This window comes from Peribacillus sp. S4 (genome assembly GCF_046715815.1).
GTDB lineage: Bacteria > Bacillota > Bacilli > Bacillales > DSM-1321 > Peribacillus > Peribacillus frigoritolerans.
The window spans coordinates 5,010,001-5,067,671 of record NZ_CP175708.1; the positions used below are offsets into that span (position 1 = coordinate 5,010,001).

Here is a 57,671-nt window from a genome sequence, read left to right on the forward strand (position 1 = left end):
CCACCTACGTATTACCGCGGCTGCTGGCACGTAGTTAGCCGTGGCTTTCTGGTTAGGTACCGTCAAGGTACCAGCAGTTACTCTGGTACTTGTTCTTCCCTAACAACAGAACTTTACGACCCGAAGGCCTTCTTCGTTCACGCGGCGTTGCTCCGTCAGACTTTCGTCCATTGCGGAAGATTCCCTACTGCTGCCTCCCGTAGGAGTCTGGGCCGTGTCTCAGTCCCAGTGTGGCCGATCACCCTCTCAGGTCGGCTACGCATCGTCGCCTTGGTGAGCCATTACCTCACCAACTAGCTAATGCGCCGCGGGCCCATCTATAAGTGACAGCGTAAACCGTCTTTCCATCTTCTCTCATGCGAGAAAAGAACGTATCCGGTATTAGCTCCGGTTTCCCGAAGTTATCCCAGTCTTATAGGCAGGTTGCCCACGTGTTACTCACCCGTCCGCCGCTAATCTCAGGGAGCAAGCTCCCGTCGATTCGCTCGACTTGCATGTATTAGGCACGCCGCCAGCGTTCGTCCTGAGCCAGGATCAAACTCTCCGAAGAAATGTTTGACTTGCTCATTTGCTTTTTTGATAGTGTGTGCTCACTTAAAATTTAACGTTGGCGCTTTGTTTTGTTCAGTTTTCAAAGAGCAATTTCAATGTCGTTTCTCTCAGAAGCGACCTCTATAATGTAACACATTCTGTCACGTTTCGTCAACAACTTTTTTAAAATCTTTTTTAACAACTTGTTAGCTGTTTAAGTTGCTGTCTTAGCGACAAGAAATAATATACCATGTACTAAAAATGTTTGCAATACGTTTTTTAAAACTTTTTTCAAAAAAAACATTTTCACCTATTTCCTTCTATATATTCTTTACATCATCACACCCCTCCCCTACATCCGGGCCATGCCCATGTTTTATGAATAAACGAAGCATATTTCCAAAGAAACACAAATAGTCATATATAGATATCTTTTTTCCATGAGGTGAAGCAATGAATCTGCCATTAATCGGATTACTCATTTCCTACAGTATGGCCCTTTACTTATTCAGTACCGCTTTTTATGAAGCCATCAAGTTCAGCAGAGAAAAAGGCAAGGTGAATGGTACGACGTTTTTATTCAGCTTTACTTTCGCTTTAATTTTCACACGGATCACCTATTTGTTTCACCCATATTAGATAAAAGCAGTAAGTCGGGAGACTTACTGCTTTTATACGGAGACTTGCCCCTCTTTATGTTCCTTGCTTTTCTTTTCATCCTTTAAGAACATCATCAAACCACCCAATATGATGGTACCTCCAAGGACCTGCGTCCAGAGTATCGGTTCATCTAATATGAAGTAAGCCAGAATTGTCGCTCCCACCGGTTCAAGCAATATTCCCATCGAAAGCGTCGATGTGCTTAACCATTTTAGTGACCAATTGAATAAAGAATGTCCTAATAAAGTCGGGAAAATGGCAAGCAAAACGAAATAGATCCAATCGGAAGCAGGATAAGGCGCCAATGCCTCTCCCTTGAAGATCACATAAAAAAACAAGGCGACGGCGCTGATTGCATACACGACAAATGTATATGTTATAGAAGAGATGCGTTTTCGGACATTTTGACCAAACAGTAAATATCCGGTTACGAGCGCACATGCGACAAGCGAAAGAATATCTCCCCAAAGCGCCATGCCGCTGATTCTCAAATCACCCCAGCTAATGACAAGGCTGCCTGCTATCGCAATGATGCCGCTAAATATTGCCTTCACTGAAAATCTTTCTTTAAAAAACAGGTAGGCTCCGGCAAAAGCGAATAAAGGCTGGAGGGTTACAAGGACGGTTGAACTTGCGACCGATGTGTAATTAAGCGATTCAAACCATAAGATAAAATGAAAAGCCAAAAACACTCCTGCCGCAATCGAATACAGCCAATCCTTTTTTTCAATGAATTTAAGTTCATGACGGTATTTCACCATGAAAACCGGCAACATAAGAAGGACGGTAAATAATAAACGGTAAAAGGCGATAACACCCGATGGAGCGGTCGCCAATTTAACAAGGATGGCCGAAAACGATACGGATGCCACGCCGATTGCCAACGCTACATAGGGATTCACTTTTGGCATTTGCACTTAGAATTCCTCCTTTCAACGGAATTACGTTACATAGAACTCTATTCTACTATGTTAAAATTATTAGGGTAGTTTTTTTTGAAAAACGGGTATATGGCAACAGACGATTTTATTCTTTGATAATAATTCGGAAGTGGTGAAACAAAATGGAATGGACATTCGACCCTCAATCGGAACTGCAAATCCTAATCAAATTGGGGATTTCAGCTCTACTTGGACTAATTATCGGCCTAGAGCGAGAAATGAAACGAAAACCCGTTGGATTAAAAACAAGCCTGGTCATTTCAATCGTCAGCTGTTTATTAACGATCGTTTCCATGGAATCCGCTTATAAATTCCCGGGTAGCGAAGACGTTAATATCACAATGGACCCCTTGCGTCTTGCGGCCCAGATCGTTTCCGGCGTCGGTTTTATAGGTGCTGGCGTCATTCTCCGGCGTGACAACAACAGCATATCCGGTTTAACGACAGCTGCCATCATCTGGGGAGCGGCGGGAATAGGGATTGCCGTTGGAGCTGGTTTTTTCCTCGAGGCCATAGCCGGCGTCATCTTATTGATCATTAGTGTGGAATTGGTGCCTGCAATCGTCACCTGGCTCGGACCGATGAAGTTACGGCAAAAAGAAATCTTTCTGCAGCTGGTCGTACAAAATAAAGATGACATTGCAATCGTACTGAAAAAAATCAAAGACGAAAAAATATTCATCAAAAATCTCAGAATCAAAGATGTGGCAAATGACAACCACCTTTTGACCCTTAAAGTTCTGGTCGATCACAAAGTCAGAACATCGGAAGTGTATTACACCGTCTCCAATCTTAAGGAAATTGCACGGGTGGAAATCGAAAATGTATAAAATTAAAGGCCGTTTGACTGCACTCAAACAGTTCATAAAAGGGGTTGGGAATTAAACATTCCGAACCCCTTTTGAAATTCTCCTTAACTTTCCTCCATACCTATACGAGTACACTCCGTTAAACCATTTTTGCCCCCTTGGCAAGTCCAGTTGGGCATCAATAAATGGCTAAGTCTTGCCTGCTTAAACCAATCGAAACTTCCACAATCCTCAGTTTTTATCTCCAGCACCAGAATCTAACACCTATATATGGACATTTACTATCCATCCATCGGTCAGGGAGGAAGTCTAGTGTTACGTGACTTCACTGTGGCCAAATCCATTATTCATCTAAGGGTCCACTCTATACATTTATTATAATTACAAAATGACCAAACCGATATCCTGCTCTATTCGTTTATATATAGTGAAAGGACGAACTCCTGCTTGACTTAAACATTTTAAAGGAAGGTGGTCAGGACAAACAGCATGATATTGACAGGGATATTAACCATTATCAAGAAAATAATTTCCCGAGGTGAGTGATGTTTAAAAAAATGAAGGTAAAAAGTATATGGATATCCTTACTATTTGTGTTTTTCATACCAAATGTATTAGGTGCTTCTTCTATTGAAAGTAAAAGCCCAGAGTTGGCGACAGGCTTTGACACCCACATCACCAACAATTCCCTTGCCGTAAGCCCGGATGAACAAATAGCGATTGTCTCGGATAGCCGTGAACAATCCATCCTGGTCTATGATCTTACCAAAGGCAAGTTGCGTAAAAAGATCGACGGCTTCGGTTCACCGAGAAACATCGTGTTTATTGATGGCGGCTCAGAGTTTATCGTCTCTGATAGTACTCTCGGTACGATTCGTTTTTACAGCTTAAAAAACTTCACCTTGAAAGATGAAGTTGTCGTTGGTCCAGGTGCATTCGGGACCGCTGTCAGTCCGGATGGCAAGACATTGTATGTGAACAATCAAGCACACAATTCCGTCACGATTGTGGATCTGGAAAAACGAAAACCGATTGACGTCATTACCGGTTTCGCCCAACCAAGGCAAGGCATTAAAGTCTCTTCGGACGGAAAATATATCTTTGTCACGAACTTTCAAGGAGATAAAGTGTCTATCGTTGATGCCGCCACCAAAAAAATCATTCGTGAAATAACAGGGTTCTCCAGTATTCGCGGAATCTCGATTACCGCTGATGGAGGAACATTATATGCAGCCAACAGCGGACGCAACAGCATTTCCGCAGTGGATACGCTAGATGGTACTATAAAGGGTGAAATCAAAGTGGGACGCGAGCCATATGGCGCCGCTCTATCTCCTGATGATAAACTCCTTTTCGCAAGCAACAAAGCTGATCATACGATTAACGTGATCAATGTCGCTGATCACCGCGTAGTTAAGACAATCGGGGGGTTCAAAGAACCTAGGCAAGCAATCGTCTTTAGCCAGGATGGGGATCAGGCTTATGTATTAAACCGGGATCTCTCCATTGCACGTGTTGATGTTAAAACATACACCATCACGGATATAATTCAGGATAAGTAAAAAAATATAAGCTTAAAATACTAGAATCTGATGAAGCACGTGATAAATGAAAATGAACCCAGAGATGGATTAACATGAAATCTTTTGCGGCAGGTCTTTTACATCCAATCGTATAAACAAAAAATCTGTAGCTACGTGATTCATCGCGTCTCTAGTCTGATCCGTTTGACTGTCCTCAAACGGATTTTTTATCATTTTTGCAAAAATCTTATATTTTATATTGACTTTTCACCAAAATCCGATAAAATAATTATTGTACCTCAATTCGGGGCATTAGCTCAGCTGGGAGAGCGCTACGCTGGCAGCGTAGAGGTCAGCGGTTCGATCCCGCTATGCTCCATTTCCGAAAACCCTTGATATATCAAGGGTTTTTTCTTTTTGTCAATTTGTCCACCACTGCCCCCTAATATTTCTTCAATCACTGCGATAAAATTTTCATGCTTTTTTTAAACGTAATGTATGGGCCTTTTCCTCTCTCATGGTCGGAACATATTTTTGCTTTTATAATAAAAAACCTACCTCCTTTAAGGAAGCAGGCGTACAAATACATCGAAATAACTAATAGATTAACAAATTAACAATCCTTCAGGACACTAGATGCGATAAGCTGTCCTAGTCTTCGTATTCCCTCGATCATTTCTTTCTCATCGGCATAACTGAACGAGAGTCGGAGAAACTCAGTTCCATCGTTTTGATCCAAGAAAAAGTATTTCCCTGGAACATATGAAACACCATTAGCCAGAGCCTGTGATAATAACAGCGATGTATCCACTCCTGGAGTTTTCACCCATACAAAGTAACCGCCATCTGGAACATACCAGGAAACGGATTCTGGAAGGAATTGTTCCATCGAATGGATTAACGCAGTGCATTTAGAACGATACGTATTTTTTAAAAGGTCGAGCCGTTTCTCAAAATCGGTGTTTTCTAAGTATACAGCCATTGAACTTTGAGCAAACGGATGGTCTAAATCTTTTTTAAACCACTCAAAAGCCTTGATGAATTCACTTTCTCCCGCTATCCATCCAATCCGCATTCCTGGCGCAACAACCTTGGATAATGACCCGACTTGGAGGACTCGCCCGCATTTATCAATAGATTTTATTGGTACCGGATTTTCATCGAAGGATAATTCCCCGTATGCATCATCCTCCAGAATGAGGAAATCATACTCGATGGAAAGCTCCAATAAATGCTCCCGGCGCTCATTTGTCATAGTCGTTCCAGTTGGATTTTGAAAAGTTGGGATTGTATATAAAAAACGCGGGAGGGTTTGACCTGTGCGTTTCCTTTCATCCAGCATTTCCTTTAATCGGCATGTTTGGAGTCCCTGTTCATCTATGGGTATACTAATAATCCGTTTCGTATAGTTTTGAAAAATCTCCAAAGCCTCCATGTAGGTGGGAGACTCTACTGCTACAACCGCTTTATCATCAAGAAGAACGCGGGCAATAAGATCAATCCCCTGGCAAGCTCCTGATGTAATCAAAAGCTGTTCTTCCACAACGCAAATTCCACGCTCTGCCAACCTTTTCTGGATTTGCTTCTTTAGTCTTGGAATTCGCGGACTTCCGAGATAATGGAGCGGCAAATCCTGCTCCTCATCAAGAAGTCTGGCTACAGCTTCCTTAAGCTCCTCAGCAGGAACGAGAGCAGGATCAGGATAGCCTGAACTCAAGCGAATACAACCATCTGGCAGATCTGGCATCCATGCACCGGGCGGATCATTCTTAAGTGCCGCTTTAATGTTCTCAGAAAAAAAAGATTCAACATTCACTTCAACCAAACACCTTTCCTTCAATCAAATCTTGATTGATTCTCGCAATCTTTAAAGTTAGCTGCTTATTATAAGATACAAATCATAACCCACTATTAATTTTAAACGTTCTTCTGATGAGGGACAACAATCCCTCTCTTTATATTTTCCAAATTCCGGAGTCCCTCTTACACGTAAAAAATAAAGAAAGGCAGATCGTCCGCCTTTCTTCACTTTGTATTCAACCCATTCCATTTCTTCACCATACGTTTCGGTGCCGCACGTAAATAACCTTCTTGAATTAGAGAGGTCAATTCATCCCAGTCTTCCCTATCCGGATTTTGAATGGAAACCCAACCGTGACGTCCTATATATGGGGTTTTGAAATATTTCTCTTTCTGTAGCAATAATTCTTGAGTTTCTCGATCTGACTTGAATGAAAAGCTGAATCCTTTCTCGCTTTCACCAGAAATCACGAAGGATTTTCCATTGATTTTAAAAGTATTGTGACCGAAACCATCAATATGTTCAACAGCTTCCGGCAGTGCAAGACAGATATTGCGTACATGATCAAGCACGGCTTCCGTGTATCGTGATTCCATGTTTTAATTCACCTATTATCCACTCTATTTTGCATTCACATCGGGTTGATGAATTCCAAAAGTATTGCCTTCGGGATCGATATAGTATCCTTGCCAAGCCATTCCGGGCAGGGCAAATTTGGGCATTGCGAGCTTGCCGCCATTCTCGATAATTTTAGCTTCCGTTAAATCGTAGTGTTCCACGCCAATGGTACACGCAAATGCATTTAACGCTTGGCCTGTTTCCGGCGGAGCACTTTGGCGCTGCATCAAAGCACCATCGATGCCATGTTCATTCTCATTGCCAGTCACTGCTCCAAAGTAAGGCATCCCTGCATAATCACTCCAGTCTTGAAATGACCATCCGAACACCTCTCCATAAAACGCCTTTGCCCGTTCCATGTCATTCACATGAATTTCGAAATGAACTATTCTTCCCATGATTTCCTCCTAAGGTACATATGAATTATCCATTCACTTACATTATTCAGTCTGTGTTCGCTGCCTATTTATTATTATAATTTAAATGGAAATAAATTCAAACAAATTGAAGCTTCATCATACAACCAACCCGGGAACCGCTTTTCAACTTTGAATCCCAAACATTTGCGAAACTATGTGTATATTTTTGTGAAAGCTGGACGATACTGCCAGTAAATCATTCTAGGAGGTTATCAAATGTTTAGATTCGGGAAGAGAAAGCCGCGAAGCAAGGTCGGTAAATTAATCGATAAGCACGGATATACTCAAGAGGAGTTTGTATGTGCGTCAGGAATTTCACGCAATACGATAAGCAGAGTTTGCAGCGATCCAAGGTATGTGCCGTCAGCCGGGGTTTTAAAGAAAATCATGAAGGCGGTTCGAAGTATAGATGCAGGCGCAAAGGCAGATGACTACTTTGATTTGTAAACAAAAAGGCCTGGCTTATGGGCGGGCCTAAATGTATTTTTCAATTCTCGTTCATAATCTCCTATCCATGCTCCCAAAACCCAAGCTTTCCTTTCGGAAATAACCTTCATTCCAACGGCCCCGGCTTTTCAAAGTTCAGCTGAGATTCAACGACATCCCCTGAATTAAAATCCCCCACTTCCATTAGGAGCGGGGGATTTTCTTCATTCTCGGCTGATATGTATTGAGGTTCTTTTGTCCCTTTTAGACAAACCCTGCAGGGATTTCTTTAAACAAGGGCTAGTTATCGATTAGGGACAAAAGGTTATGTATTCCGCTTGAGCTATTTTCGGCCGACCATTTTCTTTATGAACTGAACCACAGGTGACACGATGGATTCATTTACATTCGTAAGGGCATAACCGATCAGACCCAAAATTACCAGGGCCATTATTAATCCTACTATCAATCCCGATGTTTCTCTAAGTTCTTCAAGTACAGCATCCATTCATTATCCTCCCCGGCTTGCCGATGCACTTATTTTTACGGTTTTTCACCGATTTCACGTCTGAAAGCTTGATTATCGTTTTTTCTTCGAACATTGACCGATTCTGTTAAATAAGGTTCATTATAACGCATTGGATGATTATGGTCGAGCTGCCACTTTTAAACGCGTTCATATTAGTCCTAATCACTAATAAAGGCTTTACCTCTAGCGTTTCTCTTTAAGTCAAAAGATAAACCTTCCTTACAACTGCAGAAATGTAAACCTTTTCATTTGTCCAAAACCGACAAAGAAGTGACAGAATTATTGTTTTTTAAGAACATTGAGAATATTGTCGAAAAACCTTAAGCTTAATTTAAGAAATACATCTTCTTAGGGGGTGCGCTTTATATGGAAGCCATTACAAGGGACTTTTTCTTATTTTTATCTAAGAATAACCTGCTTAATAATATTGCTAAAAAAAGCGGAGGAAATTTTGCTGCTGGAAAGATCATTGGGGGAACTGATTTCCAAAGTTCCATTAAATTCATTAAACAACTTAATAATAGCGGCTTGTCGGTTACAGTCGACCATCTTGGGGAATTCGTTGATTCCAAGGAAGTGACTCTGGAACGGACGGCAGAATGCATCGAAACCATCGAAATGATCAGCAGGGAAAAACTTGATTCACAGGTTTCTCTGAAAATGACTTCTTTGGGACTTGATATCGATCATAAACTAGTGATTGAGAATATGACGAAAATTCTTGATACAGCCGAAAAACATAAAGTCATGGTCACGATCGATATGGAAGATGAAGTTCGCTGTCAGGCAACAATCGATATCTTTAGACAGTTCAAAGAAAAATACAGCTGCATAAGTACTGTTCTACAAGCATATTTATTCCGCACAGAGAAGGATTTGGAGGACCTTGGCCAATATAAGCCATTCCTGCGTCTCGTAAAGGGTGCCTATAAGGAATCTCCAGAGGTGGCTTTTCCCGAGAAGAATGATGTCGACGAAAACTATAAAAAGTTGATTAAGCAAAGTCTTCTTAACGGAAATTATACGGCCATTGCCTCACATGATGACAAAATCATCGAATATACAAAAGAGCTGGCCAAGAAATATGACATCCCAAATACACAATTCGAATTCCAAATGCTTTATGGCATGAGGAACAAGACTCAATACGAATTGGTCAAGCAAGGTTACAAAATGCGCGTCTATGTACCATACGGTCTGGATTGGTATGGATACTTCATGAGAAGGCTTGCAGAAAGGCCATCCAATATTGCCTTTGCCTTCAAAGGGATGGTCAGAAGCTAAATATACTTTCAACATTATTAATTGCTACAAAAAATCTATTAAAAGGTGTGATTATCAATGATTTCATATAAACACGAACCATTTGTTGATTTTACAAACGAGGAAAACAAAAAAGCATATCAGGAAGCACTTCAAACTGTTGAGGGCTACTTAGGGCAAGACTACCCTCTTTATATCGGAGCAGAGCAAGTGACGACTGATGAGAAAATCGTTTCATACAACCCTGCAGATAAGCAAGAAGTCATCGGCCGCGTATCGAAAGCGAATAGGGACCTTGCTGAAAAAGCCATGCAGGAAGCTGTTACCGCTTTTGAAAGCTGGAAAAAAGTGAAGCCGGAAATCCGCGCTGACGTTTTGTTCAAAGCGGCTGCCATCATTCGCAGACGCAAGCATGAATTCTCTGCTTTATTGACGAAAGAAGCGGGAAAACCTTGGAATGAGGCTGATGCTGATACAGCGGAAGCAATCGATTTCCTTGAATTCTATGCTCGTCAAATGCTGACTCTTAAAGATGGTGTGCCTGTTCAAAGCCGTCCGGGAGAATTCAACCGCTATGATTACATTCCATTAGGAGTAGGCATCATCATTTCTCCTTGGAACTTCCCATTTGCGATCATGGCAGGTACAGCTGTTGCCGCTATCGTTACCGGGAACACGATCCTGTTGAAACCAGCTTCTACTACTCCTATCGTTGCTGCGAAATTCGTTGAAGTGATGCTTGAAGCAGGCCTTCCAGCAGGTGTGTTGAATTTCGTTCCAGGAAGCGGAGCAGAGGTCGGCGACTACCTGGTCGATCATCCTAAAACACGTTTCATCTCCTTCACAGGTTCACGTGATGTAGGTCTGCGCATTTACAAACGTGCTTCAGAAGTGAACGAAGGCCAAATTTGGCTGAAGCGTGTCATCGCTGAAATGGGCGGAAAAGATACAATCGTCGTCGACAAAGAGGCAGATCTTGAATTGGCTGCTCAATCGATCGTGAAATCTGCATTTGGCTTCTCTGGCCAAAAATGTTCTGCTTGTTCCCGTGCTGTCATCGTTGAAGATGTATATGATCAAGTTTTAGCTCGCGCTGTTGAATTAACAAAACAGCTTACAGTTGGTAATCCTGTAGAAAATCATTTCATGGGACCGGTTATCGATCAAGCTGCTTTTGACAAAATCATGAGCTATATTGAAATCGGGAACGAAGAAGGACGCATTCTGACTGGAGGAGAAGGAGATAGCTCTACAGGCTACTTCGTTCAACCGACAATCGTTGCTGATGTCGATCCGCAAGGCCGCTTGATGCAAGAAGAAATCTTCGGACCAGTCGTTGCCTTCACAAAAGCGAAGGACTTTAACGAAGCACTTGAGATTGCCAATAACACTGAATATGGTTTGACTGGGGCTGTCATTACGACAAATCGCCTTAACATGGAAAAGGCACGCGAAGAATTCCATGTCGGGAACTTGTATTTCAACCGCGGCTGTACTGGTGCAATCGTAGGTTATCAGCCATTCGGCGGGTTCAACATGTCAGGAACTGATTCCAAGGCAGGCGGACCGGACTACTTGCAGCTTCATATGCAAGCAAAAACAACATCCGAAACATTCTGATAATGTTCCATAGAGCAATTTTGAAGATGATTTGAAATCCCTATGGTTTCCGTATCCTCCATTCTGGATACGGAAACCAAAATGAAGTTAAATGGAGGAAGTGACAAATAGGTTGCTTCCTCTTTTAAAACAAAAAATTATATATTTCATCACGAAGGGAGTCTTTTATGGATTACGCATTAATAATTTCGATCAGCATTTACATGGCTGGCATGCTTCTCATCGGTTACTTCGCATACAAAAGGACTTCCAATTTAAATGATTATATGCTGGGCGACCGGGGTCTTGGACCTGCTGTCACTGCATTAAGCGCAGGTGCCGCGGATATGAGCGGTTGGCTTTTAATGGGTATGCCTGGTGCCATGTTCGCAACAGGGCTAAGTTCAATCTGGATTGTAATCGGTCTCACATTAGGAGCCTATATGAACTGGCTGTATGTTGCACCTAGATTGAGAACCTATACGGAAGTCGCCAATAACTCGATTACGATCCCCGCTTTCCTGGAAAATCGTTTTGGCGAGGGCTCACAGATCTTAAGGCTCATTTCGGCTTTGGTTATCCTCGTATTCTTTACCTTTTACGTTTCTTCCGGAATGGTATCCGGCGGAGTCTTATTCCAAAGTACATTTGGCCTTGATTACCATACAGGCCTATGGATCTTAACAGGCGTCACCGTTGCCTATACTTTATTCGGTGGATTCCTGGCAGTAAGCTGGACAGACTTTGTTCAAGGGATCATCATGGTTGTCGCCTTGGTTCTTGTACCGATCGTCACCCTTTTCCATGTTGGCGGTTTCGGTCCTGCGATTGACACGCCACGTTCCATTGATCCTGCTCTGTTGAATATTTTCACGGGGACCAGCTTTTTAGGAATCATCTCATTATTTGCTTGGGGACTGGGTTACTTCGGACAGCCGCATATCATTGTCCGCTTTATGGCAATCAGTTCTATTAAAGAAATCAAGAAAGCCCGTACTATCGGAATGGGCTGGATGATTTTCTCCAGTATCGGTGCCATGCTGACTGGATTCATCGGTATCACGTATTTTCATCAGAACAACCTGAAGTTAGCTGATCCTGAAACGATTTTCATAGAGTTAGGGGAAATACTATTCCACCCGCTTATCACTGGTTTCTTGATTTCGGCGATACTGGCAGCCATCATGAGCACGATTTCTTCGCAGCTTTTGGTTACGGCCAGCTCTTTAACGGAGGATATGTACAAAACTTTCTTCCGTCGTTCCGCTTCAGATAAAGAGCTTGTTTTCCTGGGCAGACTTTCCGTACTGGCCATATCCGTCATAGCGCTCATTCTCTCTTGGGAACAGAATGACACGATCCTTGGACTTGTCGGCTATGCATGGGCTGGATTCGGATCTTCATTCGGTCCATTGGTCATACTGAGCCTCTGCTGGAAACGAATGACAAGATGGGGCGCTTTAGCCGGGATGATCGTTGGTGCCGCTACTGTAATTTTCTGGTCGATGGCAGGATTATCCGATACGCTTTATGAAATGATTCCTGGTTTTGGCGCAAGCTTGATTGCCATCATCCTGGTCAGTCTTCTAACAGCGAAACCATCAAAAGATGTAGAAGCGAAATTCGATGAATTCGAAAAAACTTTAAAACAAAAATAAAACCCCTAAAAGGAACGGTATTTTTTCATATACCGTTCCTTCTTTGTTCTTGCCCCTATACACATCATTAGTTTAAAAGTATTATTAAACTAAGTTGTCATATACTTCAATAAATTGCAGGGGGCCATATATGTCATTAGAAAAAATCCTGACACTCACAAACATCAACGATATAACGGATATGGTCAGCACTTATTTAAAAAAACCAGTCGTCATCGAAAATGACCAATTTTTATTGCTGGCATATAGTTCATATTATATCGAACACTTCGACCAAGCCAATCGGCAAACCATCTTCACAAAGCATTGGCCGATTCCAATCCTGGAAAAATTCATGGATGAGGGCATTGTCGAACAGCTTAAAACAGTGGAGCATCCCTTTAGGGTGAAACAAATCGAGGAAATCGGGTTAAATCAAAGGGTCGTTGTGAGCGCCGTTCATAAAGGACAGGTCTTCGGGTTCATTTGGGTCCAAGAAACGGAAATGATGACTGATTCCGATCTGGAATTTTTACACGAAGTTTCCCATCATATCGGCAAGCTTCTTTATCAGAAAAAACAGATAAACATGAAAAAAGATGAAGAAAAAAATGAGTTTTATCAAAAGGTCATTGACGAAGTCTATCAAACGGAAAACCAAATAAAATGGGAAGCCGCCAATATGAGTCTTCTCATTCCGGAAACCTTCCTTGTCAATGTCTTTACCATCGCTCAATCAGATGCGGAACATTTCGATGAATTAGCGGATACAGTCAGTCTGTTCGCCAATGCGCTGAATCATTTTACCCATGTATTCACAAACCAATTGAAGATCATCGTCCTGATTGGCAGCAACGGAAAAGGGAAAGACCTGCTTACCGATAGCGCCAATGATTTAACGAATACCGTTCTTTCCCAATTCACTGACAAAAAGGTATTCCCGGGAATCGGAAATGAGTACTCTTCGATTCTTCAATTGAGAAAATCCTATCTCGAAGCCCTGGAAGTGATCAACGCAGCCAAATTCATCGGTGAACCCGAACAGCTTCCCTTCCAATATGGCAAGCTTGGGATTTTCCGTTACCTCGAAATGATCTCCAACCATCATACTAAAACGAATTATATCAATACGGATTTAGAAATTCTTCAAAAGAAGGACCTGGAAAGCCAAACCAAACTCCTTCAAACACTGGAAATATATCTCTTGAACAATTGCCGGATCAAACCGACATCGGAACAGCTATACATTCATACCAACACATTGAAATATAGATTGAATCAAATAACCGATCTCACCTCAATCGATTTTGATGACTTTCATTCGAGAATGCAACTATACATCGACTTACAGCTTTTAATGCAGAGATCTTAAAGAACGTCCCGTTTTTGAGTTCGGGTGATTCAATAAGCGAAGGAGAGAAGAAACGCGGCGAAGACTGCCGGTTTCTTCTCTCCTTATTCATGCTTTACCTCTTTACTGGATTCACCTTATGCGGAAACTTTATGCCTCCCAGTACGAACAAAATCCATGATTTCCTCTTTCGATAGTTTGCTAAGACCCAGAGTTTCAATGGTTCTTCCACTTTGCGGAGTGCCCCCAACAAGAATTTCCCGGCTTATCGCTTGAACCAAGAACCATCCCGTCTTTATCCGTGCTAAGTACATCATGACCGATTACTTCACTTGTTATGTTCACAATTTCTTGAGCTAATTTGGCTAACATATTATCCCCCCTGGTTATCGCAAAACCATGAAAAACCAGCTCGTAAATAACTTGAGCTTGTTTTTCATGTATCTTCTTCTATCAAATGAATTCAAGGGCATTTTCCCTCCAGAATGCAAATACCCCGATAATCACATTCCGAATACAAAAAAACGCCAGCGATTCCGCCGGCGTCATGTTTTTTGCATATGAATCAAGATACTTTAATCGCACTCAATATTTCCTGTTCCAATTGATTGGTTCTCTCCATTTTAGTTGATTCCGTCCATCCAAAATATCCAGCCATATAATCGATCACTGCATGTTTATGCGTTTGGACTAAATCGATATCGAATAACAGTGTCCCCGTCCGGCGGAAAAAGAAATCCACTGGGGTTGCGGCCATTTCATGATCAACTGCGTATTTCAGCTGTACGAACAATTTCTTTGGAAGACCGCTGTTCGCTCCCCCGTCTCCTTCGTTTTTGGCGATATCGAATAGTACAGGTGCGTTGGACCCGTACATGGCCAATATCTCTTTGGCGTCCTTTGCAGCGAGCCCTGAGTCAACTCCCATTTGAACATGTTGCTTGATATAATCGGAGAAGTTTCTTGATCCCCCGACATCCCCTCCGGAAATCGGCATGCCTTTCGTGCTGCTGGCTGGATAAGTTTTATTGGATTGCTGGGCTAGCTTCCCTGACAAAAGGTCGACCGTCGTTTTTGCCATTTTGCGATAACCGGTCAATTTCCCACCAGCAATCGTGATAAGGCCAGAATCGGACTCCCAGATTTCATCTTTCCTAGATATCTCAGAAGGATCTTTCCCTTCTTCAAGAATCAACGGCCTTACCCCAGCCCAGCTGGATTCGATATCATCATCCGTAATGTTCACTTCTGGAAACATATAATGTATGGACTTTAATAGATAGGCACGGTCTTCGGAAGTAACGGTCGGCACTGCAGGATCACCATCATAAAAAGTATCCGTAGTCCCTACATAAGCTTTACCTGCTCTCGGGATGGCAAAAATCATCCGGCCATCAGGCGTATCAAAATAAAGCGCCTGCTTCAACGGGAATCTCGATTGGTCGATGACCACGTGCACACCCTTGGATAACTTCAGCGTTTTCCCATTTTTCGATTGGTCCTTCTCACGAATGGAATCCACCCACGGACCTGCTGCATTAATAACTTTGTCTGCGTATATTTCATAAGCATCACCTGAAAGCAAATCGGCCACTTGGACTCCGTTCACCTTACCGTTTTCATATAACAATTTATCTACTTTTGTATAATTTATCGGTGTTGCACCTTTATCGACAGCCGCCTTCATGACTTCAATCGTAAGACGTGCATCATCTGTCCGATATTCAACATAGTAGCCTCCGCCCTTCAGTCCCTCTTTCTTAACGAGAGGCTCCCGTTTTAATGTTTCATCTGCCGAAAGCATTTTCCTGCGTTCAGATTTTTTAACCCCTGCAAGGAAATCATAGACCCGAAGCCCAATCGAAGTACTGAATTTCCCGAAGGTGCCTCCTTTATGCATCGGTAACAGCATCCATTCCGGCGTGGTCACATGCGGTCCATTCTCATATACGATTTCTCGCTCTTTACCAACCTCGGCAACCATTTTTATTTCAAATTGCTTCAAATACCGCAATCCGCCATGAACAAGTTTTGTCGAGCGGCTTGAAGTACCAGCAGCAAAATCCTGCATTTCAACCAAAGCCACTTTCATCCCACGGGTCGTTGCATCCAGAGCGATCCCTGCACCGGTAATTCCCCCACCAATGACAACCACATCAAATTTCTCTTTTTTCAGAGTTTCGACCGTTTCTTCCCGATATATATTTGAAAACCTCATGCCTGACTCCTCCTTTAAGTATTGCATTCTATTGTTTTTTGTATGAATTGGCGCTGTCCACTCGTGAATTCTGCACTTTTACTCATGAATTCGCGCGGTTTACTCGTGAATTTACACGATTTACTCGTGAATTCACACGGTTTACTCGTGAATTCTGCACTTTTACTCTGAATTCTGCGTTCACTCGCGAATTCGCTCCATTTACTCGTGAATTTACACGGTTTACTCATGAATTCGCGCGGTTTACTCGTGAATTCTCCACTTTTAATCGTGAATTCTACGTTTACTCGTGAATTCACACAATTTACTCGTGAATTCGCTCCATTTACTCGTGAATTTACACGGTTTACTCGTGAATTCTCACGGTTTACTCGTGAATTCTGCGTTTACCGTGAATTCGGTCATTATATTCAATTGGTTCATTTGTTCGCATAAGTTATATAGATATTAATATCCCTAATCTGCCGTTAAAAACAAAAAAAGAGACCATAAATGCACATTATCGAATTAACGATAACGCATTCATGGTCTCTCCTGTTCTCCGGCCGAGTTATTAACTTGATTTCATTATAGCATACTCCAGCTCATTTGAGAAAGAATTCATGTTGTTTTTTATTTAAATGCCATAGCGGCATGTACGGCTTTCTTCCAGCCTTCATATAATTTTTCACTTTCTTGCTCTTCCATGGATGGTTCAAAGGTTTTGTCCACCGCCCATTGCCGGGAGATTTCTTCTTGATCCTTCCAATACCCGACAGCAAGGCCGGCTAGGTATGCAGCACCTAATGCAGTAGTTTCGTTTATGGTCGGCCTCTCGACGGGCACACGTAATAAGTCGCCCTGGAATTGCATCAAGAAGTCATTCTTGACTGCCCCGCCATCCACTCTTAATGTTTGTAGCTCGATTCCTGAATCCGCCTCCATTGCATCAAGGACATCCTTCGTTTGATACGCAAGTGATTCAAGTGTGGCGCGAATGAAATGTTCTTTTGATGTGCCGCGCGTCAAACCAAAAACGGCTCCCCGCACTTCGCTGTCCCAATATGGAGTTCCAAGTCCTACGAAAGCTGGTACCACATATACTCCATCCGTACTTTCCACCCGTTTTGCATAGTCCTCACTGTCCTTGGCATCATGCAGCATCCGCAGGCCATCGCGCAGCCATTGGATGGCGGAGCCAGCTACGAATATACTGCCTTCCAGTGCATATTCGACCTTCCCATTCAAGCCCCAAGCAAGGGTCGTCAATAGTCCGTGTTCGGAGCTGACAGCCTTGGTTCCTGTATTCATGAGCATGAAACAGCCTGTTCCATACGTATTTTTAGCCATTCCTTCATTAAAGCAGGCTTGGCCGAATAATGCTGCCTGCTGATCACCGGCTGCCCCGGCGATCGGAATCGATTGGCCGAAGAAATGATATTCGATCGTACGTGCATATTCCTCAGAGGAAGGCCTCACTTCCGGCAGCATCGACTTTGGTACAGTCAATATCTCAAGCAGTTCTTCATCCCATTTCAGTTCATGGATATTGTACATCAATGTCCGGGATGCATTGGAATAGTCCGTTACATGAGCCTTGCCTCCTGATAGCTTCCAGATCAGCCAAGTATCGATGGTACCGAATAACAGCTTGCCTTCATCCGCCTTTTGCCGTGCCCCTTCCACATTATCGAGGATCCACTTCACTTTCGTTCCGGAAAAATAGGCATCTATCAACAATCCCGTTTTATCCCGGAATAAATCATTAAGTCCCTTTTCCTTCAACTCATCACAGATTCCACTTGTTTGCCTGGACTGCCATACAATCGCATTATAGACAGGCGTACCTGTTTCCTTATCCCAAACGACTGCCGTTTCACGCTGGTTGGTGATCCCGATACCGGCAATTTGCTCTGGCTTTACACTGGATTCAGATAGTACACCGGCGATCACCGCCAGGATCGACCCCCAAATCTCATTGGCGTTATGCTCAACCCAGCCTGGTTTAGGGAAATGCTGTGTGAATTCCTTTTGGGAGGAATGGACGATTTCCCCCTTTTCATTAAATAAAATCGCCCTCGAACTTGTTGTTCCTTGATCTAATGATAAAATGTATTTTTCCATTGTGTATGCCCCTCCTTTTAATTAACTAGCGATATTTCTGCTATCCAATTCATGTGACTGTTTTTTACCAAAAGCATAGGCTACTATCAATAGTACCAGGCTTGCACCCATAACAGACCAAAATCCTGCCGTTATTTCCCCCATGAAGAATGCTTTATAACAAACGGCACCAAGTGAACCCCCTACAATCGGTCCAATGACCGGAATCCATGAATAGCCCCAGTTGGAATTTCCTTTACCAGGTATCGGCAGCAAAAAGTGAGCGATGCGCGGCCCCAGGTCGCGGGCCGGGTTAATGGCGTATCCTGTTGTTCCCCCAAGTGACATCCCGATCACGACAATCAATAACCCGACTGCGAATGGGTTTAGACCCTCTGTAAAATTATTGGCCCCTATAAATAATAGACCAAGAATAAGGATGAAAGTTCCAATCATCTCACTTAATAGATTTGAAAATGTGTGCGGGATTGCAGGTGAAGTCGCGAATACACCAAGCTTCGCCCCTGGATCATCCGTAGCTTTCCAGTGTGGCAAATAGTGCAGGAATACTAGAGTTGCGCCGAGTATCGCGCCAATCATCTGGGCAACGATGTAACCGGGCACATCACTCCATGGAAATTCTCCAATAATGGCAAAACCTACTGTGACCGCCGGGTTTAAATGCGCCCCGCTTATGGAACCCACTGCAAAAACACCCATGGTAACCGCCAATCCCCACGCAATCGTGATAACGATCCAGCCGGCATCTTTTGCATAAGAACCCTTTAAGGATGAACCTGCCCCAATACCTGCTCCGAATAAAACTAAAATCATCGTGCCTAACACTTCTCCCCAAAATGGAGTCATGATAAAACCCCTCCCCTGATAATTTTTTAAACCTTGCCAACAAATAAAAGGAGATCCACAGCAGAACTATATTCATAAAAAAAATTATGAATAGATCTGTTGTGAATCTCCTAGTCTCCGTCACATATATTAACTTGTACTGTAAAATATACTAGGTTATGAAAACGCTGTCAATATTTTGTGAAAAATTAATCTATTATTCTGTAATTTTTTTCAATTTTTCCCTATTAGACGATATCCCATAATTCAGTTTTTGAAGTGGTGATTGACGAGGCGCCGGCATCAAGGGCATTCAGGACTTCATCCGAAGTACGTATGAGGCCGCCTGCAAAAATCGGTGTCTGCAATCGTTCCTTCACTTCTTTTATCATCCATGGCATGGCGCCCGGCAATACTTCGATATAATCCGGCTTGGTTTTCTGCACCAGCTTATAACTTTTCTCAAGCGCATGTGAGTCTATTAAAAAGATTCGCTGGATGGCAATGACCCCCTTTTGCTTCGCCTTCAATATAACGCTTGATTTAGTCGAAATCAGCCCATAGGGGTTATATTCCTGACAAATGAATTCTGTCGCGTACTCATCACTTCTTATGCCATGGATCAAATCGACATGATAAATCATTTTCTTATTATGCTGCTTTGCCATCATACTTACATTTTTCAATTGTGAGATATGCAAATCAAGAAACACACCTATTTCATAGGAACTTTCTAGAAATCTTTCAAAATCCTTCATGCTTGCTGAAGCAGGCAAAATCTTCTGATCCATCATCATCCTCCTCATTCCCAGAAAAACTCAAAACTTCAAGTCATTTAGTATATTTTAAAGAACTTGATTTATCAAACACATTTTTTCATGAACCATGTAACCTTAACACTATCATACCTTTCACACCCTTTATAGATTGCGGCAAAGGATATATGTAAAATATCCCCTTGAATCATAAAGAGAGTTTCATTTTCAATGCACCTTCGACGAGTTCATACGATTTAATTGTGCCAATTGGAATTTTTCTCACGATGCTCCAAGCATTAACATTCATTTTGATCGTTCTTTTTTCATATTCAAAAAATGGCGGTCTGTTAAATATCCTTTTGTTGATGAAATCCCTGTCAATTGGTTCCATTTCGACTAATTCAAATGAAATCGTTCTTTTTTCCACATGAACCGGTTTTAATGTAATCCGGAAAGCTACGTTTTTCTTAAACAGCATTTTTTTCACTTCCATCGTTCCGGAAAGCACAATATGCTTTGGCGTAATTTCGACTTTAATATCCTGATCAGATGATTTCATTTTTATGATTCTCTCTATCATGGCTTCAGTTACCGTAATCGGTATGCCATTTTTGAATGGACTCATCCTTGCATTCCCTCCCCACTCAAAGCATATGCCGGATTCCCTGATGCCGTTAACATTCCAGCCCGGATAATAAACGGTATATTCGAAATATTCCAGCTCCACCCCTTGACCTTCATAAAAACTACCTGTATAGTCATAGTTAATTTAATAGACAACTCTTATCCAGAGAGGTGGAGGGACTGGCCCTTTGATGCCTCAGCAACAGACCGATCTTGTACTGTGCTAATTCCAGAAGTGTAAAAACTTGAAGATAAGAAGAGTATATAGCTTTGTTGCCAACACCTCTTCTTATTTTTAAGAAGAGGTTTTTTATTTTGGCTGTTTTCACATACTTTGTTGCTATTTACCAGGTAGTGGGTTGTGGTTGATTTCCCCTCAAGATGCTCGCTTTCCGCGGGGCGGGCGGTGAGCCTCCTCGGCGTAAACGCCTGTGGGGTCTCACCTCTCCCGCTGCTCCCGCAGGAGTCTCGCACTTCCGCTCCAATCAACCTTAAATAGTTTCGTTTAAAAACAACAATCTTTACGAAAAGAGCCTATATTTTTAAAAGGAAAGAAGGAATCAACATGTCAATCACATTAACGAAAGCACCATTCAGGGCGGACCACGTCGGAAGTTTATTAAGACCGGAACGTTTACATATTGCCAGGAAGGACTTTAAGGAAGGTACCATTTCAGCTGAGAGGCTTCGTGAAATTGAAACTGAAGAAATCAATCGGATCGTCGATAAACAAATCGAAGTTGGTTTAGAGGCCGTTACGGACGGTGAATTCAGACGAACATGGTGGCACTTTGACTTCCTCGAACATTTAAATGGCATCGAGGGATATGTAACTGAAAAAGGCCTCACATTCGATGGTGTCGAAACAGAGAGATATAATGTTCGCAATACCGGGAAGGTTTCATTCAACCCTGAACATCCCTTCATTCGTGATTTCATTGAATTGAACAAAATCGTGAACGGACGTGCCGTTGCCAAGCAAACAATCCCCAGTCCGAATCAATTATTTGCTGCAGGCATTCATAATGAAGACGTCTACCCTGATATTGAAGACTATGCAAATGATATCATCAACGCCTATCAGCATGCTTTGAAAGCCTTTTATGAAGCAGGTGTGCGTTATCTTCAATTGGATGATGTATATATTGCCAGACTTTCAGCTCCGGATTTCCAGTTCAAAGATGGAAAATATACGAGGGAACAATTAATTGATCTTGCACTTCGGGTCATTAACGGAGCATTGGAAGGCAAACCAGAAGACCTTATCGTCACTACCCATCTATGTCGCGGAAACTACCAGTCGACATGGGCGTTTGAAGGAAGCTATGCCCGTATCGCCCCAACTTTATTGGCAAAAGAAAAAGTGGATGGATTCTTCTTGGAATATGATGATCAACGCTCAGGGGATTTCAAACCATTGGAATACATTCCAAATGGCGGTGCACGGGTCGTACTGGGTGCCGTCACTTCAAAAAATGGAGAAATCGAGGACAAGGAAGCTGTTAAGGCACGCATTAAAGAAGCATCGCACTTCGTTCCGCTCGAACAATTATGCTTAAGCCCTCAATGCGGCTTCGCCTCCACCCATCACGGCAACAAGCTAACCGAAGCACAGCAATGGGAAAAGCTGAAATTCGTCGTTGATATAGCAAAAGAAGTATGGGAATGATTATTTTACGGAGACTTTAAAACTTATTTACGGGATTCAAACAACCTAATCGGCTTCAATATAAGCGTGCCGATTAGGTTTATTCTTATAACCCTAAAACTGAAAGCAAACAAAAAAAAGAACGACCATCTGGACGTTCCCTTTTTACTTGCAGCTATCATCCTCCTCCTCCTCCATTTTCTTCACGAATATATCATCCGTCACCCTATCTTCCAGCTTGTTCCTCAAGGCCAATTCCGCAGCCTTCCCATCACTAGGCGATCCGTCCGAGAAATACATCGGAAACAAGGAGAAAAACATAACGTAGAAAGAAAAATAGATGAATTGATACCAGATCACCGAGCTGTCCAGGATATTCTGATACACTAAGCTATATATGATCAGCATGCTGACTAAATTAAAGATAGCCCCCCCTAAATATATCAGCGTATTCGTCAATCGATTATCATGTTTCAATCCCTTGAACTCGCAAGTCCCATTCCAAAAATAATATTTCCTCACCTCTATGTTCCGAAAGGCGAAAAGTTTATTGCCACAACCGATCAAGATTTTCTTTTCTGATCCCCCAAAGAGCGTAACAAAGAAAATATGCCCGCTCAAATGTATCAGCGTAACGATCGGCATGATCAAAAAAAAGGAAAATAGAAATTTAATGATATCAGAGAGACCAAACATATTTAACTAACCCCCTCCTTACCAGGATGCTACTCTGATACCCTGCCCACACTGGTTATAACTAGTAAATTTTCACAGTGGTAATATGTTGCTTTCCACAAATGATAAGAGGATAATTATTCTCCTTCCGCTTCACTTCGACCTTCGAACTTCGAACGATCATATCGACCCTCCCCCTGCTTTTTCCGGCATTCAAAAAAAACAGGCTATCACCTTCCAAAAAACTCGGAAAAGCGATAGCCTTTACATCTTTATTTAGCGATTGGGGGTGCGAAGGATTTCTGCGTTGTTTTGTCCTGGCTCCAAGCCTGCATGTTTATATCCAGGGGTGAAAACCGATGTTTTGATCGGGCAGGCGATTTGCCTCTGGACATTCCCTTTTCCGTCAGGAACCTCGACGATCATTCCCCTCTCCTTCAATTGGGGATGCTCGGCCGCTTCGGTGAAAGTCAGCACTGGTTCTGCGCAGGCCTCGAATTCAGCGAATAACTCCTGCCATTCATGAAAATCTCTTTCAAGGAAAGCCAGCCGGACGGCCGTTTTAAACCTGATTCCGCTTTCTTCATCGCTTTTCATGCTCAGCTCATATAATTCGGGTGCACCGATCGCTTCACATAATGCTTTTCGAAAAGGGGGCTCAAGGCTGCCTACCGAAAAATAGCGTCCATCTTTCGTTTCGTAAAAGTCATAAAAAGACCCTCCGTTCAGCATCAGTTTTTCTGGTTCAAGTTCAAGGCCACCTTGTAAATTCAGAGGTGCGGATATGGCATTCAAGGCAAAACTGCAGTCGGTCATGCTGATGTCGATGGCTTGGCCGAATCCTGTTCTTTCCCTGTGAATGACTGCAGATAATATTCCGATGACAGCATGCAATGAGCCTCCGGCAAGATCTGCTATTTGGGTTCCGTTTTTTGCCGGACCGTCCTTTTTCGTACCGGAATAGCCTGATAAGCCTGCTATCGAAATATAATTGATATCATGTCCCGGCCGTTCTTTATAGGGACCAGTCTGGCCATAGCCCGTGATGGAACAGTAAATCAGCTTCGGGTTGATCGATTTTAATGCCCCATACCCCAGTCCCAGACGTTCCATGACACCTGGACGGAATTGTTCAATGACGATATCGTATTCCGTCACTAGGTTTCTTACGGATTCGATAGACTCGGATTGTTTTAAATCCAGTGTGATCGACTTCTTCGATCTGTTAAGATATTGATTCACACCCCATGAATCCTTTGTCCCCGGCCTCTCCACCTTCAAAACATCCGCTCCTAAATCCGCTAGCATCAAAGTGGCAAATGGGCCTGGCAGTAACGTTGAAAAGTCCAATACTTTTAAATGAGTCAATAAGGTCATCAGCTGTGCACCTTCCCTTTCCCTTTAAAATAGTAAAAGCCCTCCAGTCGTTCCGTACATGCAATTTAGCCGAGTTTACGATTATCATATAACACCCCCCATAACATTTGTATAAATTTCCATTTAATAAAAATAAAAAGCCAGGAATCAGCTTCCTGGCTTTTGATAATGAGCCTATAGAAAACAAGGAAAAGCCGGACAATATAAAACATATTGTCCGGCTTTTTTTACTTTAAGCTTGTTCAGTCATATTTTTTGTCAAAGTCAAATTCGACTTCATCAAGTTTAACGAATTTAGTTTTTCTTATAAATTTATAGCCAAGCCATAGACCAAGGAAAAGCGGAATCCCCAAGTATGCAGCTACAACACTGCCCCAATCGATATGGTCTGAGAAAAAGGCTTGGATATTTTGGGACAGGATGACGATCATGCCGATTAAAATGGCAAAGATCGGTCCGATTGGGAACCATAATGCCTTATATGGCAGCTTCTCCAATGAATGGCCTTGAGCGATGAACGCTTTCCGGAAACGGTAATGGCTGATGGAAATTCCGAGCCAAAAGATGAATCCTGTAATTCCGATGGCATTCATTAACCAAATATACACTTTACCATCGCCGAATATGGAGGCTAAAAAGGCCAGCATGCCGATGGAGCATGTCAAAATCATACCTGCAACCGGTACGCCGCGTTTATTAAGTTTTGCAAAAATGCGCGGTGCTTGCCCATCTTTTGCCATTGAGTATAACATACGCGTTGAAGCATATAGACTTGAGTTACCTGCAGATAATACCGCTGTTAAAATGACGGCATTCATAAGCGAAGCGGCAAAGGCGACTCCAGCTTTTTCAAAAATGAGCGTGAATGGACTTACCATGACGTTATCACCTTGCAAACTCGAGTTCGTATAAGGGATAAGCAGTCCAATTACGAAGATTGCCAATACGTAAAAGAGCAAGATCCTCCAGAAGACACTTTTAATGGCCTTCGGTATATTCCGTGCAGGATCTTCACTTTCCCCGGCAGCCACACCGACAATTTCGGTACCTTGAAAAGAAAAGCCAGCCGCTATGAAAACGATGAAGACACCCATGAACCCGCCCGGGAAAGGAGCGTCATCGACGGTGAAGTTTTTAAAGCCTACCGCTTCGCCGCCCATAATGCCGACGATCATTAGCAGCCCGACGATAATAAAAATAACGATGGCGGTTACTTTTATGAAGGAAAACCAGTACTCCCCTTCACCATATCCTTTAACGGATAAATAGTTCAATAGGAAAATGAGCACCAAGAATGATGAACTCCATAACAATGATGGACTATTCGGAAACCAGAATTTCATGATCATTGTCGAGGCTGCCAACTCTGCGGCTATCGTCATCGACCAATTGAACCAATACGTCCATCCCAAGGCAAAACCAAATGCCGGATCGACGAATTTCGATCCATAGGTACTGAAAGAGCCGCTTGTCGGCATAAAGGCTGCCAATTCCCCTAAGCTCGTCATCACGAAGTACACCATTGCCCCAACTAAGGCATAAGCAAGTAATGCCCCGCCTGGCCCAGCTGTATGAATGGCTGCACCGCTGCTGAGGAACAGCCCGGTACCAATAGCCCCGCCAATGGAAATCATCGTTAAATGGCGGGATTTCAAACCGCGCTTTAACCCTTGTTCTTCTTGCTTTGGAGGATGCAAGATGTCATTTTCTTGTTTTGGTATCATAATTTTTCATCCCTTTCTATATAAGCGCTTTCATATATGGGGAAATCATTTAATAAATTTTCCTATTTCATAGACTCTCAAATAGACCTAATTTACAATTCGAATTCCTTTTCTGAATATATGCAATTTTCATGCCAAATTTACAAAGCGCAATATTCAACAGATTATCCAAAAAAATGCCTTCAATAGACAAATTTCTTTGCACTTTACGCCATGGTTTTTTGCACATTATGCCATGGTTTTTTGCACATTTATTCATTTGGTTTAATTTAAATACATTCCAAATATTACTAAAAGAATATATTCAAAGAATATTTCTATTAAAATCCATTTTTCTCCATTTTATTCCTTTAAATGTCATATTTTTCGCAAGTTTTCTCCATTTGATAATAATTATGAAACGATGTAAAAATGAGGTATTCTCATGAAGGAGTTGAGTGTTATGAAAGGTAAGGTATTTTTAGGAACTGCACTATCAATCGGTCTATTATTTTCTGCTATTCCCCATCAAGAAGCTTTGGCGGCAAAAAATGTGTTAAGTGTTGAAAAGTACAATAAGCATAGGGATTCGCTAGAATACAAGTCTGGGAAGCTTACGGACCCCTCAAAGCAAACGGCAGAAGATATCATTCTTACCTTTTTTGATGAGAACAAAAAGTCTTACAAGCTAGAAAAGCAAAAGGCGAAGGACTCCTTCACGATCGAGAAAGAAAGCAAGGATGAACTGGGCAATACCGTCCTTAAATTGCAACAAACCTATAAAGGCGTACCAGTATGGAATTCCACACAAGCCGTATTGATTGACGCTAAAGGTGTATTGACCGTCGTGTCCGGTACGGTTGAAGCCAATCTAAACACGAAATTAGGGAAAAAGGCTAAAAAAGGCATCAGTGAATCCCAAGCTATCAAAATAGCTGAAGCGGATCTGGGGTTCACACCTGCCTACGAGCAATCACCTGAATCTGACCTGTATGTATACGCAAATGAAGGCAAGGCCGATTATGTATATAAAGTCAATTTGAAATTCTTAAGTCCGGAACCAGGAAATCATCATTATTTCATTTCAGTCAAAACGGGTAAAATCCTGAATAAATATAATACATTGGATGAAGTGACGGGGACCAACTCCGTCGGAACGGGCACTGGCGTCTTAAACAATACGGTGTCGCTGAACACTACCTTATCCAACGGTCAATACTACTTACAAGACAATACACGCGGTAAAGGCATCTACACGTATAACGCCAATAACCGTTCAAGATTGCCTGGTACACTCTTTTCCAACACAACAAATGCTTTTACTGCTTCTGCCGATAAAGCTGCGGTGGATGCCCATTATTATGCGGGTAAAACCTATGATTATTACAAATCCACATTTGGCCGGAACTCCTATGATGGTAATGGAACCATCCTGAAATCAACCGTCCATTATGGCTCAAGATACAATAATGCTTTTTGGGATGGCACCCAAATGGTTTACGGTGATGGAGATGGCACGACGTTCATCCCATTGTCCGGCGGGCTCGATGTCGTTGCGCATGAATTGACGCATGCCGTCACTTCCTCGGAATCGAACCTTACCTATCAATATGAATCCGGTGCTTTGAATGAAGCGATATCTGATATTTTTGGCACTGTCGTAGAATTTAAGAATCAAAGTGCCAAAGCCGATTATTTGGTCGGGGAAGATATTTACACACCTAACATTTCCGGTGATGCACTCCGCTCGATGGCTAATCCAACATTGAATGGTGACCCTGACCATTATTCGAACCGTTATACAGGAACGGGTGATAATGGCGGAGTCCACACGAACAGCGGAATCATTAATAAGGCAGCTTATTTAATCTCTGCAGGCGGAACCCACCATGGCGTGAGTGTATCCGGAATCGGCATCGATAAACTAGGAACCATCTTTTATCGGGCAAACACAACATATTTAACTTCGTCGTCTACTTTTTCACAAGCCAGAGCGGCCGTCATACAATCGGCCTCTGATTTATACGGCTCAAGCAGTGCAGAAGTCACGGCTGTCAAAAATGCCTTTACTGCTGTCGGTGTGAATTAACAGATTTACCTATATATCAAACACCTCCCTAGCTTCCCTGCTAGCGGAGGTGTTTTTATCTTATGTATTGGTCTACCTTCCGAGGATCATTTCGGCCGTTCGTTCCCTTTTTTCGTCCTTCATGTGAAGAATTCCGTCCTACGGTACAGGTAGATCCTTACTAAAAACAAACTGAGTAGTATACTAAAAATGATTAATTCCGTAAAATAGTTGCTTTTCTTCTTATTAACTGTCAAGCTTAGATGATCTGGACTATATTGAATAGAACAAGTAGGTGACGAACATGATTGAAGTTAAGACTTCCACACTCAGTGATGGCGAGTTCAATAGAGGCGTATTCGCAACACGAGATATTAAAAAAGGTGAGCTTTTGCATGAGGCACCTGTCATTGCATATCCGAACGAGGAGCATGTTTTCATTGAGAAGACATTACTGGCTGATTATGCGTTTGAATATGGAATTAACCATACTGCCATGCTTTTAGGCTATGGCATGCTGTTTAATCATTCTTATACACCCAACGCTACGTATGACATAAACTTCAAGAATCATACGTTTGATTTCTTTGCTTACACCGACATAAAAGCAGGAGAAGAAATCCTGATTAATTATAATGGTGAAGTCGATAATGAGGATCCGCTTTGGTTCAATAAAGAAAATGACGGCGAAGATGAAGCTGAATGATCATTGATCCCTCATGAAAGCACTTGTACTTTTGAATGCCTGTCCATGGTCTTCGAAAGAAACGAGTGCTTTTCCTTTTACCGGCATGATGAATTCACTAAACCATAAAAAAAGCCCCATTAAGATTAACTTAATGGAGATAGTTTTTTGAAGACGATTGAATAAAAATAAATTTGCTACACTCTTGCCGAATGACTGGTTAGCCGAAACCGCTTGCTTTGATTAGGCTTGGCAGACAATCGGGCGGAAGCAGCAGATTTGAGGGTTAGTAATATGATTTCCACTCCAGGCACTCGCTTTCCGCGGGCGGTCCGGGAGCCTCCTCGGCGCCTTTGCGCCTGTGGGGTCTCCCCTGGACTCGCTTTTCCCGCAGGAGTCTCGTACCTTCCGTTCCATTCAACTTTTCATTTAAAGTAAGGTGAAACCCTCATTTACAAATCCGCGACACTCCTGAAAAAACTGGTTCTTCTCTAATTTGTCCACAGTTTGACCCCATTAAGAATTACTAATGGGGTCAATTCACCTTAACGTACGGATGGGTTACTTGATTTTGTTTTGGTTATTGATTGGAATTGGCTCTTCACCTTATCAATGGTTTCTGGTGTGGCTAGGGATCTTATTTGACTCATGGTTTTTTCACGGGTTTTCTTATTGCGCATTAAAAATGCGGCTGCTCCTATCAGGACGGTTCCAAGCATTTTGTTTGATGGCATGTTAGTTTCCTCCTTCAAGTTAGTCCTATATAGTATTCCCTCTATCAGCTGATTTAAACAAAAGCACCTTTTTGAGAGAGCGGTTTCGCTTTATTCATCCTCGCTCAGGCTTTCGATGAACTTTATGCTTTCGGGATTTTTCACGACTTTTTCCGCTTGATCAGGGTCAGCTTTCGTTTGCTTCATGTTGTTAAGTTTATATGTCAACACTCTTTTTACTGACTCGTTAATTCTATCCATTGGAACTTCCCCTGCTTTTACTGATTGCAGTAAACCGTTATATACCTCAAGCTCATGGGAATATTCATGACAGACGAGTAATAAGTCAGCTCCTGCAAGGATTGCCTGCTTCCCCATCTCATCATAGGAGAAGTACTTGTTCACGGCTCCCATTTCCAAATCGTCGGTAACGACAAGTCCTTCATATTTGAGTTTCCCCCGAAGCAGGTCTTCTATGATGATTTTAGAAAGGCTTGCTGGTTTTTCTTTATCATAGGCTGGATATTTAATGTGGGTCACCATCACGAAAAACTTTTGGTTATCCATTTCACTTATGATTTGCTTGAAGGGATAGATATCCGAATTTTCCAGATCCAGTTGGTTGGCCTCCACGGATGAAGTTTCGACATGCGGATCGATTTCGCTGCGTCCGTTGCCGGGAAAGTGCTTCAATGCACCCGTTATCGATACATCATTCAAGCCTTGAATGGCTTTCTTCCCGTATTGATAGACCTTTTCCGGATCTTGCCCCAATGAACGTTTATCCGTTTTTGATAGATCAAGTACAGGGGCAAAATTAATGTTAATCCCCATGGAGCCCAGTTCTGTCCCATTCAACCTAGCCACCTTGTACATGTCTTCAATAGAGGCTTTTTTCCCAAGATCCTGTTGCGCAGGGAGGGGCGATACCCTTTCCTTCATCCTGATGATGTCCCCGCCTTCCTGATCGATGGCCACCATCAACGGAAGCGAATGTGCACTTTGATTGGCCGTTTGCTGAAGCGAGTTGGATAACCGGGCCACTTGTTTAGGTGATTTCATATTGCGGTCAAAATAGATGACACCTCCTATATGTTTTTGTTCGATGAGCTCCGTAATTTCATCGCTCTTTTCAGTCCCCCTGAAACCGACCATCATAAGCTGTCCGATTTTTTCTTCAAGCGTCATTTTATTCAGCAATTTCTCTATTCTTTCATGATTATCCGCATCGTCGTCCTCCCCTTTTTCCGCTCTGGAATTGACATCCATATTCAACTGAATGAACACGGCTGAAAAAGCGAGGATTGCGATGAAAAGCAGGCCCATAAATATTTTTTTATTCCTCATGCTTTGACCTTCTGTCCTTTCTTGATTGCCCTTTTATATTTGTTGCACACTTCTTAATCATGTTCATAAAGTGACGATTCTATATCATCATTGCCGATTTTTTTGCATAAACCATTAGCCGCGTATAATACTACATACATAGCCTAATTCAAAGGAGATGCACCCATGAACGGAATCTTGAAGAACATTGCCGGCACTTTCAGTCATGCAGTCGATTATGCAAAAGAAAAAATAACAGCCATTACAGGAACAACTTCTGTTACGATAGCGGAATTGAGTGAGCACATCATCAATCAGCCCGAAACAAAACTAATCAGGAAAGACCTTTTAGGGATACCTTTTTCTTTTTATCATTTACAAATAGAAGACGTTACGTACTATTTGGAAATGAAAAGCTCACAGGTTCTCCAGTTGGACGTTCAAGCGCATAATCATACGATTGTGTCTTACAGGTCTTATCGAGATAAATCCAGCTTGCCCACAGCCATCAGATTTCCTAAAACCCTTTTAGCCGAATGAAAAATAAAGGCTGTTTTCGCATACTTTGTTGCTATTTAACAAGTAGTGCGGTGTGGTTGATTTCCCCTCCAGATGCACGCTTTCCGCGGGGCGGGCGGTGAGCCTCCTCGGCGTAAACGCCTGTGGGGTCTCACCTGTCCCGCTAATCCCGCAGGAGTCTCGCACTTCCGCTCCAATCAACCTTAAATAGTTTCGTTTTAAAAATAACAATCTTTTCGAAAAGAGCCAAAATAAAAAAGCTGATATCCCCTGCATGTGGGGTTATCAGCTTTTTTTCAAATCTTATAGGGAGAAAAAACGGTCTCTTTCACTTGAAATCCATTTCTCGGCATCTTCTTCATCCTTTTTAACCAAGCGGTTAACGAGGATATCATGCCAAATGTAATTTTCCAGAAAATTGATATGAATGGGATCATCTGTGTAGAACGCCGTTTCTCTCGTTTCGGGCGAAGGGCCGTAAATCGTCTCCTTGCCATCAATGGATAAGATGAACCATTTGTTTTCCCCGATATTTTCCACATAGCTTGTTTGGCGATGTATATCTATACCTGATAATGGGTTTTCAACCTGAAATGCAATCCCCTTGAGCGTGCAATGCGCAGCGGCCCCTATTAGCTCTTGTTCAAGTTTTCCATACATCTCGTCCCATAGGGAAACCACCACCCTTTTCTCGGCTTTTTGAATCAAGGTACGGCAGAAGGATAGGATGTGCCCTTCACCTTTAAGCGTCATTACACGATTGTCGGACATCGGTTCGTTTTTCTCGAATTGCTTTAATGTATGGCTGATGGATTGATAGGTATTGTTCCATTTTGATTGAACCGATTCCAAAAAAACATCGACTGGCAGCGGTGAATATTTTATCGAGTCATTGATTTCCTCTTTTAAGACGATTCCTTCTTCTTGCAGTCCATTTAATATTTCATAGATGCGGGCCCTTGGAATTCCTGACTCCTTGCTTACTTGATAGGCACTGGTTGGGCCTTGGCGAACCAAAGAAACATAAGCCTTTGCTTCATATTGACTAAACCCGAGAGACTGTAGTTTTTGAATGATATCTTGCATAGTACCTCCTAGTGCTTTGGTAAGTTATATGCCTATCATACCAAATCTCTTATCGAAATCTATTCGATTTCAAACAGTATGGCTCAAATATTCTTATTTACAGAATGGTTCTTATTAGTTACTATCTAAATAGTGACTAATATGAACGCATGGATTATGGCTCCAGCAAAACAAGCATTTCAGCCATAATGCCATCGATACGGAGGCTTCTTGGATGGAAGATATACAAATTTCGACACTTTTGCTGCTGATGTTTTTCGGATTTTTGGCAGCATTCATTGATTCCGTGGTCGGCGGCGGCGGCCTGATTTCGATACCCGCTTTATTATTTTCAGGACTTTCCCCGTCAGCAGCGATCGCTACGAATAAGTTAGCAAGTTCCATGGGGTCTTTAACAAGCACCATTGCCTTCATTCGCTCAGGTAAGGTTGATTTCAAATTGGTTTCAAAACTTTTCCCATTGATTTTCACAGGTTCCCTGCTAGGAGCCTGGGTTGTCAATTTCGTCTCGCCTGAATTATTAAAGCCAATGATCTTGGTTCTATTAATAGCTATTGCCATTTATACCTTTTTTAAAAAGGACTGGGGCCAGAAATCGACTTACCATACACTCACATGGCTAAAGGCTGCACTATTTGCGTTCGCCATATTTGCCATTGGTTTTTATGATGGCTTTTTGGGCGCTGGAACGGGATCCTTCATCTTGTTTGCCTTTTTAATGATTGGCTTTGATTTTTTGCACTCTGCAGGAAATGCCAAATTTTTGAACTTCGGAAGTAATTTGGCGGCACTGATCATGTTCATATTCCTTGATACCGTCAACTTTTCCTACGGAATTCCAATGGGGATCTCCATGATAGCAGGAGCGTTGGCCGGTTCTAAATTTGCCATTAAAAAAGGAGTGGCATATGTAAGAGTATTATTTATCATCGTGACCGTCATTTTGATCGTGAAAAATATAATGGATTACTTAATGGGCGGCTAATCTTTTTAAAAAATAGACGACAGCACACTGTTCTCCGCACAGAATGTGACATATAGGGATTATTTGGGTATATGATAGGTAAAGACTGTGTGGAAAGGTGTGATTGGATGATTGAAAAGTGGAATGGCGAAGAAATGGCAGATGTATCGGGGCAAACCATTGTGATTACTGGTGCAAATAGCGGGCTTGGCTTCGAAACGGCTTTTGCATTGGCCGGTAAGGGGGCAGAGGTCATCCTTGCAGTCCGGAATGCTTCAAAGGGTGAAAAGGCGGTCGATAGAATCTTATCGGTCCATCCACAGGCAAATGTACGTGTGATGGAGCTGGATTTAAGTGATTTGAGCAGCATTCGGCATTTTGCCGCTTCCTTTCAGGAAAACTATGAATCTCTCTCCGTCCTCATCAATAACGCAGGTGTGATGATTCCGCCCTACAGTAGGACGAAGGATGGCTTCGAGCTGCAATTCGGCAGCAATCACCTCGGTCATTTTGCTTTGACAGGCCTCCTTCTTCCGTGTATCCTTTCTACGCCAAAATCACGTGTGGTCACATTGAGCAGCTTGGCCGCCATCAATGGATATATAGACTTCGAAAATCTACATGGTGAAAACGGTTATAAACCAATGAAATACTATGGGCAAAGCAAGCTGGCCAATCTACTCTTCGCCCGCGAATTACAGAATAAATTCAACCAGCATGGCGCAACCCCGATCAGTGTTGCCTGTCATCCGGGCCTTTCCCATACTAATCTCATGTCCCGCGGTTCCGGCAAACCCATAAATAAATTCGTGCACTTTCTTTCCAAAACCATCACCCAGCCGGCAAGTATGGGAGCATTGCCTACCCTTTATGCCGCAACGGAACCTTCATTGACAGGCGGGGAGTATATCGGACCCGATGGAAAGAAGGGCAGAAAAGGCTTTCCCAGAAAAGACGAGGTCATCGATACCTTATATAATGAAGAAACTTCGAAAAGATTATGGGATATTTCAGAAACCTTGACAGGGGTCAAATATCATTTCACTGAAAGCATGACGCCAAAATGACTTTATATTTCTCTGTCTTCGCTCATGAACAGAGCAAAAAGAAAGAGGGAGCATAATGCCCCCTCTTTTCGCTTCCATCATTCAGCGTCAAAAACTTCGACTTTTTCCATTTTGTCGCCATTTTTCATAGCTTTGGCTGTTTCAAGTCCAGAAGTCACTTTACCGAATACTGTGTGAACACCGTTAAGATGCGGTTGTGGTTCATGCACGATAAAGAATTGGCTTGAGCCTGTGTCTTTTCCAGCATGTGCCATAGATAGGCTTCCTGCCTCATGTTTATGAGGGTTTCCTTCTGTTTCACATTTGATTTGTGTGCCGCTTCCGCCTGCGCCTGTACCTGTTGGATCTCCGCCTTGGCTTACGAAACCAGGGATTACACGGTGAAAGACTACGCCATTATAAAATCCTGTGTTTGCCAAGTTTTCGAAGTTAGCCACTGTGTTAGGTGCTTCGTTCGGGAAAAGATCGAATTCGATTTTTTCTCCATTTTCCATAAGTATGTATCCTTTTTTAGCCATGTTAAACATCTCCTTTAATATGAACTGAATCAAATCTAATAGTACCATTTTTAGAAGCAGAAAGAAAAGGAAGCGCTACTTATTTCGAATTGTATCATTATACATTCCTCTATTTTTTATTTTATAATGGGGTAGATCCATTATTATAAGGGGGAACGAACCATGATACAGCAATTTGATGCATTAGTCGTGAATAAGCAAGATGATCAATTCACCGTTAACATTCAGGAGCTATCCCTTGATGATCTACCTCAAGGCGAAGTGCTCATCCGTGTTCATTATTCCGGTGTGAACTATAAAGATAGCCTTGCAGCCATTCCAAATGGAAACATTGTCAGCAGCTATCCGATCGTTCCGGGAATTGATATGGCTGGTGTTGTCGTTTCATCTGAGGATTCCCGCTTTAAAGAAGGAGACGAAGTCATTGCGACCTCCTACGGAATTGGCGTTTCCCAATCAGGGGGCTATAGTCAATTTGCCCGTGTTCCTGCAGAGTGGATCGTCCCGCTTCCTGATGGCCTAACAATGAAAGAGGCGATGATCATCGGAACGGCCGGTTTCACTGCAGCACTATCGGTTCTGCGGCTGGAAGAAAATAACCTTACACCTGAGCAAGGGAGCGTTCTTGTCACTGGTGCAACTGGCGGGGTCGGCAGTTTTGCCGTCTCGATCCTTTCCAAACTTGGCTATTCCGTTGAGGCTAGTACAGGAAAGGAATCGGAACATGGATATTTGAAGGCAATCGGTGCGTCGACCATTGTATCTCGTGAAGATGTATATGATGGCAAGCTGCGGGCTCTGGGCAAACAGAAATGGAGCGGTGCGGTAGATCCCGTCGGCGGTGAACCGTTAGCTTCGGTCCTTAGCCAAATCAAGTATGGCGGAGCCGTGGCGGTTAGCGGATTGACAGCTGGGACAAGCCTTCCTGCCACCGTCTTTCCATTCATCCTAAGAGGTGTTAATCTGCTTGGGATCGATTCGGTCAATTGCCCGATGGATACAAGATTGAAAGTTTGGCACCGACTTGCCACCGACTTTAAACTGGAGGATTTGGAACAGCTCATTCAACAGGAAATTACACTTAAAGAATTGCCTGACGTCCTTCCTACCCTATTAAAAGGGGAAGCAAGAGGCAGGACGATCGTTAAACTATGAACCAAAAAGTGACGAGAGCATGGCTTCTCGTCACTTTTCATTGTGAACTTTCATAGATAGGGAGACTGATATCCACAATCGTCCCTTCTCCCACTTCGCTAGTGAAATGAATTTCCCCATTATGTTCATGGATGATTTTGGTGCTGACCATGAGCCCAAACCCTGTTCCTTTTTCAGATGTACTATAAAAAGGCTGCCCTAGATGCTTCATGCGTTCATTTGAGATTCCGCAGCCTTGATCAATGAACCGGATCATCGCAGAGTCACCTTCATGGTTTAACTGTATATGAAGTTTGCCCCCATTCGGCATGGCTTCTATCGCATTATTGGCGACATTCGTGAATACTTGTTTTAACTGATTCGGTTCGCCAAAGACTGATGCCGTATCCGTAGTATATTCCTTGATGATTTCGACATCATTCAATATCGCTTGAAATTCGGCTAACGTAATCACACTGTCCAATATCTCGTTAAGCTGAATGAGTTCACAAACCTTCGCTTCAGGCTCTGCTAAACTTAAAAACTCATTGGCCAGGATTTCGATTTTTTCAACTTCACTGACCGTCATTTCAAGATAGTCCTTTTGCTCAGGGTCTTCCCTTAATAATTGCAAAAACCCTTTGACCGTAGTTAATGGATTTCTTATTTCATGTGCGATGCCTGCAGCCATCTGTCCTACCGCCGATAACATATTGGATTTACAGATCAGCTCTTCGGTCTTTTTACGCTCCGTAATATCCCTACAGAATATCTGAATGGCTGGTTGCCCTTTATAAATAATCGGAAGACCGAGTGTTTCTCCATAAAATTCTTGTCCGTCAAGCCGAATGAACTTTTGTTCCAGTAAACCAACCGCCTGATGATCGTCCCTCATGATTTCGATTCTTTTTTGTACACTTTCCCGGGACTCCAGGTGGACGAACTGAAAAACCGATTTACCGATAATATCTTCCACACTATCCATCCCAAGCATTTTTGCCCCCATGGGATTCATATACTCGATGATCCCATTGCGATGTACAAAAATCGCTTCAGGTGACACCTCCACTAAACTGCGATACCTTTGTTCACTTTCCTTCAAGGCAGCTTCAGCAAGTTTTTGATTCGTAATATCCCGATAAACGAAAACCAATGCGCACGGCTCATTTTCATTATCGCGGATATTAAACAGGGAGATGCTTACATCGATTAACTGGCCATCCTTCCTTAACCTGACCGTTTCAAAGCCTTTCTTTTGTACCCCAGCCTTAATTTGGTCATGCAATTCATTGACTGACTCCTTCAAGAAATCAGGAATAATTGGAAACGGCATGCCAATGAGCTCCTCATTCGTCCATCCGAAAAACTCTTCAAAAGCTGTATTCACCTGAAGGGTCTTTCCTTCCAGATCAACAATGGAAATGGGGTCCGGGTTGTTCTCCATGAAAGACTTGAATTTCTCGGTACTATCCTCCGGCTGTTCTCCCATTTGCCCTTGTCCATAATCAATAAGCCTTTTACTCATCAATTTTTTATTCCTTTCTTATCCGGAAATTTACAGTGTCAATTTTACAGTATCAGTAAATCATTTGCCAGTTTTATCATATGTTTTTTCCAAGTTAAGGATTGATGCACAAAGAGGCCAAACCCCCATAAGGTTCAGCCATTTCCTTAAAAGGTATTATAAATATTGGGACATTCTGTACCTGTTGGTTCATAAAAGCAATGGAGCTTGAAACGCCCAACAAGGGGCTGATTATACCAGGTTGCCGGGCAATCTCCCGGTGGCCTGAAGTACCATAGGCTAAATTTCGAAGGCCATAGCCTTCCGCCCTAAGCAATCTTGCCAATAAGGCAATATCGGCATCAGTGTGCTTTACAACGGCCATCCCATCACCTCCACTTTTTTTATCCTATGCCTTTGATATGGAAAAATACTCCGTTTATTAACAAAATCTTCATATGTAGTACACGTCCTATCAATAATACAACCCTATACTTAAGTAAGGCTGGATAGCACGCGTGGCTATCATGGTATTTGGCGAAGGCGGGGCCGATACTTTCCTTATACATATAAAAAAGGCGGCACACATTGTGCCGTCTTTTATCTTGTCATTCTTTCGCTTCAAATGCCGCTTCAAACGCCAATGATACCTTTTCGAATTCTTCATCCGATTCGATATCGAGCAGTTCACCTTCGCCTTCGACCCTGAAAAAGAAAATATCGATATCTTCATCCGTATCCTCTTCAATATCTTCAAGCAAGCCTACTGCAACATATTCCGTTCCTTCTACATCCAATGAACCTAAAACCTCAACTTCATGGCCTTCATCACTGTCATCAGTAAGAGTGAAAACTTCACCTTCACGAATTTTTCCCATACTACCTCTCCTCTCCTATCCATTAATAATGGAGTTGTTTCCATAGTATATCGACTATTCCATTTAGAAACAAATTTTTGCCCTGGAAAATGATGAATACATTTCTTTCCAATAAAAGAATCTATCAAGAAATACTATGGAAGAAAAGTATTACCCATAAGCCATTTATCATTTTTTCATTATTTACCAATAATTCCCCTTTATTAACATCATTTTAAAAATTATCTAAAAACGGCTATAAAAAAGTAATTTAATTCCGAATAATCTTATATATACTACTATTAGCAAGTTGCATTGGTTTTAATGAAGGAGGAAGATTTCTTGGCTGTAAAAAGGGTCGATCACATTGGCGTTGTTGTAAAAGATCTTGAAAAATCCATCGCCTTTTATCAAGATGTGCTGGATTTGAAATTAAAGGAACGCATGACTCATACTAATGGAGTGATCGAACTGGCATTCCTCGGTTACGAAGAGTCGGACGAAACAGAAATAGAATTGATTCAGGGATATAGCGACACACTTCCCTCCGAAGCAACGATCCACCATTTTGCCATTACCGTGGATGATATCGAAGAAGAATATGCCCGGATCAAAAGCTTGGATAACACCGAACTGATTGATGAAGAGATTGTCACCCTTCCGAATGGTTATCGCTATTTCTACGTATATGGACCGGAAAAAGAGTGGATTGAATTTTTCCAAAGGTAAAAACCATCCTAAAAAGGCAGAGTCTTATAGACTTCTGCTTTTTTTAACATTCACTCTATTCTCCAAACAAAATTTACAGGATAAAAATCCTTTCTTTACTTACATGAAGTAATTTCTTAATATACTGCATTTATCCTAAATGTAATCATATTTTTGGAGGTATGCATTTTGGGGAAAATGAGCAAAAAGGTAGCAGGAATTACTTTAGCGGGCGCGGTGGCCATATCATCACTTGGTATTTCAACAATGAAGGAAGATGTTCAGGCTAAAGACAAGAAAAAAGAACCAACCAACGTCATCATGATGGTGATGGATGGAACAAGCACAGGAGCAACAACCCTTTCAAGGTGGTATAAAGGCGATAATCTAGCCATGGACGAAATGCTGTCTGGCGGCATGCGTACATACTCGGCTGAATCGGCGATTACCGACTCAGCTCCTGCAGCAACAGCGCTTGCGACAGGAAATAAATCAAATGATAAATTTGTCGGTGTCCTGCCAACCATCGTTAATTCTCCAGGGCTCGATCCAGTTAATCCGAAAAATGCCCATAAACCAGTCGCTAACGTTTTGGAGGGTGCAAAACAAGCCGGAAAGGCTACTGGCATCATTTCTACATCTGAAATCCAGCATGCTACACCCGCAGGTTTCTCCGCTCACGTGACACATCGAAGCAATTATGGTGATATTGCGGAACAGCAGGTTTATCAGGGGATTGACGTCGTTTTGGGAGGCGGCAAAGAATCCCTTTTACCAGGTAAAACAAAAAATGCAAGAATGGATGGAGAAAACCTTTTGGAAGTGCTTGATGAAGACAAATATGATTTTGTTGAAACCCGTGACGAGCTGTTAAAATCCAAATCGAATAAAATTTGGGGAAGCTTTGCACCAAGCGCCCTGGCATATGATTTAGATCGTAAAACAACAAAGCCCAGTGAACCCACTTTAGCTGAAATGACCAATAAAGCCCTTAAAACCTTGAAAAAAGATAAAGATGGCTTCTTCTTATTTGTTGAAGGAAGCAAGATTGACTGGGCTGCTCACGGAAACGACACGATCGGAATGATTAGTGATACTTTAGCTTTTGATGATGCCGTGAACGAAGCCCTTACGTTTGCAAAAAATGACGGAAACACGATGGTTATTGCTGTAACGGACCATGGGAACAGCGGAATTACAATGGGTAACGTAAACACGAACTCCTCCTACCCGGAAACACCCGTATCAGCTTATATCGATCCATTAAAGAAAGCGAAAATGACTGTTGAAGGGGCCTTAAGTAAGCTAAAACCAGATCATTCCAATCTGAAAGAAGTTGCAGCACTGTATGGACTGGATAATCTGACTTCTGAAGAAACAGCAAAACTTACCTCTTCTAAAAATGTAGGTGCAGAAATGACAAAGCTGCTTGCTAACCGTGCCAACATTGGCTTTACAACTGGCGGGCATACAGGGGAAGACGTATTCCTGTATTCTTATGGCCCTTCAAAACCGACTGGATTAGTGGAGAATACAGACCTCGCTAAAAAAATGGCCGATTTCATGGGCTTTGATTTACAAAAACTATCGAACACACTATACATGAATGCTAAAGATTCCTTTGAGAAAAAAGGATATTCAACCCGCATTGATGTTACAGACCCGAATAACCCGATTTTCGTAGCGAAAAAGGGGCAGCAAAAAGTGGAGTTGCCTGCAAATAAGAATATCGTTATCAGCAAGACTCCTAAATCCACTAAAGAAAAAGAAATTAATGCGATCACCGTTTACAACGGAAAAGACTTTTATATATCCGAACAAGCATTAAAGGCAGTCAGGTAAGCAAACACTTTTGAATGGGAAGGAGCCCTTGTTTTTAACAAGGGCTCCTCAGACTGTAAACAAATCAATTAAAGTCCCAGTTGATTTCAGAAATCCGCTCCCTTTCCGATGACTGCCTGCCAAGCCATCTCACCGCAAGCCCTGTGGGGTCTCGGCTAGCCAGTTATTCGGCAGGAGTGTTGCAAATTTCTTCCATCCAATGAGGATTACAGGTGAAAAACTTAAAGGATTAACTAGTCTTAAATATAAGTTGGGATGAGACAGCCTTCTGTTTTTTCTAGAAAACATTCCAGTTGATTTCAGAAATCCGCTCCCTTTCCGCCGACTGTCTGCCAAGCCTCCTCGGCGCAAGCTCCTGTGGGGTCTCGGCTAGCCAGTTTTTCGGCAGGAGTGTCGCAAATTTCTTCCATCCAATGAGGATTACAGGTGAAAAACTTAAAGGATTAACTAGTCTTAAATATAAGTTGGGATGAGACAGCCTTCAGTTTTTTCTAGAAAACATTCCAGTTGATTTCAGAAATCCGCTCCCTTTCCGCCGACTGCCTGCCAAGCCTCCTCGGCGCAAGCCCCTGTGGGGTCTCGGCTAGCAAGTTATTCGGCAGGAGTGTTGCAAATTTTCTTCAATCTAATGAGGTCTCGTCCGTATTAACAAGCACTACACTGCCCTTTATTCGGACTCCATCCCCCTTTTGTCGCCAAACTGAGGGGCCCTTTTAACAAGGGCCTTTTTTGTATGAAAACACAATAGTAAAAAAGCCATGCTAAAATAAACCCTCCATATTCTCATTTTTTTGATGGGGGTAAATGTACTATGTTGTTATTTAAGTTATGCAGTTTGTTGTTCAGATGGAGCGATTGTATAGCCTTTCTTTTTTAGGTATTCGATCATTTTTAATTCTTTGTTATTTTGTTTTTCTTCAAGGTAATTTGAGCCTAGTTCATGATAAGGTTCTCCTGTTTTTAAGATGTTGTAAGTAATCGTTAATAGTAAATGGGCAGATGCGATTCGTCCCTTCATTTTCCCCTGTCGTTTAGTAATCCTTTTTCGATGTGAAGCAATTCGATTATTTTGCCTTGATGTTGCTAATACACATTCTACGGCCATTGTTTTTAAAGCTTTATTTCCTTGTGTGGTTTTACTCGTTTTTTTTTACCAGCACTTTCGTAATTTCCAGGACTCACACCAGCCCAAGAGGCAAGATGTTTAGCTGACTTAAATACGGACATATCAACACCCATCTCCGCAATAAAAGTGGCTGCGGCAGCTTTGTTCACACCAGGTATACCATCCAATAATTCTACTTCCTTACGATAGGGGGACAGGAGTTGATCGATTTGTTTTTCCAATTCTTCTATGGTTTGTTCTAAATAACCCATATGATCCCAATGGTAACGCAACATATCACGATGATGACGGCGAATACGACCATTAATTGCACTGGCAATGTCAGTTATACTTGCTTTTGTTCGCCAATCCACCATTTTTCGAAGACCATCGGTCTCTATTTTTTCACCATTTAGAATCGCTTCAAGGATACGACGTCCCGATAAACCAAAAATGTCTGATAGAACGGATGTTAGCTTGATATTAGCATCTTGAAGGATTTTGTGAATGCGATTCTGCTCTGATGTGCGATGATGAATCAATTTTTTTCGATAACGAGTAAGATCTCGTAAATCACGAATATCCTCTGGTGGGACAAAATTGTTTTCAATAAGTCCGCATCTTAGAAGCTTGGCAAGCCATTCGGCATCTTTCACATCAGTTTTACGCCCTGGAACATTTTTGACATGTCTGGCATTGGCAAGAACAAGGTGAAAAGAACCTTCGAGTATATTCCATATTGGTTTCCAGTAGACTCCGGTACTTTCCATCACAACATCGGATACCTGAAGGGTAGCGAGCCAATCACTTAAAGCCAAGAGTCCTGTTGTTGTAGTTGAAAAAGTTTCAATAGAGGTCTTTGGCTTTTTATCTAATGGACCAAATAATACACAGGCTACTACAGTTTCTTGGTGTACATCTAGGCCAGCACACCGTTCAATCATTGCTTCCATAGGAGAAATCACCTCAAAAAAGATTAACAATACATATGACAGGAGATTTGTTACAAAAATTTTTGTATACGTACTAGCAGTACACTAAATGGTTCTTCCATACTGTCACAACCAGTTTCTTATACAGGGTATCTTCCTTAAGATCCACCAAAAAAAGTTCAGCCTGGTTGTATTGTTATTTTCCATTATTGTCAAGGGGTTAATGGGTTAGACTCTATTTTGAGTTTAGATTTTCGTAGTAGATGGTGGCGGCGAGGAGCGCCGCCATAGGAGTTTCTTATGAATAATTTAGAACTCCCCGCTTCACCAGCTTGACTTTTTGACACCCGGCAGTTGCCCTTTATGAGCAAGTTCCCTAAAAACGATACGTGACATGTTGAATTTGCGCATATATCCACGGGGCCTCCCCGTTACTCCACAACGATTGTGAACCCTTGTCGGCGAGGAATCACGAGGGAGTTTGGCCAATGCGGCATAATCCCCTTTCTCCTTCAATTCCTTTCTAAGTTCTGCATACTTTTCGACCATTGCCACCTGTTTTTGCGCTTTTATCACCTTGGATTTTTTCGCCATTTATATTCTCCTTTTTTTAAATCTTGATTGTATGAAAAATCTATAAACTATTCACAATTCGTTCCGCTGCCTGTCTTGCTCCCGATATATTCCTGGATATCGGTCCCATTTCAAGTTCAGCCAACGCACCCGTGACATATAAATCAGGTCCCCACTGCAACGACTGCGATACAATTGGATAACCACATTCCGCGCAGCGTAAATCATGTGACCGGATGACTGGCGTCAGCCAATCCTTCCCTGGCAATGATGACTTAAAGCCGGTCGCTAAAAGGATCGTCCCTGTTTGTTGAATGACCTTTTCGTTTTTATCCCTGAGGCTGATATGCCCGTCCCTCCACACAGCGCTTTTCACCTCAACATCCATGACACGCAATAATCCCTTTTTAACCTGATTCATCAGCGCTTTATGTAAGTCAGGTGGGATGGATCCCTTATTACGGGCCTGGATAATGGTCTCACGTCTTTTTTGAAAGCTGGATATAGCACGGAAAGGTCGCTGTTTTTTCGGCCCCAACCAACCAGGATCACTGTCGAAATCATGAATTCTAAAAGGATGCCGCTTCAGAACCGTCACATCATGTGGATAGATATTACTCAGCTTTAAAGCGAGATGGACAGAAGATATGCCGCCCCCAATGATCGTAATGGGTCCTTGTAATTGTGTCAGCTCCGGAATATTTTCATCGAATATGTGGTAAACGGGACCCCCATGCTCTTGTTTGAATTGCCGTGCCCATTCAGGCCAATAAGGCTGTTCGCCAATGCCAATTGAAATCACAAGTTTTTGCCCCTCAAGCCGTCGCTTGTTTTGCAATTGGATTTCCCAGCCCTGTCCCGTTTTGCAGGCAGAGATGACTTCCCCTTGCACCCATGCCTGCTTAATGGTTAAATCATCAGCCAAGTGAACACAATGTTCATTGAAGGATTGTAGGGATGGCCGCTTATATTGGCCGTAAAAGTTATTTTTCCAGTCTGCCTTCTCCACATATTTCTGCAAGCTGAATGGATTCACATCCAGATGGTGTACGGATGGAGAACGTAAATATGGCATTGAAATGACTTCCGTACACTGCTTCCATCTTGCCAATGGTTCTTCATTTCTATCGACAATCGCCAGCTGGTCCACCGTCGTTTTTCCTGACTTAAGTAAAAATGCAGCCATCGTCATACCTTGAATGCCTCCGCCAACAATGATCCATTCCAACATGAACTTCCCTCCTATTACATCCATTCTCTTCGATAAAACATAATCATTACGATTTAAATCTTAAAATTACTTCGTTTCACGGTGAAGCGTGTGTTTCTTCAATCGCGGGCAGTACTTTTTCAATTCGATCCTGTCCGGATTATTCCGCTTGTTTTTCGTCGTAATATAATTTCGGTCCCCTGATTCTGTGCATGCTAACGTAATGTTTACTCTCATTTCTATTTCCTCCTAAAGTTTTTTAATGAACGATTTCCGTAAATGCAGGCAATCGATCTTCATAAAGAGACCAATCCTGCTGCATCTCCATTTCCGTCAATAAGCATTGATCTAATTCATTTTCGATTTCCTGTTGATTCATTTGAATGCCAATCATCACAAGCTCCGTCATCCTGTCACCGTATACTGCATTCCACCGTTCCAATAATTCAGGTGCTTCCTTTAAAATTTGGCGCTGTTCTTCCTCAGGGTAAGCTGCAATCCATTTACCGGCTGCTTGTAAAGTCAATGACGGTCCTGCCTGCGAAAGCAAGCCTGCCGTATCATTTCTCGATGCCAGCCAAAGGAATCCCTTCGACCTCACCACTTGTACGGGCCAGTTTTCCAACCACTCCATTAGCCGTTCGGGATGAAAGGGTACTCCCCTCCTATAAACGAAGGAAGAAATCCCATACTCCAAGGTCTCCGGGATATGCTCTTCATTCAATTCCTTTATCCAGCCGGCTCCTTGGCTTGCCTCTTCAAAATCAAATAAATGTGTATTCAATACATCCTTTAGCGGCACCTTGGAATGGTTTGTTTCGATAATTCTCGCATCGGCATTCATTTTATGAAGAACCGCCTTCAATTCCGCAACGGCATCAGCATCCATCAGATCGATCTTATTTAACAGGATGACATTGGCGAACTCTATCTGATCTATTAATAGATCGACCACTTCCCTGCCATCCGCAGCATCAGTTGCCTGCATCCTGTCAATAAGCGTTTCTCCGGAAGTGAAGTCTTGCCAAAAATTATACCCATCAAAAACGGTAACCATCGTATCAAGCCGGCAAGATTTCGATAAATCAATTCCCATGCTTTCATCAACATAACAGAAGGTTTGGGCTACAGGGACCGGTTCGCTTATCCCAGTCGATTCAATCACGATGTAATCAATGTCCCCTTGTTTCGCCAATCTCTCCACTTCAATCATCAAATCCTCACGAAGCGTACAGCAAATGCAGCCATTCTGCATTTCCACCAGTTTTTCATCCGTCCGGGTAAACCCTCCCTGTTTGACCAGCGAAGCATCAATATTGATTTCACTCATATCATTAACGATGACGGCAACCTTCAGATCATCCCGATTCTCAAGAATATGATTCAAAAGCGTCGTCTTTCCTGCTCCAAGGTATCCACTCAATACCGTAACCGGAATTTTCTTCATCTCCAACCCTTACCACTCCTTTACCTAATTTCTTTGCTTCAAGTAAATCAAAATCATTACGATTTAAACGCCGAAGCAATCTCCATATAAAAACACTCTCTAATAATAAAACGTAATCATTACTATTTGCAAGTATTTTTAAAATTGCCTCCGAATACTTCTCATGAACCCATGTAATCACGCTTGCTCCGACACACGGATAAATGAAAGGGGCTGACATTAAAACAATAAAATTAAATGGAAGCCCAATCACACATTACATCATGTGTAAGGAACCTCCATTGCAGTTTAATCATTTTAATGTACCTCTATATTTACAAACAGCTGATCATTAACAACGTTTCATTATCCAATACATTTTTCTTTTTCTTTGTTGCAAATCGAGAAAAAAATTATTGGCCATTCTGCTTATTCCGCCATTTCCCACCCTGAAGATGTTACTGTCTTTTGTTCAAAAGTTTCAATCTCTCTCTGTTTCGCCAGCTTAGAAGCTTGTGATATGGACCACGTTAAATTCCCAAAGGCAATCACTGTCCCGATCGAGATAACCAACACCTTTTTACAAAGTATTTTCTTCAATAGCTTCCTCCTGAGAATGTATTGGAATACTCTAAATATAAACCAACATTGTTAACCTAACATGTAGCTGCTGTAAATGTACGAAATTATTTCTGTACATATCCCTAAACACAAAAAAAGCTGAGTGCATATGCAGTCAGCTTTTCATAGGTGTTTCTTATTTATAAAACACTTTATCGACGTTGTATTTAGCATGAAGCTTGTTGATCATGTACGTTTCATAGATTTCACGTTCCATAGCGTCTTCGACTAAAAGAATGTCAATTTTCTTGACTTCATTACGGTGCTCTTTAATCGGAGAAACATTATCCTCGAAATGCTTCTTGACCCTTGGTCTTAATTTACGGGCTTTACCGACAAAAATCAGTTCATCATTCTCATTGTAAAACAAGATGATTCCGCCTTTATCACGGGGAATCAAATGAAAATCGATAAACCCGTAAATTTCAGGAATGACAGCTTCGTCTCCTTCTATAACTTGCTTTCTTTGTTTGATGCTTATATCCGCTGCAGGGATTTCAATTTTAATCATTACAATTCACGTCCTCTATTTGTATAAGGTGAAACTTTCAATCGACTTCAGTTTCACGCCAAGCTCATCACTTCAATCTCAAAGGTAAATGGTATCATAATTATGAGTGAAAAGCCATGAATGCCTTACTTGGATTAAGATGATTCTAAATATAAAGAAGAAGACTCGCTGGGAGCCTCCTTCTTTGTCGGAAATATCCGTTACCACCTGTGAGCCTTTGCATTGCTTCTTAGTATAATGTTTGTTTGTGATTCTTGCGTGTGGCCATTAACTTGAGATTTCGAACGCTTAGGTCTTGTCCAATTATGGTGAAACTTTTGAGAATGTGGATCTAATTGATCTTTATAGCTCATTCTGTGTCACCTCATCATTAGGATTTGGATATTCCGTTCAGTGATAGTAATCCCCATCACTTGTTCTAGTATTTTATTTTTCCAAGCCATTTATACATATTCTTTAAAAAGCGAATTCAGCTGACTTGCCTTTTGCAAGGACTTTCCCTTCGTCATTCACCGCATCACTTGACATGACGGATATGCCTTTTATGTTTCCATCATTTAGAATGAAACCAATGTTTCCGCTTTTTGAACCGTTTCCTTCTATTTCACCAGTAAGTTCTTCCAAATAGATCTCATCTTCCCATGTCAGATGTTCTCCTCTGTCCGTTTCAAGGAAAGCAACTGGCGAAAACTTAATTTTTTTATCCGAATTGTTTTTGATTTCCACGTTCACTTTTACGATATCGAAATCTTCATCATGCGTATAGCCGTGGAAGAAATCGATCATGCTGTAATCCGGAGTGGCATGCATCACTTTCATTTCTTTGATGTTAACCTCGATCGGGCCAACATTCAACGTTTCATTCACTTTTTTATAGGCCTTCAAAGTTAATTCGCCTTTGGCATCGGAAACGTTCTGTCCGATCTGGTTCAAGTTTATATCATCAGGAAGCTGCGGATTCGGAACATAAACATCCTTTTTTTCCAGTGGTCGTGCAATTTCCTCTGTTTTTTCTTTAGCTGTCGTTTCTTCTTCGTAAGCTGGTTGGGTATTAAGAGCACCAAATGCCGTTAATAACAGGGCACCGATCATCAGTCTGTTCATTGAATCCCTCCCTGAAGTCATTACTTCTTTAAAAGCTCAAAAATGATTTTGGCTTGATCCGTGTTATCGACCTGCCCGGCAAAACGATCTTTATATGGCCCGTATGCGTAGACTGGAACATCTTCACCCGTATGTCCCCCAGTAGTCCAGGCAGTATTGGTCCGGTTATCGAATATGGCTTCGATGGCATTATCGACATTCGTCACATTTTTTGATTTGGCAGCTTCAGTTACCGTTTTGATTTCACCGTCAGTTAACTTCACTACATTTTGGTTAATAAATTGCTTTAGCGTCTTTTCGACATCAGCGCCTTTGACGATGGCATCCGCCATGAAGTCAGGAGTGCGTTTGGCTGCCTTGATTGGCTCACCGTACCAGTTATATATTCCTTTTGCTCCGATCGAGAATCCTCCTGTAGAGTGATCCGCCGTAGCCACCACTAAGGTATGTTTGTCTTTCTTCGCAAATTCCATGGCCGCTTTGTATGCTTTTTCAAAGTCTTCCATTTCACTCATTGCACCTACGATATCATTATCATGTCCTGCCCAATCGACCTGGCTTCCCTCGACCATAAGGAAGAATCCATCTTTATCTTTATTCAAGCGCTGGATCGCCGAACTTGTCATGTCTGCCAAAGAAGGCGTTTCACTTGGGCGGTCTATCATTTTCGGAAGTCCTTCAGAAGCGAATAAACCAAGAACCTGCTCATTTTTGTCCTTTAGCATTTGATTTTTATCCGTCACATAACTGTAACCGTCTTTTTCGAAGGCTTTCGCCAAATTGACATCAGGCCGGACAAAATTGGACTTCCCTCCGCCCAATAGGACGTCAATTTTATGTTTGCCTTTGATTAATTCGTTATAATAATCGTCTGCGATTGAATTCATGTTTTTCCGATTTTCATCATGGGCGCCAAAAGATGCAGGCGTAGCATGAGTGATTTCCGAAGTGGCAACCAATCCCGTCGCTTTTCCTTTTTCCTTTGCTGCTTCCAATACGGTTTTGACTTCGGATTTATCATTATCCACTGCAATGGCAGCGTTATAAGTCTTCACTCCTGCAGACATTGCCGTAGCGGCTGAAGCTGAATCCGTTATATTTTGTGCAGAGTCTTCTGGGTAAGTCATCTGCTGGCCAACCAAGTATTTATCAAACTCTGTCCGTTCTGCCACCTTCGTACCAGGATTATCTTTTAAATACCGGTAAGCGGAGGTATAGGAAACACCCATGCCGTCACCGATAAGGAAAATGACGTTCTTGATTTCCGGTTCTTTATTTGGGTTCCCCTTTGCCGAAACACGATCCGCACCGGACCATGATAAACTTCCAAATGCCAATGCAGAAACGAGCGTGATGGGTAAAACCTTTTTACTCCAATTGCGATTCAAATGAATGACCTCCCGTTAATGTTTTCTATTTAATTTAACTATAGGTGAAGAAAATGAACTCAATGTCAAGGCTATGTAAAAAAGTGACAGGATAATTGTTAAGTCAAAGTAAAGACAGCATGTGGAATTGGTTATTCAGGGAAGTCATCAGTAGCTAGGGTATATTTACAGGCCATTGAACATCTTCAAATCGGATGATTGTTAGGAGTTTAATGTGCTATTAATGGAGAAAAAAAATGGCTGTTTTCACATACTTTGTTGCTATTTACCAGGTAGTGAGTTGTGGTTGATTTCCCCTCCAGATGCTCGCTTTCCGCGGGGCGGGCGGTGAGCCTCCTCGGCGAAAACGCCTGTGGGGTCTCACCTGTCCCGCTGCTCCCGCAGGAGTCTCGCACTTCCGCTCCAATCAACCTTAAATAGTTTCTTTTAAAAACAACAATCCTTACGAAAAGAGCCAAAAAAATAAAGCATCCGAATAAGGATGCTTTAGAGTAAGACAGCAGACAAAGTCATCTTTGAGAAACGTTACATTTTTTTGAAAATCTGCTTTTTTTCGCCGACTGACTGTCAAACCTCCTGTCGCAAGCATCTAGCTGAGTCTCGGCTGGCCAGTTATTCGGCAGGAAAATCATGAAGTACAAACCATTCTTAAACCGTTCGGGATGAGACCAGCCTACGTTTTACTTTAAAAACCATTCCAGTTGATTGGAGCGGGTGTTCGAGACTCCTGCGGGAAAAACGTGTCCAAGGGAGGCCCCACAGGCGCAAATGGCGCCGAGGAGGCTTCCGGACCGCCCGCGGAAAGCGAGTACCTGGAGTGAAGATCATGTTCCATTTGATTTAAGAAATCTGCTCCCTCTTGTCGACAAGCTGAAGCGCTCCATTCAAAGAGCGCTTTTTTCACTATTCTTTCTCTATAACTAAACATTCCAAAGCACGGGCCGCATTCACTCTCGCCACCTCGATGGAATCGGCAGACGACAGGGCGACCGCAACCCTTCTACCTGCCTTTGTAACAGGTTTTCCGAAAAGACGCACTTGTGTATTAGGTAAAGCCAAAGCCTGTTCAACACCGACTATTGAATATTCCGATAACTCATCTTGCGCTTTTAATGGACGGCTGGCACCTGGACTGATCAGCTTGATTTCCGGGATGGGGAATCCTAGAATCGCCCGAATATGAAGGGCAAACTCGGACAAATTCTGAGTCACCAATGTCACTAGCCCCGTATCGTGGGGACGTGGGGAAACTTCACTGAAATAAACTTTATCCCCTGAGAGGAACAGCTCTACCCCGAATAATCCGTACCCGCCAAGTTCATCCGTAATGGCATGGGCAATTCTTTTCGCTTCCATTATTTGTGCTTCTGTCATATTATGCGGCTGCCAGGATTCAATATAATCCCCGCCCTGCTGAATGTGACCGATTGGAGCACAAAACATGGTACCATTTACGGCCCGGACAGTAAGCAGCGTGATTTCCGAATCAAAATGGATAAATTCTTCAATGATCACCCGTCCATTTTGAACCCGGCCGCCTTCCATCGCGATTTTCCAGCAATCCTCCAGGTCACCTTCCGTGCGGCACACACTTTGCCCTTTACCTGAAGAACTCATCAGCGGTTTGACGACATTGGGAAACCCAACTTCCTTGGCAGCTTGGACAAATTCTTCATAAGTGTTTGCGAATTTGTAGGCTGCTGTCGGAATCTCCAGAGTTTCAGAAGCCAGCCTCCTGATCCCTTCACGATCCATCGTCAATTTAGCGGCTCTTGCTGTCGGAATGACTTGAAAGCCTTCCTCTTCCAACTTGACTAATTCGGATGTGGCGATGGCTTCTATTTCCGGTACAATCAAATCGGGTTGTTCTTTCTCTACAACTCCCCTTAGTTGTTCCGCATCCAGCATATCGATCACATAACTGCGATGAGCGACTTGCATGGCAGGGGCATGTTCATAGCGGTCTACAGCAACGGTCTCCACACCAAGTCGCTGAGCTTCAAGTATGACCTCTTTCCCCAATTCACCCGAGCCCAATAATAAAATCTTTTTCGATTTATACATTCAGTCTCTCCTCCTTAATTCCTCAAAAACATTATATACGAACTATAAACGAATAAACATAAATATTTATTCGTATTTTCATTTAAAATCACACTGAAAACAGGAAATGAATAGATCTATTTCCCATTATCAAATACCAACTTGACAAATAGGATTAATACACTTTATACTGCTTTTATATAAGGAATATATATAAGCTGACTAGTCTACTGGAGGCTCTCTATTCAACAGGAATAGGGGGTTTTTTCGTTTTTACAATGAGGGAGGAGTTTACTATGCAAAAGGAATTGCTAAGGACCATTTCCCCTGTCATGAATGAGAAGAAAAATGGGGGCTTAGAAGATATGGAGTACCTTAATCTTCCTGACAGACTATTTTTCCACTGGTGCCAGCAGAAATATCGACTGAATAAAGGGGTTTACAACACGATCGATCATTGGTTCTATGAATACGGCATTGTCCATATTCTTCACCGCCGGATCAACCTTTTAGCCTTTTTGGATTTCGCTTCTACCTCGGAACAGGAAGCCGGAAAGACAAAGTTCATTAAATTCGGCAATGGTGGCCTAAGGCAAAAGCTACAGGAATTCATTGCAGATTAACCTGAATCTTATAGGGCCCTTATCAGTAATATGCCCATTCTCCACCTACTGGTAAGGGACACTTATACGAATGTCGAAATTTGCAGTACGATTATTTTTGAAAATGTAAGCGCTTTCTATTATAATGAAATTAGGTTGGATGGCATGCGTGGCCGTCACAGTATATGGCGTAGGTGGGGCCAATACTAGCGCTAAGGAAGGTAAACTTCTTTACCGTAAAACTATTAGATTTCCTTTTGGTAGGGGCTGCAATATAACCGAGGCATGGAAAATGTCCGTTCATTTCAAGCTAAAAAGCAATTTAATCATGCAATCGATAAGTAAAGCATAACTTTACTTATTTTTGCAGCAGCCCTCATCGTTTCAAGTCTAATAGTTTATAAGACTAAGAAGCTCTACCCCATGGAAACGGAGTTGAGCTTTTTTATTTGGTCAAATTTCACATATATAACCCTGCCAAGAAAATCCCAAGCGACTTCTGATAAATCTCATCGAACTGTGATATGGGAAGGGGATTCGTTCCTTTGCCCAGCTCCACGGTAAACCCGGGCCTGCGCCAATCCTGAATGTACCAATCCTTATACCCTGCGTAACTACCGGCGGATTTGACAGGCTCATATCCACTGACCCTCGCAAACTCATTGACTATCGTTTCCGACTCGGGTGGTTCCAAACCTTCAAACCCCCAATAAATGACCTCTCCTTGGGTGTGGAAAGCAAGGACTTTGCCAAAATCACGTTTTTTTGTCAACTCTGACATTGCAATGGCCTCTGGCTGTGTAAGCGGCCCTTCCCCTGGATAATTTGCCGGACCCGGCTCCGTTACATTATTGCGAGCTTGCTCCAGTTCCCATTTGGCGGGAAATTGATCATTCAGATCCACCCCGTTAATATTGGCTTTCCAGCCAGAGAAGTCTTCGCTGCCATTATTCCATTCGATGAGCCGTCCTCTCCAAGACTCATCTGCAGGCGATCCTTTCAAAACCAACTCCACTCCGTCCGGATTCACCATTGGGACGATCGACAGCATCGTCTGTTGATAAAAGGGAAACATATCTAGACCGCGGATGTCAGCCTGATTCGTGATTGCAAGTAAATAATCATTTAAAAAGGTCATGATCACAGGCGTCGTTATCCACTCATTCGCATGAAAGGAACCATTATAGTGAACTCGTTTGTTGCCATTTCCAATCAGAACTTCGGGGATATCCCTTTCAAGCACGGAGTCTCCGATGGGGGAGGTTTTTATAAATGGATAGATTGTTTTCAAACGTCTAACATCGGTCATCATCGTCTCATAAGCATATTCCCGATTACCTTGAATGAGCCTCCACGTAATCCTTAATGGCACGGAAATTGTCTGACCGACCTGCAAGGCATTCGGGTTGAGATTGGGATTAACTAAAAATAGGGCATCCAATGAAAGATTGCGTGACCTGGCAATTGCCCATAACGAATCACCTTGCTTTATGATATAGCCGGTCGTCGTAAAGCCAGGTATTTTGATTTGTTGGCCAATCATAAGTGCAAGTGGATCAATCCCACTATTGGAATCAATGATAAGTTGGTAATTCACCTTGAATAATTGGCTATAATACCACAAGGAATCATTTTGCCGCACAAAAACGTCCATACTGCACCTCCTCTTACCCAAATGTATGCAGATTCGATTCAATTATTGCCAAAGCAAAAGTCACTCCTCAAAACGAATCAAATTGGGGTTTTCATCCAGAATGCTTTGATATTGCTCAGTACTTCCATACGTACCATCAGGGTCTAATTCCCGATATCTTTTGAATTTCGCCAACCGATCTTCTTTTTTGACCCAGCCCAGATGCTTCAATCGTATGTCGGATAACTTGTGAGGCAATTCAAAGACATTTTCGGCAAATCTACCGCAATGCTGCGGCCTATCGTTCCATTTGCATTCAAACCCCTCCCGATATCTGACCAGGAACGGCCGGTAATACTGGTGAGCGCACCAGTGTTCATCCTCCCTGTAATGGGTTTCATTCCAAAAGTCATATAACCGGAAGCAATATACATCCACTTCTCGATCGCTTATCAGCTGCCTGACTTCCTCTTTGAACCTATTTTCAAACACTTCATCGGCGTCAAGATTTAAAATCCAGTCGGGATTTGACTTCACTGTCTCTGTCCATTGCATTTTACGAAGTTCAATTTCATTGGAGAACTTGGAGATGTCATTCCTGATGATACGCACCGGTATCCCTTTCAATACCTCTAAACAAACCTCTGCGGAATTGTCCGTGCTGCCGTCATCAATAATCACGAATTTCCTCTAAAACCTTCCTTAGATAGCGCTCGCTTTCATTTTTCATGACCATGCTCAGCGTTAATTTAGGATGTGATGCTACCTTTGAACCTTCCCCCATATCCGTTCGATCAAGAAATTCCATCGCACCTTCCAAATCCGAATCCCTGTATATATGATAAGCGGGTAAGTGGGTATCAACATACATCGAAATCCCTAAAGCTGCTGCACGGATGCAAAAATGCCGGTCTTCACCCCAAAATGTCAGATTCTCGATTCTATTAAAATTCACCCCAGCTTTCAAAGCTTTTTGGCTGATGAGTGTACAGGCACCCAGTCCCCCAACTTTATGAACACCAGGTGTTCGCATCTGTCGGATGAACGATTGATAACGTGTGTTGATCTCCGAGTCCGTCAACGCCTGACCGCGTGATATCTCCCATTGGGTATATTCATCATATAACCATACTTGAGGCCGCTCTTCGGCATCAGGCTGCCATTTTGTCCAGAAGATATTAGAGGTGATATCCTTATTTGCAGATATAAGCTGGTTGATGGTCTGAGGATATAGCAGGAGGTCTGAATCGATTAGAAATAAATAATCATATTGTTCTTTGATCGCATGTTCGATTATCATATTTTTGAAATCCGCGACCTTCCATACCAAATTTTCATTCCAGTAGTGGGTAGTGCCATTACACACATAAACATCGCTTTGATTGGATGCCAGTAATTTGACATTGTTCTGCTCCTGACTGAAATCTTCGAGCATCTGGCTTGATCGCTCATCTTCATTGTCGTCAATGAAGAAATAGGCAAGTTCCTTCCCCTCCGCATCCAACCGTTTGAGTGAAAGCAGGAACTTTTGTAAAATATGTGGTTTTTGGTAAATTGGACTGCCCACTAACACCCGAACCTTTTTACTGGTCATTAATACCACCCTTTACTGTTGATCTTAACTGGCCCCCAATTAATCTGACTGCAAAAATTCCCCTGAAGACATTTATAACTATATATTCTTAACGAACTTGTCGGATGTCATTTAAAAACGGCGTCCTGCGTAAACAAAAAAGGCATCCATTCATGAATGGATGCCTTTTGCATTTACTAGATTGGGAGAACCATATATTACACTTCCTGCGGTACTGATAAACCTAAACCTTCGGCTATGCGCGTTCCGTATTCCGGATCGGCTTTATAAAAATGACCGATTTGACGAAGCTTGATTTCCTCTAATTCCACAGGTTTCATTGCACCCACGATTGTGTCAACAAGGCGCGTTTTCTCTTCGGCACTCAATAGACGGTATAAGTCACCTGCTTGAGTGTAGTGATCATCACTATTATGACCAACTTGTGCAGCTTTCCCGGTCACCTCGAAAGGAGTGACTTTATTTTCCGTTGATTCGGCAGGGCCGCCAAAACTATTCGGCTCATAATAAACAGATCCCTTGCCATTGTCATCTGCACGCATGAAGCCATCACGCTGATAGTTGTTCGCTTCCACTTTCGGACGGTTAACCGGAAGCTGGTTATGGTTCGAGCCCACACGGTAACGGTGTGCATCTCCGTATGCGAATAGACGCCCTTGTAGCATCTTGTCCGGGGAAGCCTCAATTCCCGGTACGAATGTTCCCGGTGAGAATGTGGCTTGCTCTACTTCAGCAAAGTAGTTTTCAGGATTTCTGTTCAATTCCATACGGCCAAGCTCAATCAGCGGATAATCCTTTTGAGACCATACCTTCGTCACATCGAATGGATCGAAACGGTATGTATCCGCATCTTCCAGAGGCATGATTTGAACATATAATTTCCAGGCAGGGAAGTCCCCTTTTTCAATGGCATTGAAAAGATCTTCCGTATGGTAATCAGGGTTTTCCCCTGCTAGTTTTGCAGCAAGATCCACATCTAGGTTTTTGATGCCCTGTTCTGTTTTGAAGTGGTATTTCACCCAAACGCCTTTTCCTTCTGCATTCACCCATTTAAATGTGTGGCTACCGAAACCATGTGTATGGCGAAGTGTAGCAGGAATGCCCCGATCGGACATCAGGATCGTCACTTGGTGCAGAGACTCCGGTGAATGTGACCAGAAATCCCAAACAGCCGTAGGATTTTTCAAATGTGTTTTAGGATCTCTCTTTTGTGTATGAATGAAGTCGGGGAATTTAATCGCATCGCGAATAAAGAATACTGGCGTATTATTTCCGACAATATCGTAGTTTCCTTCTTCGGTGTAGAATTTAACGGCAAATCCACGCGGATCACGGACTGTATCTGCAGATCCCAATTCACCTGCAACTGTGGAGAAACGGATAAAAAGATCTGTCTTCTTGCCCACACCATTGAAAAGTTTAGCTTTCGTGTACTGAGAAAGGTCGTTCGTTACTTCGAAAGTGCCGTATGCACCGGCACCCTTCGCATGAACCACACGTTCAGGGACACGTTCACGGTTGAAGTGGGCTAGCTTTTCCAATAAGTGTACATCTTGAATGAGCACAGGGCCGCGTTCGCCGGCAGTGATAGAGTTTTGATTGTCTCCAACTGGTGCTCCCCAGCTTGTAGTAAGGTTTTTCTTATTCGACATAATTGAACCACCTTTTCATTATTATTTATGTATATAATGATAAAGCTTCTCAGAAAAAAATCAATACTTATTTATAATAATTTTAATATAATAATCAGTTCATTATTCATTCGTTGATGATATAACACCAAACACATCCATAATATGGATAGTGCAAAAGGTATAAACGCTGGAGGAACGGCCTATTCACATAATTCCATTCCTAATAATGGTATACGACCCTTATAGGCGATTTTCCTTCATGACGA

Annotated in this window: 56 protein-coding genes, 1 tRNA gene, 1 rRNA gene, 1 pseudogene and 1 riboswitch (1 of these 60 running past the window's edge); of the genes and pseudogenes, 19 read left to right on the forward strand and 40 right to left on the reverse strand. The window is 42.4% G+C overall.

What is annotated here, in order from left to right; all coding sequences use genetic code 11:
• Positions 1-550 (reverse strand): 16S ribosomal RNA (locus ACJ9PY_RS24025); it reaches 1,001 nt to the left of the window's first position.
• Positions 551-984: 434 nt separating this feature from the next.
• Here ACJ9PY_RS24025 and ACJ9PY_RS24030 point away from each other — a divergent pair.
• Entirely contained in the window at positions 985-1,170 is a 186-nt protein-coding gene (locus ACJ9PY_RS24030; RefSeq protein WP_034310479.1) for a hypothetical protein, read from the forward strand.
• Between the two features lie 32 nt (positions 1,171-1,202).
• Here the strand turns inward: ACJ9PY_RS24030 and ACJ9PY_RS24035 are convergent, their stop codons facing one another.
• Positions 1,203-2,102 carry a DMT family transporter gene (locus ACJ9PY_RS24035; protein WP_411740326.1) on the reverse strand — a complete coding sequence of 300 codons (900 nt, stop codon included), beginning with the start codon at positions 2,100-2,102 and terminating at the stop codon, positions 1,203-1,205.
• Between the two features lie 152 nt (positions 2,103-2,254).
• Here ACJ9PY_RS24035 and ACJ9PY_RS24040 point away from each other — a divergent pair, with 152 nt between their 5' ends.
• The 3 genes from ACJ9PY_RS24040 (at position 2,255) to ACJ9PY_RS24050 (ending at position 4,843) form a co-directional block, all read left to right on the forward strand.
• Positions 2,255-2,962, forward strand: coding sequence for an MgtC/SapB family protein (locus ACJ9PY_RS24040; RefSeq protein WP_057277968.1), 708 nt, complete (start codon positions 2,255-2,257; stop codon positions 2,960-2,962).
• A 524-nt stretch (positions 2,963-3,486) separates the two neighbouring features.
• Positions 3,487-4,503: a beta-propeller fold lactonase family protein gene (locus tag ACJ9PY_RS24045; protein WP_411739163.1), complete on the forward strand. Its 1,017-nt coding sequence runs from the start codon at positions 3,487-3,489 to the stop codon at positions 4,501-4,503.
• A 267-nt stretch (positions 4,504-4,770) separates the two neighbouring features.
• Positions 4,771-4,843: transfer RNA gene (locus ACJ9PY_RS24050), tRNA-Ala, on the forward strand.
• A 234-nt stretch (positions 4,844-5,077) separates the two neighbouring features.
• Here ACJ9PY_RS24050 and ACJ9PY_RS24055 read toward each other — a convergent pair.
• From ACJ9PY_RS24055 to ACJ9PY_RS24065, 3 genes are all read right to left on the reverse strand, one after another.
• The gene (locus ACJ9PY_RS24055) at positions 5,078-6,280 is read right to left on the reverse strand and encodes a PLP-dependent aminotransferase family protein (RefSeq protein WP_336058752.1); all 1,203 of its coding nucleotides are present in this window, start codon (positions 6,278-6,280) and stop codon (positions 5,078-5,080) included.
• Between the two features lie 209 nt (positions 6,281-6,489).
• Complete coding sequence (locus ACJ9PY_RS24060; protein ID WP_411739164.1) at positions 6,490-6,861, reverse strand: MmcQ/YjbR family DNA-binding protein; 372 nt, start codon at positions 6,859-6,861, stop codon at positions 6,490-6,492.
• A 24-nt stretch (positions 6,862-6,885) separates the two neighbouring features.
• A complete protein-coding gene (locus ACJ9PY_RS24065; RefSeq protein WP_278089181.1) occupies positions 6,886-7,281 on the reverse strand; it encodes a VOC family protein in 396 nt (131 codons plus the stop codon).
• A 237-nt stretch (positions 7,282-7,518) separates the two neighbouring features.
• Here ACJ9PY_RS24065 and ACJ9PY_RS24070 point away from each other — a divergent pair, with 237 nt between their 5' ends.
• Positions 7,519-7,749 carry a helix-turn-helix domain-containing protein gene (locus tag ACJ9PY_RS24070; protein WP_411739165.1) on the forward strand — a complete coding sequence of 77 codons (231 nt, stop codon included), beginning with the start codon at positions 7,519-7,521 and terminating at the stop codon, positions 7,747-7,749.
• Between the two features lie 322 nt (positions 7,750-8,071).
• Here the strand turns inward: ACJ9PY_RS24070 and ACJ9PY_RS24075 are convergent, their stop codons facing one another.
• The gene (locus ACJ9PY_RS24075) at positions 8,072-8,236 is read right to left on the reverse strand and encodes a hypothetical protein (RefSeq protein WP_156500233.1); all 165 of its coding nucleotides are present in this window, start codon (positions 8,234-8,236) and stop codon (positions 8,072-8,074) included.
• A gap of 387 nt (positions 8,237-8,623) precedes the next feature.
• Here ACJ9PY_RS24075 and ACJ9PY_RS24080 point away from each other — a divergent pair, with 387 nt between their 5' ends.
• The 4 genes from ACJ9PY_RS24080 (at position 8,624) to ACJ9PY_RS24095 (ending at position 14,128) form a co-directional block, all read left to right on the forward strand.
• A complete protein-coding gene (locus tag ACJ9PY_RS24080; protein WP_034310470.1) occupies positions 8,624-9,541 on the forward strand; it encodes a proline dehydrogenase family protein in 918 nt (305 codons plus the stop codon).
• Between the two features lie 57 nt (positions 9,542-9,598).
• Complete coding sequence (pruA, locus tag ACJ9PY_RS24085; protein WP_034310468.1) at positions 9,599-11,140, forward strand: L-glutamate gamma-semialdehyde dehydrogenase; 1,542 nt, start codon at positions 9,599-9,601, stop codon at positions 11,138-11,140.
• Positions 11,141-11,307: 167 nt separating this feature from the next.
• On the forward strand, positions 11,308-12,777 hold the full coding sequence (putP, locus tag ACJ9PY_RS24090) for a sodium/proline symporter PutP (RefSeq protein ID WP_063574827.1): 1,470 nt from the start codon (positions 11,308-11,310) through the stop codon (positions 12,775-12,777).
• A 130-nt stretch (positions 12,778-12,907) separates the two neighbouring features.
• Positions 12,908-14,128 (forward strand): PucR family transcriptional regulator, encoded by a 1,221-nt coding sequence (locus ACJ9PY_RS24095; protein ID WP_187050212.1) that lies wholly within the window; start codon positions 12,908-12,910, stop codon positions 14,126-14,128.
• A gap of 195 nt (positions 14,129-14,323) precedes the next feature.
• Here the strand turns inward: ACJ9PY_RS24095 and ACJ9PY_RS24100 are convergent, their stop codons facing one another.
• The 7 genes from ACJ9PY_RS24100 to ACJ9PY_RS24130 all read right to left on the reverse strand — a co-directional run bounded on the left by ACJ9PY_RS24100 (position 14,324) and on the right by ACJ9PY_RS24130 (position 20,738).
• Complete coding sequence (locus ACJ9PY_RS24100; RefSeq protein ID WP_411739166.1) at positions 14,324-14,479, reverse strand: sugar diacid recognition domain-containing protein; 156 nt, start codon at positions 14,477-14,479, stop codon at positions 14,324-14,326.
• Between the two features lie 193 nt (positions 14,480-14,672).
• Positions 14,673-16,325, reverse strand: coding sequence for a glycerol-3-phosphate dehydrogenase/oxidase (locus tag ACJ9PY_RS24105; RefSeq protein WP_411739167.1), 1,653 nt, complete (start codon positions 16,323-16,325; stop codon positions 14,673-14,675).
• Positions 16,326-16,339: 14 nt separating this feature from the next.
• Complete coding sequence (locus ACJ9PY_RS24110; protein ID WP_411739168.1) at positions 16,340-16,624, reverse strand: hypothetical protein; 285 nt, start codon at positions 16,622-16,624, stop codon at positions 16,340-16,342.
• Between the two features lie 313 nt (positions 16,625-16,937).
• Complete coding sequence (glpK, locus tag ACJ9PY_RS24115) at positions 16,938-18,428, reverse strand: glycerol kinase GlpK (RefSeq protein ID WP_057277979.1); 1,491 nt, start codon at positions 18,426-18,428, stop codon at positions 16,938-16,940.
• A 21-nt stretch (positions 18,429-18,449) separates the two neighbouring features.
• Positions 18,450-19,274, reverse strand: coding sequence for an MIP/aquaporin family protein (locus ACJ9PY_RS24120; protein WP_057277980.1), 825 nt, complete (start codon positions 19,272-19,274; stop codon positions 18,450-18,452).
• Positions 19,275-19,501: 227 nt separating this feature from the next.
• The gene (locus ACJ9PY_RS24125) at positions 19,502-20,050 is read right to left on the reverse strand and encodes a glycerol-3-phosphate responsive antiterminator (protein ID WP_063574821.1); all 549 of its coding nucleotides are present in this window, start codon (positions 20,048-20,050) and stop codon (positions 19,502-19,504) included.
• 166 nt (positions 20,051-20,216) lie between these two features.
• The gene (locus ACJ9PY_RS24130) at positions 20,217-20,738 is read right to left on the reverse strand and encodes a hypothetical protein (protein WP_411739169.1); all 522 of its coding nucleotides are present in this window, start codon (positions 20,736-20,738) and stop codon (positions 20,217-20,219) included.
• 53 nt (positions 20,739-20,791) lie between these two features.
• A riboswitch (SAM riboswitch) is annotated at positions 20,792-20,893 on the forward strand.
• A gap of 307 nt (positions 20,894-21,200) precedes the next feature.
• Here ACJ9PY_RS24130 and ACJ9PY_RS24135 point away from each other — a divergent pair.
• Positions 21,201-22,304, forward strand: a complete 1,104-nt coding sequence (locus tag ACJ9PY_RS24135; RefSeq protein ID WP_095679894.1) for a 5-methyltetrahydropteroyltriglutamate--homocysteine S-methyltransferase — start codon at positions 21,201-21,203, stop codon at positions 22,302-22,304.
• A gap of 144 nt (positions 22,305-22,448) precedes the next feature.
• Here ACJ9PY_RS24135 and ACJ9PY_RS24140 read toward each other — a convergent pair whose 3' ends face one another.
• From ACJ9PY_RS24140 to ACJ9PY_RS24150, 3 genes are all read right to left on the reverse strand, one after another.
• The gene (locus ACJ9PY_RS24140; RefSeq protein ID WP_411739170.1) at positions 22,449-22,979 is read right to left on the reverse strand and encodes a hypothetical protein; all 531 of its coding nucleotides are present in this window, start codon (positions 22,977-22,979) and stop codon (positions 22,449-22,451) included.
• A 255-nt stretch (positions 22,980-23,234) separates the two neighbouring features.
• A complete protein-coding gene (locus ACJ9PY_RS24145; RefSeq protein ID WP_411739171.1) occupies positions 23,235-24,335 on the reverse strand; it encodes a CaiB/BaiF CoA transferase family protein in 1,101 nt (366 codons plus the stop codon).
• A gap of 242 nt (positions 24,336-24,577) precedes the next feature.
• The gene (locus ACJ9PY_RS24150; RefSeq protein WP_141242767.1) at positions 24,578-26,059 is read right to left on the reverse strand and encodes an amino acid permease; all 1,482 of its coding nucleotides are present in this window, start codon (positions 26,057-26,059) and stop codon (positions 24,578-24,580) included.
• A 442-nt stretch (positions 26,060-26,501) separates the two neighbouring features.
• On the opposite strand from ACJ9PY_RS24150, the gene ACJ9PY_RS24155 reads away from it, so the two are divergent.
• Positions 26,502-28,127 carry a M4 family metallopeptidase gene (locus tag ACJ9PY_RS24155; protein WP_411739172.1) on the forward strand — a complete coding sequence of 542 codons (1,626 nt, stop codon included), beginning with the start codon at positions 26,502-26,504 and terminating at the stop codon, positions 28,125-28,127.
• Positions 28,128-28,410: 283 nt separating this feature from the next.
• Entirely contained in the window at positions 28,411-28,812 is a 402-nt protein-coding gene (locus ACJ9PY_RS24160) for an SET domain-containing protein (RefSeq protein ID WP_034310428.1), read from the forward strand.
• 524 nt (positions 28,813-29,336) lie between these two features.
• Here the strand turns inward: ACJ9PY_RS24160 and ACJ9PY_RS24165 are convergent.
• Together ACJ9PY_RS24165 and nagZ are read right to left on the reverse strand one after the other, a co-directional pair.
• The gene (locus tag ACJ9PY_RS24165; RefSeq protein ID WP_034310424.1) at positions 29,337-29,525 is read right to left on the reverse strand and encodes a hypothetical protein; all 189 of its coding nucleotides are present in this window, start codon (positions 29,523-29,525) and stop codon (positions 29,337-29,339) included.
• A 90-nt stretch (positions 29,526-29,615) separates the two neighbouring features.
• Positions 29,616-30,851 carry a beta-N-acetylhexosaminidase gene (nagZ, locus tag ACJ9PY_RS24170; RefSeq protein ID WP_411739173.1) on the reverse strand — a complete coding sequence of 412 codons (1,236 nt, stop codon included), beginning with the start codon at positions 30,849-30,851 and terminating at the stop codon, positions 29,616-29,618.
• A 165-nt stretch (positions 30,852-31,016) separates the two neighbouring features.
• On the opposite strand from nagZ, the gene ACJ9PY_RS24175 reads away from it, so the two are divergent.
• Positions 31,017-31,370, forward strand: a complete 354-nt coding sequence (locus ACJ9PY_RS24175; protein WP_063574813.1) for a hypothetical protein — start codon at positions 31,017-31,019, stop codon at positions 31,368-31,370.
• A 282-nt stretch (positions 31,371-31,652) separates the two neighbouring features.
• Here ACJ9PY_RS24175 and ACJ9PY_RS24180 read toward each other — a convergent pair whose 3' ends face one another.
• Positions 31,653-32,435, reverse strand: coding sequence for a TrmB family transcriptional regulator (locus tag ACJ9PY_RS24180; RefSeq protein ID WP_034310422.1), 783 nt, complete (start codon positions 32,433-32,435; stop codon positions 31,653-31,655).
• A gap of 214 nt (positions 32,436-32,649) precedes the next feature.
• On the opposite strand from ACJ9PY_RS24180, the gene ACJ9PY_RS24185 reads away from it, so the two are divergent.
• A complete protein-coding gene (locus ACJ9PY_RS24185) occupies positions 32,650-33,420 on the forward strand; it encodes a TSUP family transporter (protein ID WP_411739174.1) in 771 nt (256 codons plus the stop codon).
• Positions 33,421-33,527: 107 nt separating this feature from the next.
• A complete protein-coding gene (locus tag ACJ9PY_RS24190; RefSeq protein ID WP_411739175.1) occupies positions 33,528-34,466 on the forward strand; it encodes an oxidoreductase in 939 nt (312 codons plus the stop codon).
• 77 nt (positions 34,467-34,543) lie between these two features.
• On the opposite strand, the gene ACJ9PY_RS24195 is transcribed toward ACJ9PY_RS24190, so the two are convergent.
• On the reverse strand, positions 34,544-34,984 hold the full coding sequence (locus ACJ9PY_RS24195; RefSeq protein ID WP_034310415.1) for a peptidylprolyl isomerase: 441 nt from the start codon (positions 34,982-34,984) through the stop codon (positions 34,544-34,546).
• Between the two features lie 162 nt (positions 34,985-35,146).
• Between ACJ9PY_RS24195 and ACJ9PY_RS24200 the strand changes: the two genes are divergently transcribed.
• Positions 35,147-36,139, forward strand: coding sequence for an NADPH:quinone oxidoreductase family protein (locus ACJ9PY_RS24200; RefSeq protein ID WP_411739176.1), 993 nt, complete (start codon positions 35,147-35,149; stop codon positions 36,137-36,139).
• Between the two features lie 37 nt (positions 36,140-36,176).
• On the opposite strand, the gene ACJ9PY_RS24205 is transcribed toward ACJ9PY_RS24200, so the two are convergent.
• From ACJ9PY_RS24205 to ACJ9PY_RS24215, 3 genes and pseudogenes are all read right to left on the reverse strand, one after another.
• Positions 36,177-37,643, reverse strand: coding sequence for a PAS domain S-box protein (locus ACJ9PY_RS24205; protein ID WP_411739177.1), 1,467 nt, complete (start codon positions 37,641-37,643; stop codon positions 36,177-36,179).
• A 146-nt stretch (positions 37,644-37,789) separates the two neighbouring features.
• Positions 37,790-37,951 (reverse strand): annotated as a pseudogene (locus ACJ9PY_RS24210) (cell wall hydrolase); the annotation flags it as partial.
• 279 nt (positions 37,952-38,230) lie between these two features.
• Positions 38,231-38,500: a DUF1292 domain-containing protein gene (locus ACJ9PY_RS24215; protein ID WP_034310405.1), complete on the reverse strand. Its 270-nt coding sequence runs from the start codon at positions 38,498-38,500 to the stop codon at positions 38,231-38,233.
• 303 nt (positions 38,501-38,803) lie between these two features.
• On the opposite strand from ACJ9PY_RS24215, the gene ACJ9PY_RS24220 reads away from it, so the two are divergent.
• Both ACJ9PY_RS24220 and ACJ9PY_RS24225 read left to right on the forward strand, forming a co-directional pair.
• Positions 38,804-39,208: a VOC family protein gene (locus tag ACJ9PY_RS24220; RefSeq protein ID WP_054398933.1), complete on the forward strand. Its 405-nt coding sequence runs from the start codon at positions 38,804-38,806 to the stop codon at positions 39,206-39,208.
• A gap of 177 nt (positions 39,209-39,385) precedes the next feature.
• Positions 39,386-41,029, forward strand: coding sequence for an alkaline phosphatase (locus ACJ9PY_RS24225; protein ID WP_411740327.1), 1,644 nt, complete (start codon positions 39,386-39,388; stop codon positions 41,027-41,029).
• 826 nt (positions 41,030-41,855) lie between these two features.
• On the opposite strand, the gene ACJ9PY_RS24230 is transcribed toward ACJ9PY_RS24225, so the two are convergent.
• The 13 genes from ACJ9PY_RS24230 to purT all read right to left on the reverse strand — a co-directional run bounded on the left by ACJ9PY_RS24230 (position 41,856) and on the right by purT (position 51,963).
• A complete protein-coding gene (locus tag ACJ9PY_RS24230; RefSeq protein ID WP_101226107.1) occupies positions 41,856-42,047 on the reverse strand; it encodes a hypothetical protein in 192 nt (63 codons plus the stop codon).
• Positions 42,048-42,139: 92 nt separating this feature from the next.
• Complete coding sequence (locus ACJ9PY_RS24235) at positions 42,140-43,087, reverse strand: IS110 family transposase (RefSeq protein ID WP_231892157.1); 948 nt, start codon at positions 43,085-43,087, stop codon at positions 42,140-42,142.
• Between the two features lie 303 nt (positions 43,088-43,390).
• Positions 43,391-43,660 (reverse strand): 30S ribosomal protein S14, encoded by a 270-nt coding sequence (gene rpsN / locus ACJ9PY_RS24240; protein ID WP_057277996.1) that lies wholly within the window; start codon positions 43,658-43,660, stop codon positions 43,391-43,393.
• 40 nt (positions 43,661-43,700) lie between these two features.
• Complete coding sequence (locus ACJ9PY_RS24245) at positions 43,701-44,870, reverse strand: FAD/NAD(P)-binding protein (RefSeq protein WP_411739178.1); 1,170 nt, start codon at positions 44,868-44,870, stop codon at positions 43,701-43,703.
• Between the two features lie 66 nt (positions 44,871-44,936).
• A complete protein-coding gene (gene rpmG / locus ACJ9PY_RS24250; protein ID WP_034310390.1) occupies positions 44,937-45,086 on the reverse strand; it encodes a 50S ribosomal protein L33 in 150 nt (49 codons plus the stop codon).
• Positions 45,087-45,108: 22 nt separating this feature from the next.
• Positions 45,109-46,296: a GTP-binding protein gene (locus tag ACJ9PY_RS24255; protein WP_411740328.1), complete on the reverse strand. Its 1,188-nt coding sequence runs from the start codon at positions 46,294-46,296 to the stop codon at positions 45,109-45,111.
• Entirely contained in the window at positions 46,220-46,549 is a 330-nt protein-coding gene (locus ACJ9PY_RS24260) for a hypothetical protein (RefSeq protein WP_411739179.1), read from the reverse strand. Before ACJ9PY_RS24260 ends, ACJ9PY_RS24255 begins: the two co-directional genes overlap by 77 nt.
• 155 nt (positions 46,550-46,704) lie before the next feature.
• Positions 46,705-46,875 carry a hypothetical protein gene (locus ACJ9PY_RS24265; RefSeq protein WP_400450258.1) on the reverse strand — a complete coding sequence of 57 codons (171 nt, stop codon included), beginning with the start codon at positions 46,873-46,875 and terminating at the stop codon, positions 46,705-46,707.
• A 157-nt stretch (positions 46,876-47,032) separates the two neighbouring features.
• On the reverse strand, positions 47,033-47,413 hold the full coding sequence (locus ACJ9PY_RS24270) for a nucleotide excision repair endonuclease (protein ID WP_170946990.1): 381 nt from the start codon (positions 47,411-47,413) through the stop codon (positions 47,033-47,035).
• Positions 47,414-47,607: 194 nt separating this feature from the next.
• Complete coding sequence (locus ACJ9PY_RS24275; protein ID WP_072272311.1) at positions 47,608-47,760, reverse strand: YpzG family protein; 153 nt, start codon at positions 47,758-47,760, stop codon at positions 47,608-47,610.
• Between the two features lie 103 nt (positions 47,761-47,863).
• Positions 47,864-48,511 carry a DUF4352 domain-containing protein gene (locus ACJ9PY_RS24280; protein ID WP_063574805.1) on the reverse strand — a complete coding sequence of 216 codons (648 nt, stop codon included), beginning with the start codon at positions 48,509-48,511 and terminating at the stop codon, positions 47,864-47,866.
• Positions 48,512-48,531: 20 nt separating this feature from the next.
• Positions 48,532-49,899, reverse strand: coding sequence for an alkaline phosphatase (locus ACJ9PY_RS24285; protein ID WP_187050220.1), 1,368 nt, complete (start codon positions 49,897-49,899; stop codon positions 48,532-48,534).
• Positions 49,900-50,802: 903 nt separating this feature from the next.
• Entirely contained in the window at positions 50,803-51,963 is a 1,161-nt protein-coding gene (gene purT, locus ACJ9PY_RS24290; RefSeq protein ID WP_411739180.1) for a phosphoribosylglycinamide formyltransferase 2, read from the reverse strand.
• Between the two features lie 275 nt (positions 51,964-52,238).
• Here purT and ACJ9PY_RS24295 point away from each other — a divergent pair, with 275 nt between their 5' ends.
• Complete coding sequence (locus ACJ9PY_RS24295; protein ID WP_222620010.1) at positions 52,239-52,565, forward strand: hypothetical protein; 327 nt, start codon at positions 52,239-52,241, stop codon at positions 52,563-52,565.
• A gap of 439 nt (positions 52,566-53,004) precedes the next feature.
• On the opposite strand, the gene ACJ9PY_RS24300 is transcribed toward ACJ9PY_RS24295, so the two are convergent.
• The 4 genes from ACJ9PY_RS24300 to katA form a co-directional block, all read right to left on the reverse strand.
• Positions 53,005-54,198: a M14 family metallopeptidase gene (locus ACJ9PY_RS24300; RefSeq protein WP_411739181.1), complete on the reverse strand. Its 1,194-nt coding sequence runs from the start codon at positions 54,196-54,198 to the stop codon at positions 53,005-53,007.
• Between the two features lie 60 nt (positions 54,199-54,258).
• A complete protein-coding gene (locus ACJ9PY_RS24305) occupies positions 54,259-54,858 on the reverse strand; it encodes a glycosyltransferase (RefSeq protein WP_411739182.1) in 600 nt (199 codons plus the stop codon).
• The gene (locus ACJ9PY_RS24310; RefSeq protein WP_411739183.1) at positions 54,848-55,771 is read right to left on the reverse strand and encodes a hypothetical protein; all 924 of its coding nucleotides are present in this window, start codon (positions 55,769-55,771) and stop codon (positions 54,848-54,850) included. Before ACJ9PY_RS24310 ends, ACJ9PY_RS24305 begins: the two co-directional genes overlap by 11 nt.
• A gap of 197 nt (positions 55,772-55,968) precedes the next feature.
• Positions 55,969-57,423, reverse strand: coding sequence for a catalase KatA (gene katA / locus ACJ9PY_RS24315; RefSeq protein WP_034310374.1), 1,455 nt, complete (start codon positions 57,421-57,423; stop codon positions 55,969-55,971).
• Positions 57,424-57,671: the final 248 nt, after the last annotated feature.

Bases quoted from the DNA above. Each gene is read 5' to 3' on its own strand.
- ACJ9PY_RS24275 (WP_072272311.1), bottom strand. From the start codon at position 47,760: ATGAGCTATAAAGATCAATTAGATCCACATTCTCAAAAGTTTCACCAT.
- ACJ9PY_RS24070 (WP_411739165.1), top strand. From the start codon at position 7,519: ATGTTTAGATTCGGGAAGAGAAAGCCGCGAAGCAAGGTCGGTAAATTA.
- ACJ9PY_RS24200 (WP_411739176.1), top strand. From the start codon at position 35,147: ATGATACAGCAATTTGATGCATTAGTCGTGAATAAGCAAGATGATCAA.
- ACJ9PY_RS24125 (WP_063574821.1), bottom strand. From the start codon at position 20,050: ATGATGATGGATCAGAAGATTTTGCCTGCTTCAGCAAGCATGAAGGAT.
- ACJ9PY_RS24045 (WP_411739163.1), top strand. From the start codon at position 3,487: ATGTTTAAAAAAATGAAGGTAAAAAGTATATGGATATCCTTACTATTT.
- ACJ9PY_RS24295 (WP_222620010.1), top strand. From the start codon at position 52,239: ATGCAAAAGGAATTGCTAAGGACCATTTCCCCTGTCATGAATGAGAAG.
- rpsN (WP_057277996.1), bottom strand. From the start codon at position 43,660: ATGGCGAAAAAATCCAAGGTGATAAAAGCGCAAAAACAGGTGGCAATG.
- ACJ9PY_RS24245 (WP_411739178.1), bottom strand. From the start codon at position 44,870: ATGTTGGAATGGATCATTGTTGGCGGAGGCATTCAAGGTATGACGATG.
- ACJ9PY_RS24040 (WP_057277968.1), top strand. From the start codon at position 2,255: ATGGAATGGACATTCGACCCTCAATCGGAACTGCAAATCCTAATCAAA.
- ACJ9PY_RS24155 (WP_411739172.1), top strand. From the start codon at position 26,502: ATGAAAGGTAAGGTATTTTTAGGAACTGCACTATCAATCGGTCTATTA.
- ACJ9PY_RS24310 (WP_411739183.1), bottom strand. From the start codon at position 55,771: ATGACCAGTAAAAAGGTTCGGGTGTTAGTGGGCAGTCCAATTTACCAA.
- nagZ (WP_411739173.1), bottom strand. From the start codon at position 30,851: ATGAGGAATAAAAAAATATTTATGGGCCTGCTTTTCATCGCAATCCTC.
- ACJ9PY_RS24105 (WP_411739167.1), bottom strand. From the start codon at position 16,325: ATGAGGTTTTCAAATATATATCGGGAAGAAACGGTCGAAACTCTGAAA.
- katA (WP_034310374.1), bottom strand. From the start codon at position 57,423: ATGTCGAATAAGAAAAACCTTACTACAAGCTGGGGAGCACCAGTTGGA.
- ACJ9PY_RS24140 (WP_411739170.1), bottom strand. From the start codon at position 22,979: ATGTTTGGTCTCTCTGATATCATTAAATTTCTATTTTCCTTTTTTTTG.
- putP (WP_063574827.1), top strand. From the start codon at position 11,308: ATGGATTACGCATTAATAATTTCGATCAGCATTTACATGGCTGGCATG.
- ACJ9PY_RS24175 (WP_063574813.1), top strand. From the start codon at position 31,017: ATGAACGGAATCTTGAAGAACATTGCCGGCACTTTCAGTCATGCAGTC.
- ACJ9PY_RS24185 (WP_411739174.1), top strand. From the start codon at position 32,650: ATGGAAGATATACAAATTTCGACACTTTTGCTGCTGATGTTTTTCGGA.
- ACJ9PY_RS24160 (WP_034310428.1), top strand. From the start codon at position 28,411: ATGATTGAAGTTAAGACTTCCACACTCAGTGATGGCGAGTTCAATAGA.
- ACJ9PY_RS24095 (WP_187050212.1), top strand. From the start codon at position 12,908: ATGTCATTAGAAAAAATCCTGACACTCACAAACATCAACGATATAACG.
- ACJ9PY_RS24165 (WP_034310424.1), bottom strand. From the start codon at position 29,525: ATGCCATCAAACAAAATGCTTGGAACCGTCCTGATAGGAGCAGCCGCA.
- ACJ9PY_RS24300 (WP_411739181.1), bottom strand. From the start codon at position 54,198: ATGGACGTTTTTGTGCGGCAAAATGATTCCTTGTGGTATTATAGCCAA.
- ACJ9PY_RS24145 (WP_411739171.1), bottom strand. From the start codon at position 24,335: ATGACCTTATTGACTCATTTAAAAGTATTGGACTTTTCAACGTTACTG.
- ACJ9PY_RS24065 (WP_278089181.1), bottom strand. From the start codon at position 7,281: ATGGGAAGAATAGTTCATTTCGAAATTCATGTGAATGACATGGAACGG.
- ACJ9PY_RS24120 (WP_057277980.1), bottom strand. From the start codon at position 19,274: ATGACTCCATTTTGGGGAGAAGTGTTAGGCACGATGATTTTAGTTTTA.
- glpK (WP_057277979.1), bottom strand. From the start codon at position 18,428: ATGGAAAAATACATTTTATCATTAGATCAAGGAACAACAAGTTCGAGG.
- ACJ9PY_RS24215 (WP_034310405.1), bottom strand. From the start codon at position 38,500: ATGGGAAAAATTCGTGAAGGTGAAGTTTTCACTCTTACTGATGACAGT.
- ACJ9PY_RS24195 (WP_034310415.1), bottom strand. From the start codon at position 34,984: ATGGCTAAAAAAGGATACATACTTATGGAAAATGGAGAAAAAATCGAA.
- ACJ9PY_RS24235 (WP_231892157.1), bottom strand. From the start codon at position 43,087: ATGGAAGCAATGATTGAACGGTGTGCTGGCCTAGATGTACACCAAGAA.
- ACJ9PY_RS24180 (WP_034310422.1), bottom strand. From the start codon at position 32,435: ATGCAAGATATCATTCAAAAACTACAGTCTCTCGGGTTTAGTCAATAT.
- ACJ9PY_RS24100 (WP_411739166.1), bottom strand. From the start codon at position 14,479: ATGTTAGCCAAATTAGCTCAAGAAATTGTGAACATAACAAGTGAAGTA.
- ACJ9PY_RS24205 (WP_411739177.1), bottom strand. From the start codon at position 37,643: ATGAGTAAAAGGCTTATTGATTATGGACAAGGGCAAATGGGAGAACAG.
- purT (WP_411739180.1), bottom strand. From the start codon at position 51,963: ATGTATAAATCGAAAAAGATTTTATTATTGGGCTCGGGTGAATTGGGG.
- ACJ9PY_RS24075 (WP_156500233.1), bottom strand. From the start codon at position 8,236: ATGGATGCTGTACTTGAAGAACTTAGAGAAACATCGGGATTGATAGTA.
- ACJ9PY_RS24030 (WP_034310479.1), top strand. From the start codon at position 985: ATGAATCTGCCATTAATCGGATTACTCATTTCCTACAGTATGGCCCTT.
- ACJ9PY_RS24135 (WP_095679894.1), top strand. From the start codon at position 21,201: ATGTCAATCACATTAACGAAAGCACCATTCAGGGCGGACCACGTCGGA.
- pruA (WP_034310468.1), top strand. From the start codon at position 9,599: ATGATTTCATATAAACACGAACCATTTGTTGATTTTACAAACGAGGAA.
- ACJ9PY_RS24230 (WP_101226107.1), bottom strand. From the start codon at position 42,047: ATGAAGGGACGAATCGCATCTGCCCATTTACTATTAACGATTACTTAC.
- ACJ9PY_RS24225 (WP_411740327.1), top strand. From the start codon at position 39,386: ATGAGCAAAAAGGTAGCAGGAATTACTTTAGCGGGCGCGGTGGCCATA.
- ACJ9PY_RS24060 (WP_411739164.1), bottom strand. From the start codon at position 6,861: ATGGAATCACGATACACGGAAGCCGTGCTTGATCATGTACGCAATATC.
- ACJ9PY_RS24220 (WP_054398933.1), top strand. From the start codon at position 38,804: ATGAAGGAGGAAGATTTCTTGGCTGTAAAAAGGGTCGATCACATTGGC.
- ACJ9PY_RS24080 (WP_034310470.1), top strand. From the start codon at position 8,624: ATGGAAGCCATTACAAGGGACTTTTTCTTATTTTTATCTAAGAATAAC.
- ACJ9PY_RS24190 (WP_411739175.1), top strand. From the start codon at position 33,528: ATGATTGAAAAGTGGAATGGCGAAGAAATGGCAGATGTATCGGGGCAA.
- ACJ9PY_RS24280 (WP_063574805.1), bottom strand. From the start codon at position 48,511: ATGAACAGACTGATGATCGGTGCCCTGTTATTAACGGCATTTGGTGCT.
- ACJ9PY_RS24255 (WP_411740328.1), bottom strand. From the start codon at position 46,296: ATGAAGAAAATTCCGGTTACGGTATTGAGTGGATACCTTGGAGCAGGA.
- ACJ9PY_RS24035 (WP_411740326.1), bottom strand. From the start codon at position 2,102: ATGCCAAAAGTGAATCCCTATGTAGCGTTGGCAATCGGCGTGGCATCC.
- ACJ9PY_RS24150 (WP_141242767.1), bottom strand. From the start codon at position 26,059: ATGATACCAAAACAAGAAAATGACATCTTGCATCCTCCAAAGCAAGAA.
- rpmG (WP_034310390.1), bottom strand. From the start codon at position 45,086: ATGAGAGTAAACATTACGTTAGCATGCACAGAATCAGGGGACCGAAAT.